The 57,671-nt window shown below is 37.5% G+C and carries 53 protein-coding genes, 1 pseudogene and 3 other annotated features (2 of these 57 running past the window's edge); of the genes and pseudogenes, 41 read left to right on the top strand and 13 right to left on the bottom strand.

Annotated features, from left to right (window positions below):
- From erfD to IGI97_RS11120, 4 genes are all read left to right on the top strand, one after another.
- Positions 1-772: the final stretch of a multidrug ABC transporter ATP-binding protein/permease ErfD gene (erfD, locus tag IGI97_RS11135; RefSeq protein WP_002358756.1), read on the top strand. Its footprint begins 998 nt before the window's first position; 772 of the gene's 1,770 nt are visible here — the last part of the coding sequence; its start codon lies beyond the left edge, outside the window; it ends in the stop codon at positions 770-772.
- A gap of 409 nt (positions 773-1,181) precedes the next feature.
- Positions 1,182-1,787 (top strand): TetR/AcrR family transcriptional regulator, encoded by a 606-nt coding sequence (locus IGI97_RS11130; RefSeq protein WP_002355664.1) that lies wholly within the window; start codon positions 1,182-1,184, stop codon positions 1,785-1,787.
- Positions 1,788-1,925: 138 nt separating this feature from the next.
- Positions 1,926-3,005, top strand: coding sequence for an ABC transporter permease (locus IGI97_RS11125; RefSeq protein WP_172759517.1), 1,080 nt, complete (start codon positions 1,926-1,928; stop codon positions 3,003-3,005).
- Between the two features lie 4 nt (positions 3,006-3,009).
- Entirely contained in the window at positions 3,010-3,678 is a 669-nt protein-coding gene (locus tag IGI97_RS11120) for an ABC transporter ATP-binding protein (protein WP_002363221.1), read from the top strand.
- 57 nt (positions 3,679-3,735) lie between these two features.
- Here IGI97_RS11120 and IGI97_RS11115 read toward each other — a convergent pair whose 3' ends face one another.
- The 5 genes from IGI97_RS11115 to IGI97_RS11095 all read right to left on the bottom strand — a co-directional run bounded on the left by IGI97_RS11115 (position 3,736) and on the right by IGI97_RS11095 (position 7,789).
- Positions 3,736-4,299, bottom strand: a complete 564-nt coding sequence (locus IGI97_RS11115) for a class I SAM-dependent methyltransferase (protein ID WP_002355667.1) — start codon at positions 4,297-4,299, stop codon at positions 3,736-3,738.
- Entirely contained in the window at positions 4,299-5,267 is a 969-nt protein-coding gene (locus IGI97_RS11110) for a TIGR01212 family radical SAM protein (protein WP_048737328.1), read from the bottom strand. The genes IGI97_RS11115 and IGI97_RS11110 overlap by 1 nt, the downstream gene beginning before the upstream one ends.
- Positions 5,268-5,282: 15 nt before the next feature.
- Positions 5,283-5,933, bottom strand: a complete 651-nt coding sequence (locus IGI97_RS11105) for a phosphatase PAP2 family protein (protein WP_002355669.1) — start codon at positions 5,931-5,933, stop codon at positions 5,283-5,285.
- 171 nt (positions 5,934-6,104) lie between these two features.
- The gene (locus tag IGI97_RS11100; protein WP_014862125.1) at positions 6,105-7,130 is read right to left on the bottom strand and encodes a DUF4097 family beta strand repeat-containing protein; all 1,026 of its coding nucleotides are present in this window, start codon (positions 7,128-7,130) and stop codon (positions 6,105-6,107) included.
- The gene (locus IGI97_RS11095) at positions 7,130-7,789 is read right to left on the bottom strand and encodes a DUF1700 domain-containing protein (RefSeq protein WP_002381265.1); all 660 of its coding nucleotides are present in this window, start codon (positions 7,787-7,789) and stop codon (positions 7,130-7,132) included. Before IGI97_RS11095 ends, IGI97_RS11100 begins: the two co-directional genes overlap by 1 nt.
- 316 nt (positions 7,790-8,105) lie before the next feature.
- Here IGI97_RS11095 and IGI97_RS11090 point away from each other — a divergent pair, with 316 nt between their 5' ends.
- The 4 genes from IGI97_RS11090 to IGI97_RS11075 all read left to right on the top strand — a co-directional run bounded on the left by IGI97_RS11090 (position 8,106) and on the right by IGI97_RS11075 (position 15,835).
- Positions 8,106-10,319, top strand: a complete 2,214-nt coding sequence (locus tag IGI97_RS11090; protein ID WP_438738635.1) for an autolysin — start codon at positions 8,106-8,108, stop codon at positions 10,317-10,319.
- A 50-nt stretch (positions 10,320-10,369) separates the two neighbouring features.
- Positions 10,370-10,603: a binding site (T-box leader), on the top strand.
- Positions 10,604-10,723: 120 nt separating this feature from the next.
- Positions 10,724-13,138 carry a leucine--tRNA ligase gene (gene leuS / locus IGI97_RS11085; RefSeq protein WP_438738633.1) on the top strand — a complete coding sequence of 805 codons (2,415 nt, stop codon included), beginning with the start codon at positions 10,724-10,726 and terminating at the stop codon, positions 13,136-13,138.
- A gap of 212 nt (positions 13,139-13,350) precedes the next feature.
- Complete coding sequence (locus IGI97_RS11080; RefSeq protein ID WP_010828580.1) at positions 13,351-14,931, top strand: glycosyltransferase family 39 protein; 1,581 nt, start codon at positions 13,351-13,353, stop codon at positions 14,929-14,931.
- Positions 14,897-15,835 carry a glycosyltransferase family 2 protein gene (locus IGI97_RS11075; RefSeq protein WP_438738018.1) on the top strand — a complete coding sequence of 313 codons (939 nt, stop codon included), beginning with the start codon at positions 14,897-14,899 and terminating at the stop codon, positions 15,833-15,835. The genes IGI97_RS11080 and IGI97_RS11075 overlap by 35 nt, the downstream gene beginning before the upstream one ends.
- A 611-nt stretch (positions 15,836-16,446) precedes the next feature.
- Here the strand turns inward: IGI97_RS11075 and IGI97_RS11070 are convergent.
- The 4 genes from IGI97_RS11070 to IGI97_RS11055 all read right to left on the bottom strand — a co-directional run bounded on the left by IGI97_RS11070 (position 16,447) and on the right by IGI97_RS11055 (position 19,202).
- Entirely contained in the window at positions 16,447-16,890 is a 444-nt protein-coding gene (locus IGI97_RS11070; protein WP_002355676.1) for a hypothetical protein, read from the bottom strand.
- A 175-nt stretch (positions 16,891-17,065) separates the two neighbouring features.
- Complete coding sequence (locus IGI97_RS11065) at positions 17,066-17,899, bottom strand: amino acid ABC transporter substrate-binding protein (RefSeq protein ID WP_002355679.1); 834 nt, start codon at positions 17,897-17,899, stop codon at positions 17,066-17,068.
- A gap of 10 nt (positions 17,900-17,909) precedes the next feature.
- A complete protein-coding gene (locus IGI97_RS11060; RefSeq protein WP_002358764.1) occupies positions 17,910-18,545 on the bottom strand; it encodes an amino acid ABC transporter ATP-binding protein in 636 nt (211 codons plus the stop codon).
- A gap of 12 nt (positions 18,546-18,557) precedes the next feature.
- Complete coding sequence (locus tag IGI97_RS11055; RefSeq protein WP_002383057.1) at positions 18,558-19,202, bottom strand: amino acid ABC transporter permease; 645 nt, start codon at positions 19,200-19,202, stop codon at positions 18,558-18,560.
- Between the two features lie 54 nt (positions 19,203-19,256).
- Positions 19,257-19,499: a binding site (T-box leader), on the bottom strand.
- A gap of 155 nt (positions 19,500-19,654) precedes the next feature.
- Positions 19,655-19,887, bottom strand: a binding site (T-box leader).
- A gap of 147 nt (positions 19,888-20,034) precedes the next feature.
- On the opposite strand from IGI97_RS11055, the gene IGI97_RS11050 reads away from it, so the two are divergent.
- From IGI97_RS11050 to IGI97_RS11025, 6 genes are all read left to right on the top strand, one after another.
- Complete coding sequence (locus IGI97_RS11050; RefSeq protein ID WP_002383058.1) at positions 20,035-21,666, top strand: peptide ABC transporter substrate-binding protein; 1,632 nt, start codon at positions 20,035-20,037, stop codon at positions 21,664-21,666.
- Positions 21,667-21,772: 106 nt separating this feature from the next.
- Positions 21,773-22,021, top strand: coding sequence for a GlsB/YeaQ/YmgE family stress response membrane protein (locus IGI97_RS11045; protein WP_002355684.1), 249 nt, complete (start codon positions 21,773-21,775; stop codon positions 22,019-22,021).
- Positions 22,022-22,400: 379 nt separating this feature from the next.
- Positions 22,401-24,140: a DUF2264 domain-containing protein gene (locus IGI97_RS11040; protein ID WP_016634030.1), complete on the top strand. Its 1,740-nt coding sequence runs from the start codon at positions 22,401-22,403 to the stop codon at positions 24,138-24,140.
- Positions 24,141-24,143: 3 nt separating this feature from the next.
- Positions 24,144-24,971 (top strand): hypothetical protein, encoded by an 828-nt coding sequence (locus tag IGI97_RS11035; protein ID WP_002426016.1) that lies wholly within the window; start codon positions 24,144-24,146, stop codon positions 24,969-24,971.
- Positions 24,972-25,353: 382 nt separating this feature from the next.
- A complete protein-coding gene (locus IGI97_RS11030) occupies positions 25,354-26,517 on the top strand; it encodes a glycoside hydrolase family 88 protein (RefSeq protein ID WP_002391237.1) in 1,164 nt (387 codons plus the stop codon).
- A gap of 12 nt (positions 26,518-26,529) precedes the next feature.
- A complete protein-coding gene (locus IGI97_RS11025; RefSeq protein WP_011109466.1) occupies positions 26,530-28,308 on the top strand; it encodes a glycoside hydrolase family 35 protein in 1,779 nt (592 codons plus the stop codon).
- 24 nt (positions 28,309-28,332) lie between these two features.
- On the opposite strand, the gene IGI97_RS11020 is transcribed toward IGI97_RS11025, so the two are convergent.
- A complete protein-coding gene (locus IGI97_RS11020) occupies positions 28,333-29,040 on the bottom strand; it encodes a GntR family transcriptional regulator (RefSeq protein WP_002355690.1) in 708 nt (235 codons plus the stop codon).
- A 260-nt stretch (positions 29,041-29,300) separates the two neighbouring features.
- On the opposite strand from IGI97_RS11020, the gene IGI97_RS11015 reads away from it, so the two are divergent.
- From IGI97_RS11015 to IGI97_RS11000, 4 genes are all read left to right on the top strand, one after another.
- Entirely contained in the window at positions 29,301-30,194 is an 894-nt protein-coding gene (locus IGI97_RS11015; RefSeq protein ID WP_002383065.1) for a PTS mannose/fructose/sorbose transporter subunit IIAB, read from the top strand.
- Positions 30,195-30,242: 48 nt separating this feature from the next.
- Positions 30,243-31,034: a PTS mannose/fructose/sorbose/N-acetylgalactosamine transporter subunit IIC gene (locus IGI97_RS11010; RefSeq protein ID WP_002358771.1), complete on the top strand. Its 792-nt coding sequence runs from the start codon at positions 30,243-30,245 to the stop codon at positions 31,032-31,034.
- Positions 31,027-31,827, top strand: coding sequence for a PTS system mannose/fructose/sorbose family transporter subunit IID (locus tag IGI97_RS11005; protein ID WP_002383066.1), 801 nt, complete (start codon positions 31,027-31,029; stop codon positions 31,825-31,827). The genes IGI97_RS11010 and IGI97_RS11005 overlap by 8 nt, the downstream gene beginning before the upstream one ends.
- A gap of 114 nt (positions 31,828-31,941) precedes the next feature.
- Positions 31,942-34,956, top strand: coding sequence for a polysaccharide lyase 8 family protein (locus IGI97_RS11000; protein WP_010709263.1), 3,015 nt, complete (start codon positions 31,942-31,944; stop codon positions 34,954-34,956).
- Between the two features lie 68 nt (positions 34,957-35,024).
- Here IGI97_RS11000 and IGI97_RS10995 read toward each other — a convergent pair whose 3' ends face one another.
- Together IGI97_RS10995 and IGI97_RS10990 are read right to left on the bottom strand one after the other, a co-directional pair.
- On the bottom strand, positions 35,025-35,348 hold the full coding sequence (locus tag IGI97_RS10995; RefSeq protein WP_002355697.1) for a DUF960 domain-containing protein: 324 nt from the start codon (positions 35,346-35,348) through the stop codon (positions 35,025-35,027).
- A 251-nt stretch (positions 35,349-35,599) separates the two neighbouring features.
- Positions 35,600-36,208, bottom strand: a complete 609-nt coding sequence (locus IGI97_RS10990; protein WP_002358773.1) for a 50S ribosomal protein L25/general stress protein Ctc — start codon at positions 36,206-36,208, stop codon at positions 35,600-35,602.
- A 330-nt stretch (positions 36,209-36,538) separates the two neighbouring features.
- Here IGI97_RS10990 and IGI97_RS10985 point away from each other — a divergent pair, with 330 nt between their 5' ends.
- A complete protein-coding gene (locus IGI97_RS10985) occupies positions 36,539-37,321 on the top strand; it encodes a pseudouridine synthase (protein ID WP_002361308.1) in 783 nt (260 codons plus the stop codon).
- Entirely contained in the window at positions 37,318-37,998 is a 681-nt protein-coding gene (locus tag IGI97_RS10980) for a YjjG family noncanonical pyrimidine nucleotidase (protein WP_002355700.1), read from the top strand. Before IGI97_RS10985 ends, IGI97_RS10980 begins: the two co-directional genes overlap by 4 nt.
- Positions 37,999-38,174: 176 nt before the next feature.
- On the opposite strand, the gene IGI97_RS10975 is transcribed toward IGI97_RS10980, so the two are convergent.
- The gene (locus IGI97_RS10975) at positions 38,175-38,630 is read right to left on the bottom strand and encodes a GNAT family N-acetyltransferase (protein WP_002386989.1); all 456 of its coding nucleotides are present in this window, start codon (positions 38,628-38,630) and stop codon (positions 38,175-38,177) included.
- 174 nt (positions 38,631-38,804) lie between these two features.
- Between IGI97_RS10975 and udk the strand changes: the two genes are divergently transcribed.
- From udk to cshA, 21 genes and pseudogenes are all read left to right on the top strand, one after another.
- Positions 38,805-39,434, top strand: coding sequence for a uridine kinase (gene udk / locus IGI97_RS10970; RefSeq protein WP_002355702.1), 630 nt, complete (start codon positions 38,805-38,807; stop codon positions 39,432-39,434).
- A 168-nt stretch (positions 39,435-39,602) separates the two neighbouring features.
- The gene (locus IGI97_RS10965) at positions 39,603-39,944 is read left to right on the top strand and encodes a type II toxin-antitoxin system PemK/MazF family toxin (protein ID WP_002355703.1); all 342 of its coding nucleotides are present in this window, start codon (positions 39,603-39,605) and stop codon (positions 39,942-39,944) included.
- A gap of 101 nt (positions 39,945-40,045) precedes the next feature.
- Positions 40,046-41,011 (top strand): Gfo/Idh/MocA family protein, encoded by a 966-nt coding sequence (locus IGI97_RS10960; RefSeq protein WP_285706037.1) that lies wholly within the window; start codon positions 40,046-40,048, stop codon positions 41,009-41,011.
- A gap of 369 nt (positions 41,012-41,380) precedes the next feature.
- Positions 41,381-43,300, top strand: coding sequence for a BglG family transcription antiterminator (locus IGI97_RS10955; protein WP_438738630.1), 1,920 nt, complete (start codon positions 41,381-41,383; stop codon positions 43,298-43,300).
- Entirely contained in the window at positions 43,266-43,589 is a 324-nt protein-coding gene (locus IGI97_RS10950; RefSeq protein ID WP_002393661.1) for a PRD domain-containing protein, read from the top strand. The genes IGI97_RS10955 and IGI97_RS10950 overlap by 35 nt, the downstream gene beginning before the upstream one ends.
- A gap of 14 nt (positions 43,590-43,603) precedes the next feature.
- Complete coding sequence (locus tag IGI97_RS10945) at positions 43,604-43,960, top strand: glycine-rich SFCGS family protein (protein WP_002355707.1); 357 nt, start codon at positions 43,604-43,606, stop codon at positions 43,958-43,960.
- Positions 43,961-43,990: 30 nt separating this feature from the next.
- The gene (locus tag IGI97_RS10940) at positions 43,991-44,347 is read left to right on the top strand and encodes a DUF4312 family protein (RefSeq protein WP_375804764.1); all 357 of its coding nucleotides are present in this window, start codon (positions 43,991-43,993) and stop codon (positions 44,345-44,347) included.
- Positions 44,348-44,362: 15 nt separating this feature from the next.
- Positions 44,363-45,142, top strand: coding sequence for a DUF4311 domain-containing protein (locus IGI97_RS10935; RefSeq protein WP_002355709.1), 780 nt, complete (start codon positions 44,363-44,365; stop codon positions 45,140-45,142).
- Positions 45,143-45,161: 19 nt separating this feature from the next.
- Positions 45,162-45,857 carry a DUF4310 family protein gene (locus tag IGI97_RS10930; RefSeq protein WP_438738628.1) on the top strand — a complete coding sequence of 232 codons (696 nt, stop codon included), beginning with the start codon at positions 45,162-45,164 and terminating at the stop codon, positions 45,855-45,857.
- Between the two features lie 130 nt (positions 45,858-45,987).
- On the top strand, positions 45,988-47,301 hold the full coding sequence (locus IGI97_RS10925) for a PTS sugar transporter subunit IIC (RefSeq protein WP_002358780.1): 1,314 nt from the start codon (positions 45,988-45,990) through the stop codon (positions 47,299-47,301).
- Positions 47,302-47,326: 25 nt separating this feature from the next.
- Positions 47,327-47,553, top strand: a pseudogene (locus tag IGI97_RS10920) (hypothetical protein).
- An 8-nt stretch (positions 47,554-47,561) separates the two neighbouring features.
- Complete coding sequence (locus IGI97_RS10915) at positions 47,562-48,650, top strand: DUF871 domain-containing protein (RefSeq protein ID WP_438738625.1); 1,089 nt, start codon at positions 47,562-47,564, stop codon at positions 48,648-48,650.
- Between the two features lie 8 nt (positions 48,651-48,658).
- Positions 48,659-49,768, top strand: coding sequence for an amidohydrolase/deacetylase family metallohydrolase (locus tag IGI97_RS10910; RefSeq protein WP_002381282.1), 1,110 nt, complete (start codon positions 48,659-48,661; stop codon positions 49,766-49,768).
- Positions 49,758-50,864, top strand: coding sequence for a DgaE family pyridoxal phosphate-dependent ammonia lyase (locus IGI97_RS10905; RefSeq protein WP_311792166.1), 1,107 nt, complete (start codon positions 49,758-49,760; stop codon positions 50,862-50,864). Before IGI97_RS10910 ends, IGI97_RS10905 begins: the two co-directional genes overlap by 11 nt.
- 3 nt (positions 50,865-50,867) lie before the next feature.
- Positions 50,868-51,611 (top strand): 2-dehydro-3-deoxy-phosphogluconate aldolase, encoded by a 744-nt coding sequence (dagF, locus tag IGI97_RS10900; RefSeq protein WP_002361094.1) that lies wholly within the window; start codon positions 50,868-50,870, stop codon positions 51,609-51,611.
- Positions 51,612-51,620: 9 nt separating this feature from the next.
- Complete coding sequence (locus tag IGI97_RS10895) at positions 51,621-52,631, top strand: sugar kinase (RefSeq protein ID WP_002355718.1); 1,011 nt, start codon at positions 51,621-51,623, stop codon at positions 52,629-52,631.
- Between the two features lie 93 nt (positions 52,632-52,724).
- Positions 52,725-53,753, top strand: a complete 1,029-nt coding sequence (locus IGI97_RS10890; protein WP_002355719.1) for a hypothetical protein — start codon at positions 52,725-52,727, stop codon at positions 53,751-53,753.
- Positions 53,750-54,196 carry a YaiI/YqxD family protein gene (locus IGI97_RS10885; RefSeq protein WP_002355720.1) on the top strand — a complete coding sequence of 149 codons (447 nt, stop codon included), beginning with the start codon at positions 53,750-53,752 and terminating at the stop codon, positions 54,194-54,196. The genes IGI97_RS10890 and IGI97_RS10885 overlap by 4 nt, the downstream gene beginning before the upstream one ends.
- Positions 54,197-54,325: 129 nt before the next feature.
- Positions 54,326-55,396, top strand: coding sequence for a D-alanine--D-alanine ligase (locus IGI97_RS10880; protein ID WP_002355721.1), 1,071 nt, complete (start codon positions 54,326-54,328; stop codon positions 55,394-55,396).
- 78 nt (positions 55,397-55,474) lie between these two features.
- Entirely contained in the window at positions 55,475-56,848 is a 1,374-nt protein-coding gene (locus IGI97_RS10875; RefSeq protein WP_002366255.1) for a UDP-N-acetylmuramoyl-tripeptide--D-alanyl-D-alanine ligase, read from the top strand.
- A 302-nt stretch (positions 56,849-57,150) separates the two neighbouring features.
- Positions 57,151-57,671, top strand: the 5' portion of a protein-coding gene (gene cshA, locus IGI97_RS10870) for a degradosome RNA helicase CshA (protein ID WP_002355724.1). 1,027 nt of this gene lie beyond the right edge of the window; only the first 521 of its 1,548 coding nucleotides appear in the window; it begins with the start codon at positions 57,151-57,153; its stop codon lies off the right edge, out of view.

The following is a 57,671-nucleotide window of genomic DNA, read 5'->3' as shown; positions in this document are numbered from 1 at the left end:
TGAAATTCGTCCCGAAAATGGCGAAAAATTAGAAGAGATTAACAAAGCTGTGGCTTTAAATCATGTTGTTTTTGGCTATAATCCAGAAACGCCTGTGTTGAAAGATGTTTCTATTCATGTGGATAAAGGTGAAATGGTCGCTTTAGTCGGACCGACAGGCTCAGGAAAAACAACGATTATGAATTTAATGAATCGCTTTTATGATGTGAATGAAGGCGCCGTGACGTTTGATGGTGTGGACATTCGTGAAATGGATTTAGATAGCTTGCGTTCACATGTAGGCATTGTTTTGCAAGAGTCCGTTCTATTTTCAGGAACAATTCGTGAGAATATTGCTTTTGGTAAGCCAGAGGCCACGGATGAAGAAATTGTTCAAGCAGCGAAACAAGCGAATATCCATGAATTTATTGTAAATCTTGAGCAAGGCTACGATACTGAGATTACGGAAGAGAATAACCTTTTCAGTACGGGGCAAAAGCAATTAGTAAGTATTGCACGAACGATTATTACCAATCCAGAATTATTAATTTTGGATGAAGCAACAAGTAATGTTGATACAGTAACAGAAGCTAAAATCCAAAAAGCGATGGACGAAGCAATTAAAGGGCGCACCAGTTTTGTGATTGCCCATCGTTTGAAAACGATTCTAAATGCGGATCGGATTATTGTTTTACGAGACGGTGAAGTCATTGAAGAAGGCAACCACCATGAACTAGTTGAACAAGATGGATTCTATGCGGAACTTTATAAAAATCAATTTGTTTTTGAATAAGTCGAAAAAGAAGCAAAATGAGTCATTCTCATTTGCTTCTTTTTTTGCTATGCTAAATAGAAAAAGGAGAAATGTCAATGGAAAAAATGAGGAATGTACGGCAATTACGGCGCACGTTTTTGGTGCTAAATACTTTATTTGTACTGAGTGTATTCAGAGAGAATCGATGGACAAAACCGGCACTACTTTTTTGGTTGTTGGCTAATAGTTTTTTATATGGACTGCAGTGGTTGATTTATTTTGGGGGCGAAAAAGGCTGGCTGATACATCTGCAGCGGTGGTATTATTGCGCGATTCTTCTCCAAATAGTAGGCACATTGATTGTATATTTTTCGTTTTTTGTATAAAGGTCTCTCGTTTCTTGCCGGAGAATATGCTAAAATAAAAAGCAGCAGGGGGCGAGAAAACCATGGAAAAGCCAAATAAACGCAAAGCTGATTTAGAACGTACACGGCAAATTATTTTGTCTGTCGCTTCTGAATTATTCATGACAAAGGGGTTCAAAAATACCTCCACTCGTGAAATTGCTTTAAAAGCGAACATTACCCAACCGAATCTCTATCACCATTTTAAAAATAAAAAAGAACTGTATTTAGCTGTGATTGAAGAATTAACGTCCCGTGTTCAGGAAGAATTAGTCCCAATTGTTTCTGGAAATGCATCAGTAGAAGAAAAACTTTATCAATTAATCAAAGTTTTGTTAGATGAACATCCGACCAATCTTTTCTTAATGTTGAACGACATGTTTCAAGAAATGGGCCCTGATTACAATCGTACGCTGTATCAAATTTTCAAAAAAACCTATATCAATAATATTGCGGCTATTTTTGAAAGTGAACCTGAAACCAATTGCTTACAAGAGGGCATCAGTGTAGATGATGCAACTCGGTTTATTTTATATAACGTTAGTGCATTATTAAGTATTGAAAAAACGTACCAGCGAAAAACAGTGGATGACGATGTCAAAAAATTTATTCAATTTATGCTACATGGCGTTCTGAAAAGTCACAAATAAAAAATAGAGAAGCCCTGTTGGAAAACAGACTTCTCTATTTTTTTGTAAAATTCACTTATCAATTGATAAATAATTATTGATTTATCGAATGATAAGTGATATAGTTTATTTCGAAAAGAAGAAAGAGGTGAACCATTCATGTTTTTAGGATTTAATGAAATGAAGTATTCAAAAGGACGGTACGTCCTTGTAGTCTTAGTAATGGTCTTGATTGCTTGGTTAATTTTTATTTTGTCAGGTTTAGCGAACGGTTTAGCTCAAGGAAATCGTTTAGCCGTAGATCAATGGCAAGCGAATCAAGTGGTTTTATCAAAAGAGGCCAATAGTAATTTAAATGTATCAGTGTTAGATGAAAACGTGAAAGAAACGATTTCAGGAGGCAAAATTGCACCGATTGGTCAACAATCTTTAGCTATCCGCCCAGCAGATGACAAAAAGGCTGAATTAACGAATGTTAGCTTATTTGGGATTGAAAAAGAAAGTTTTTTAATGCCAAAAGTGATTGAAGGAAACGCATTTATTGATAAAAATCAAGTGATTGCTTCAGAAACATTGAAAAATCAAGGATTTAAAATTGGCGACAAATTAACTGCAGGGAAATATGATGAGCAATTAGAAATTGTCGGCTTTATTTCTAAAAGTAGCTATAACATTGTGCCGGTTATTTACACTTCTCTGGATACTTGGCGGTCAATTAAATATGGTAACAATCCAGCAATGGCCAAAATGGTTAATGGTTTTATTGTTCGCAGCAAGGACAACGCGGAAGTTAAAACGACTAATAAGGACAGCCAAGTTCTTTCAATTTCAGATTTTATTGAAAAACTGCCAGGATACAGCGCTCAAAACTTGACCTTGGATGGCATGATTTATTTCTTGATTGTGATTGCAGCGTTCATTATCGGTATTTTTATCTTTGTGATGACTTTACAGAAAACAGCAATGTTCGGTGTCTTAAAAGTTCAAGGGGTGCCGACTAGTTTCTTAGCAAAGGCAGTCATGCTACAAACCGCTTTATTGGCTGTTCTAGGAGTGGCGATTGGTCTTGCTTTAACGGGAATTACCGTGCTCTTTTTACCAGAAGCGATGCCTTATGCAACTAATGGACCACGCATGATTTTGTTTAGTGTACTATTGATTTTATCTGCATTAATTGGCGGGGCATTTTCAATTCGAACGATTGCTAAAATTGATCCGTTAATCGCGATTGGAGGTTAAAGACATGGCAAATGTTTTAGAAATGAAAAATATTTATAAAAAATATGGTGAAAAACATACAGAAGTGATCGCGTTAAAAGAATTATCTTTTGCGGTTCAGCCAGGTGAATTTGTCGCAGTAATTGGTCCTTCTGGTTCTGGTAAAAGTACCTTTTTAACGATTGCAGCTGGTTTACAGGCACCGACAAGTGGTGAAGTCATTGTTGGCGGGCAATCACTAAATAAGTTAACGAAGAAGCAACGTTTGGCGCAACGTTTTCAAAAAATCGGCTTTATTTTACAAAGCTCTAATTTGGTGCCATTTTTAACAGTGGAAGATCAATTTCACTTAATTGAAAAAGTTGATAAATCACGTAAAAATAGTGAATTAAAAGAGCAATTGTTAGAGACGTTGGGTTTAAAAGAATTACGAAATAGTTATCCTCGTGATCTCTCTGGTGGGGAAAGACAACGGGTAGCCATCGCGTGTGCATTGTATCATGAGCCAGACGTAATTTTGGCAGATGAACCAACGGCTAGTTTAGATACAGAAAAGGCATTTGATGTTGTCCAATTACTAGCGAAAGAGGCCAAAGAGAAAGATAAAGGGATTATCATGGTGACACATGATGAGCGTTTGTTGAAATACTGTGATCGAGTGGTTCGTATTCGTGATGGTGAATTGACGGAGTAACAAAACAAATAAAAGAGAACATGATCGGATTGCTGGAGATAATCCGACCATGTTCTCTTATTTCTTTTCAATACAGAAAAGAACAGGTGGCTGATTTTTTTGATTGATAAACTCATAACGTAAGACACTGTAAACATCTTGCGGTAAGGCTTGCGTGTAATTCGTGACCAAATCAAGTTCCTCTGAACCACCTTCGTGGCCATAATAAACGACTAAAATAATGCGACTTCCTTTTACCAAATGAGGCAGTAACCCATCTAACGCCTGTTTAGTCGTAGCGGGTTTTGTAATAATTTCCTTATTACTTTTAGGTAAATAGCCTAAGTTAAAAATAGCGGCAGTGATTTCTGTTTCTTCATCTAGGACAGCATGAAGATGTTCATGTCCTAATGGAAATAACGTAGTTTGTGGGAGTAAATTAAGTTCTGTTAACTTTTGTTCTGTATTGATCAACGCTTCTTTTTGGATATCAAAGGCGAAAACTTCACCAGAAGGGCCAACCAGCTCTGCTAAGAATGCTGTATCATGACCATTTCCCATTGTTGCATCAATGACGAAGTCGCCAGGTTCCACCACTTCTTTTAAAAGTTGGTGACTAAAATGTAGGGCTGTTTGTAGCATTAATTGAAAACTTCCTTTCCTGAAATGACAGTATATTTTCCTTGATAACTGTTGCGGCGTTTCATTTCCACATCAATCGCATTGAGAACTTCCCATTTTTTCAAGCTCCACATCGGTCCGATAATTGTTTCAAAGGGAGCATCGCCTGTCAAGCGATGAATAACAATTTCGGGTGGAATCATTTCTAACTGATCACAAATCACTGAAACATAGGCTTCTTTACTCATCAATTGTAAGCGTCCTTCATTATAATCCCGCATCATTTTGGTATTTGTCATTAAATGAAGTAAGTGCAGTTTAATCCCTTGGATATCTGAATCCTGAATAGTTCGCCGCACATTTTCGCGCATCATGGCAGGTGTTTCACCAGGTAGCCCGTTAATTAAATGTGTACAGACCCGAATCCCGTGTTTCCGTAATTTAGCTACACCATCTAGATATGTTTGATAATCATGAGCACGATTAATGGCAGCGCTAGTTTCCTCAAACGTGGTTTGCAAACCCAACTCTACCCATAAATAAAAGCGTTCATTTAATTCAGCTAAATAGTTCACCACCTCATCAGGCAAACAATCAGGACGGGTACCAATGGATAAACCAACGACACCTTTTTCATTGACTACTTGTTCAAACCGATGACGAATAACGTCAACGGGCGCATGTGTATTGGTGAAATTTTGGAAGTAAACAATGTATTGATCGACAGTTGGCCATTTTTGATGCATCAATTGGATTTCTTTTTGAAATTGAAGCGGCAGGGGATCGCTAGGTGCAACAATCATGTCGCCTGAGCCAGAAACACTACAGAACGTACAACCACCTTTGGCAACCGTCCCATCACGATTGGGGCAATCAAAGCCACCATCAATTGGCACTTTAAAAATCTTTTCACCAAACTGTTGACGAAGTGCATAGTTCCAAGTGTGATAGCGTTTATTTGGATCATCTGAATAAGGAAAAATTTGCATAATCAAGACTTCTTTCTAGCGTTGTTTGCTTTGAAATCGCCAAACAAAGCGTTTTTCTAAATAAATAGGGTAACTTAATAACAACCAAGCTAAACCAAGACAAAAACCACCTAAGATATCGCTAGGGAAATGGACACCTAAATAGATTCGACTAACCCCAATCATGAAAATCCCAATACCTAGTAAAATTTGCACACAAAGGCGGACCGTTTTATTTTTAATGAAAATTGGCAGAATCAATAAAATAGTGCCGTAGAACAAGGTACTTCCTACAGCATGTCCGCTAGGAAAACTATACGTATGTTCAGTTACTAAATGCTCCAAAGTAGGACGTTGGCGCATAAAGAATAATTTTAATAAAGAATTACCTACGCCAGCAATTAAGGCAGTATTAATAAAGAGCCATAATGCTTCAGCATAATATTTCCAAACAATAAATAGAGCAATGACAACGATCGCTAAGATGATAATCGTCAATGAATTGGCAAATTTGGTGTACCAAATAAAAAAGTTATTTAGCTGTGGAAAAGGACGACGAACAAAGGAAGTAATCGTTTGATCAAAGCCTTTGAGCCAGGTTGGATAAAAACGAACAACATAGCCTAAAAACATAAATACTAAAAGAAAACAACTACCTGCAAATTGATAATAAAGTTTGTTTTTCATAAAAAATCCTTTCAAAAATTAATCGCAACAATCCGTATTATACCATCAAAAGGGTAAAAAATTAAAAGATAATTTCATTGCCTGATTTGGAGGGGATACAGATATTAAAAAAGTTCTGGCACCACAATCTCTCATTGTGGTACCAGAACAGATGTTTTAACTGGCACATGTTTATTGATTATCATCATCAGGAGTATCAACGGTAATATCGCCGAATTCGCTAGAAAGGTTAAATTCTGTATCCGCACGACCATTCTTATAAGATGTTCGCTCTTTGTTTAAAAGTTGAACATCGCCTAATTTTGATTCACCTTTGATTGAAATGTTACGCAAAATTTCTCCAGAATTTACATAAATATCTCCATGGACAAGAGCGACAGTTAATTTTTTAGGCACAGCAGGCATGTCTAAAGAAAAATCACCATTTTCACTTGAAAAGTTAGCTTCTCCTTTGAAATCATAGACGCTAATATCGCCATCTGTCGTTGTTGCTTGGATGTTTCCACGAGCATTTTGCACTCGAATATCACCAGAAGTAGTCGTATTTTTGATTTCATCGAAATAGGCTGAATCCAACGTTATATCGCCGTCAGTGGTTTCAACTGTTGCTGTTTTAGCGGAAGTATCCGCTGAAAGGTAGATACCATCTGAAGAGTTAAGCGTCATTTTTTTGGCTTTAACACCCGATAGACTAACATAAGAATTTGGTAGATTAGTTGTTAATTCGTCTACGTTAAAAGCATTCAATGAAACTTGTGAATGGGTTGAGCCATCAATCACTAACTTTTTCACATTATTAGGAATCTGGACACTCACGTTCGGTGTGAGGTCATTAAAAATGCCAATATTAAAAAATGACAACTCGGGTTGGTTTTGTGTACGAGTGGTATTGATGGTTGCTGTTATTTTATTTTTTTCTTCTTTGACATCTAAGGTGCCTTCAGCTTTTGAATAAAAGGCATTATTCGGTGATCGTAACCCCATTTTGTTACTATCAGTTTTATAAATGGTATAAGGGCCTTTGCCTTTTAAGGATAAGTGAAGTTCTTCGCCTGCTTGTTTATTTTTTAGTGTATAACTTTCTTTTAGCGGTGTGACTGATTTTTCCGCTTGCTTGTAATAATAGACGGCGCCAGATCCACCAATTAGCATCGCTAAGACAGCAATGGATAAGAGAATCCCTGTTGTTTTTTTCATTAGATATCACCTCGTAAAACAGCAATGTTCCATTGGAAATAACGCTTAAAGACATGTGCTGAAAATTTTAAAATTGGTAGAAACAGTAACCAACCAATGATTGATGCACCAAATAAAAAGAGACTCATAGATAATTGGAAAAAGGAAGCGGCATTTGCTTGAGTAATAACACTATAAATACCATAAATTGGTGAAAATAAAGTTGCAGCTCCGGCAATGCCACAACCGACGTACATTAAGGCAATCCCTAAAATAACCCAAAACATGAAGAAAAAATTTAAACAGAAAATACCAAGCACTTGGAAAAATCGGGTTAGCGGCCGATGCTGTGGTCGTTGATAGTAAGGAGAATCATTATCATAGTAAAATTCAGATTCTTCTTCATAGGGATGATCATAAGCAGGTGTAGCCGCTGGAATTTCTTGCCAGCCATTATTTTCAATTTTTCGTTCCGTCAATTCAATGCCTTGTTCTTTTAAAATTTCTTCTGCGATAACTCGTGGTTTCCCCAATGATTTTGCCACTTGTTCTTCTGTTTCGCCTTCCGCAACACGAGCATCAAATAACGCCTTGTATTTCGCAAGAATAATAGCTTGATCTTTTGGATTTAACGCTTTTAAATAAATTTTCAGCTCAATAATAAAATGTTCTTTATTCATTCCGCTCCCTCTTTCTACACGATTCATTTCTCATCTTAAACTATAATTTCTTTTTGGGCGAATAACAAGAGGAATTACAAAAATCAGACTAAGGTAAAGAAGCGTCTACAACTAAAGTCGCAGTTTTTTTCCGAGTAGTAACAAGAGAGGAAATCCATGTTAAAAAACATTACTTCTTTACAATCTAGTTACAGTAATATGAAATTTTGTTGAAGTGTTTTTAATTCGCCAGAAAAAAAGGTATACTTGTTATAATAACAAAACTAAAAAATTACATTTACATATAAGTTAAAAAAGGAAAGTTGGGGACGTATCAATGAAGAAAGAATCAATGTCACGTATCGAAAGAAGGAAAGCACAACAAAGAAAGAAAACGCCAGTACAATGGAAGAAGAGCACTACTTTATTCAGCTCGGCGTTAATTGTTTCATCTGTAGGAACGCCCGTTGCGTTACTACCAGTGACTGCTGAGGCAACAGAAGAGCAGCCAACAAATGCGGAAGTTGCCCAAGCACCTACTACGGAAACTGGCTTAGTAGAGACACCAACAACAGAAACTACGCCAGGAACTACGGAACAACCGACAACGGATTCGTCAACAACGACTGAATCGACAACTGAATCATCAAAAGAAACACCAACAACACCAAGTACCGAGCAACCAACAGTTGATTCAACTACACCTGTGGAATCAGGAACGACTGATTCTTCAGTAGCAGAAATCACGCCAGTAGCTCCTTCAACAACCGAGTCTGAAGCAGCGCCTGCGGTTACACCCGATGATGAAGTAAAAGTACCAGAAGCTAGAGTAGCTTCTGCGCAAACTTTTTCAGCGTTATCACCGACGCAAAGTCCTTCAGAATTTATTGCCGAGTTAGCTCGTTGTGCACAACCTATTGCGCAAGCCAATGATTTATATGCATCAGTGATGATGGCTCAAGCAATCGTTGAAAGTGGTTGGGGGGCAAGTACGTTATCTAAGGCACCAAACTATAACTTATTTGGGATTAAAGGCAGCTACAATGGACAATCTGTCTATATGGATACATGGGAATATTTAAACGGCAAATGGTTAGTGAAAAAAGAACCTTTCCGTAAATATCCTTCTTATATGGAATCATTCCAAGATAATGCGCACGTGCTAAAAACAACTTCTTTCCAAGCGGGCGTTTACTATTATGCTGGGGCTTGGAAAAGCAATACAAGCTCGTACCGCGATGCAACTGCTTGGTTAACAGGTCGTTATGCGACAGATCCTAGCTACAATGCTAAATTAAATAATGTCATTACCGCATATAACTTAACTCAATATGATACACCATCTTCTGGTGGAAATACTGGGGGCGGAACAGTTAATCCAGGAACAGGCGGCTCGAACAATCAATCAGGAACGAACACGTACTATACTGTAAAATCAGGAGATACCTTGAATAAAATTGCCGCGCAATATGGTGTGAGCGTTGCTAATTTACGCTCATGGAACGGCATCTCTGGCGATTTAATTTTCGTTGGTCAAAAGCTCATCGTGAAAAAAGGTGCTTCAGGTAACACTGGTGGCTCAGGCAACGGTGGTTCTAACAATAATCAATCAGGAACGAACACGTACTATACTGTAAAATCAGGGGATACCTTGAATAAAATTGCCGCTCAATATGGCGTGAGCGTTGCTAATTTACGCTCATGGAACGGTATCTCTGGCGATTTAATTTTCGTTGGTCAAAAGCTCATCGTGAAAAAAGGTGCTTCAGGTAACACTGGTGGCTCAGGCAACGGTGGCTCTAACAATAATCAATCAGGAACGAATACGTACTACACAATTAAATCAGGCGATACCTTGAACAAAATTGCCGCGCAATATGGCGTGAGTGTTGCTAATTTACGCTCATGGAACGGCATCTCTGGCGATTTAATCTTCGCTGGTCAAAAAATTATTGTGAAAAAAGGTACTTCTGGTAACACCGGTGGCTCAAGCAATGGTGGTTCTAACAATAATCAATCAGGAACGAATACGTACTACACGATTAAATCAGGCGATACCTTGAACAAAATTTCTGCACAATTCGGTGTTAGTGTGGCTAACTTACAAGCCTGGAATAACATCAGCGGTAGTTTGATTTTTGCTGGTCAAAAGATTATCGTGAAAAAAGGCGCCAACTCAGGTTCAACGAATACGAACAAGCCTACGAATAATGGTGGCGGTGCGACAACATCCTACACGATTAAATCAGGTGATACGCTGAATAAAATTTCTGCACAGTTTGGCGTGAGTGTTGCTAATCTACGTTCATGGAACGGGATCAAAGGCGATTTAATTTTTGCTGGTCAAACAATCATCGTGAAAAAAGGCGCTTCTGCAGGTGGCAATGCTTCTTCAACAAATAGTGCATCAGGCAAACGCCATACAGTTAAAAGCGGTGATTCACTTTGGGGCTTATCAATGCAATACGGAATCAGCATCCAAAAAATCAAACAATTAAATGGCTTAAGCGGGGATACAATTTATATTGGTCAAACTTTAAAAGTTGGTTAATTTAAGATTGAAAAAAATAGCTATCTTTGGTAACATGAGTCTTATAATAGAAAAAAACAATGAGAAGGAATAGTAGAAAGAACCATGTGATAGAGAGCGTATGGCTGGTGGAAATACGTACAGAAGCTTTTGAACTCGCCTTTTAAGTTACTTTTTTGAACAAACCAAGTAGGAAAAGTCGGTGACGATCGTTAAGACGTTTGAGGTTAAGGTGACGGTGACTGACCGTTTCTTTGACGAATTTAGGTGGTACCACGTTGCATTTGTATGTTCACGTCCTATAGGAATTTTTCCTATAGGACTTTTTTTTATCACTAAGTGGCTAGTTTAAGTCAGAATAGTGACAATGGCTGCAGGTGGCAAATTTTAAGAATGAAAAATTTTATATTACTAGGAGGAATAACATGAGCTACAATCACAAAGAGATTGAGAAAAAATGGCAAAAATATTGGGCTAAGAACAATTGTTTCAATACATTGGACGACCCAAATAAAGAAAAATTTTATGCACTAGATATGTTTCCCTATCCATCTGGACAAGGCTTACACGTAGGTCACCCGGAAGGCTATACAGCAACCGATATTCTTTCACGTATGAAACGTGCGCAAGGCTATAATGTATTGCATCCAATGGGCTGGGATGCGTTTGGTTTGCCAGCAGAGCAATATGCGTTAGATACAGGAAATGACCCAGCTGAATTTACTAAGAAAAATATCGAAACATTCCGTCGCCAAATTAATTCACTAGGATTCAGCTATGATTGGAATCGTGAAATTAATACCACTGATCCTGAATATTACAAATGGACACAATGGATATTTACAAAATTATATGAAAAAGGGTTAGCTTATGAAGCAGAAGTTGCGGTTAACTGGGTCCCTGAATTAGGAACTGTTATTTCAAATGAAGAAGTCATTGATGGAAAAAGTGAACGTGGCGGTTATGATGTGGTTCGCCGACCAATGCGTCAATGGATGCTGAAAATTACTGCTTATGCAGATCGCTTATTAGAAGATTTAGAGCTTGTTGATTGGCCAGAAAGTATTAAAGATATGCAACGAAATTGGATTGGACGTTCTGAAGGAGCTAATGTGACCTTTAAAGTCGCTGGCACAGAAGAAAGTTTCACGGTGTTTACAACCCGTCCGGATACCTTGTTTGGTGCAACCTATACTGTTCTAGCTCCTGAACTAGAACTAGTGAAAAAAATTACGACACCTGAACAAACAGCAGCTGTAGAAGCATATATTGAAGAAACCTCAAAAAAATCTGATTTAAATAGAACGGATTTAGCAAAAGAAAAAACAGGTGTTTTCACAGGTGCGTATGCTATAAATCCAGTCAATGGCCAAGAAATTCCAATTTGGATTGGCGATTATGTTTTAGCAAGCTATGGCACAGGCACAATCATGGCGGTCCCAGCGCATGATGAACGGGATTACGAATTTGCGAAAACATTTGGCATTGATATCCTACCAGTAATCGCAGGTGGCGACATTACAACAGAAGCCTATACAGGTGATGGACCGCATATCAATTCTGATTTCTTAAATGGATTAAACAAAGCAGAAGCCATCGCTAAAATGAATGAGTGGCTAGAAGAAAATCACGTAGGGAAAAAAGAAGTATCTTATCGTTTACGTGACTGGTTATTCTCTCGTCAACGCTACTGGGGTGAACCAATTCCTGTGATCCATTGGGAAGATGGAACAACCACAACGGTTCCTGAATCTGAGTTACCTCTACGTTTACCAGTAACATCGGATATTCGCCCAAGTGGAACTGGGGAATCACCATTAGCAAACATTGATGAATGGGTCAATGTCGTCGACCCTGAAACTGGTATGAAGGGAAAACGTGAAACGAATACTATGCCACAATGGGCTGGAAGCTCTTGGTATTACTTACGATTCATTGATCCTCATAATAAAAATGAAATTGCTGATTTTGAAAAATTAAAACGTTGGTTACCAGTTGATATCTATATTGGTGGTGCTGAACATGCGGTGTTGCATTTACTTTATGCTCGTTTTTGGCATAAATTCTTGTATGATATTGGTGTGGTTCCTACCAAAGAACCTTTCCAAAAATTATACAACCAAGGTATGATTTTAGGAGAAAACAACGAAAAAATGTCTAAATCACGTGGCAATGTTGTAAATCCCGATGATGTGGTGGCTAAATATGGTGCGGATACATTACGTCTTTATGAAATGTTCATGGGCCCATTAGATGCTTCCATTGCTTGGAATGAAAATGGCTTAGAAGGAAGTCGTAAATTCTTAGATCGCGTTTGGCGTCTGATTGTTGATGAAGAAGGCAAAATGCGTGACCGAATTACCACAATTAATGATGGCCGTTTAACGAAAGTTTATCATCAAACGGTTAAAAAAGTGACAGAAGATATGGCAAACTTGCACTTTAATACAGCGATTTCTCAATTAATGGTTTTTGTGAATGAAGCCAATAAAGTGGATGCCTTACCTTATGAATATGTGGAAGGATTTGTCCAATTACTTGCGCCAATCGCGCCACATATTGGTGAAGAACTATGGCAAATTTTAGGTAACGAGGAAAGTTTAACTTATGTCCCTTGGCCAACCTATGATGAAGCGGCCTTGGTAGAAGATGAAGTGGAAGTAGTTTTCCAAGTGAACGGAAAATTACGTGGCAAACAAAATGTCGCTCGTGGGTTAAGCAAAGAAGAATTAGAACAAATTGCAATGAACCATGAAGCTGTTAAAGAATTTATTGAAGGAAAAACAGTGCGCAAAGTGATTGCTGTTCCAGATAAATTAGTAAATATTGTTGCAAATTAAGTTATATGTTTTAATACTAACTAGTAATATTCATTTATACTCATATGAAATTTCCGATAGTTTCTAGCTAGAGACTATCGGAAATTTATATAAGAATGAATAGGATATTTCATGTTACAATTTCCTTGCATTATTTATTTTTTATAAAAATAAGAAATTTTTTTAATTGTTAGTGTATTCTATTTGGAGGTTTATGAGAAAGGATAAAGATAATGAAAATAGAAAATTCAATTTTTAAATTGATAAATATAGTCAGTTCATTAGTCATTTTATTGACTATTTTTGGAGCTGTTCAATCCGATAATTTAAACTTGTCAGAATTAAAAGCGTCTCACCTGATTTGTATTCTATTTATAATAGTTGCTATGACAATGTTGATAGTTTCTAGCTATTATAGAAAAAGATTCCTTATTTTTTTTGAGAATATGATATTTTTTTTGAAAAAACATCTGAAAAAAATAACATTTATATTGATTGCCATTACAGTTGTTTTCCAAATAATTATTGTAGCAGTAACTACCGCCCCAATTGGTTGGGATGTTGGTAGTATTTTTAATGGGCTAAAAAACTTAGATGTAACCAATGAATCCATTAGCAATTATTTATCAATGTATCCTAATAATTCTTTTTTCTTTTTTTTAATGTTGGGAATTATTAATTCAGTAAATCACTTTTCTCCTAATATTGGTAATACATGGCTTTTTTGGCAGTTATTGAATATCGTTGTTTTAGATACGGGTATAGGTGTATTAACAGTAGCAGCTAATAGACTTTTTTCGAAAAGAGTTAGTTATCTAGTTTTATATCTATCTATGTTTAGTCTAGCATTATCACCATGGTTATTAGTTCTTTATACTGATAGTCTTTCCTTTATGTTTGTTTCTTTAGTACTATTGGTTTATTCTTTTCTTGGAAAAAAGAATAAACATCATTTTATATGTATTCTTTTTTTAGGGATATTATGTGGAATTACCTTTTTGATTAAACCTTCTGCAATTATATTTTTAATTGCTTGGACAATAGTATTTATAGTAATTTTTGTTGCAAATTACAAAAAAAACAGGAAATATGTTAACATACTCAGTGTTTGTTTATTTGTTATAGGAATGGTAAGTTCAGTAACTACATTTACTATTTATAAAAATCAACAGACGGTTATTCAATATGATAAAGAAAAACAATTCCCTATGACACATTGGATGATGATGGGTTTAACTGGAAGTGGCGGTTATAACTCACAAGATGTATCAACCATGAGTAAGCTCAAAACAACTAAGGAAAGGAAAGAGTATGCAGGGAAGACAATAAAAAAAAGGCTCCAAGATTATGGAGTAGGTGGTTATCTGAAATTTATTATCAAAAAGCATTTTAATAATACTGATCGTGGTGATTTTGGTTGGGGAAGCGATGGAACTCCTCAAAAACCAGAAAATAAATCTAAATCTAAATTTCAGAGTTTTTTCAGAGATTTTTACTATCAGCAAGGAAAAAGAACAAGGACACTCCGTTTTTATATGCAAATTTTATGGATATTTACGTTATTTGGTATGTACTTAACAACAGTCTCCTTTGATAAAAAACAAATTTCATATAGAGAATTAATCATAAAGCTTACTATTATTGGAGCTATGATGTTTCTACTATTATTTGAAGGTGGTCGCTCGCGCTATTTAATTCAATTTTTACCATTTTTCTATTTACTTTCAGCAATTGGATGGGAAAGTGTGTTAACAGCAACTAATAGGAGGAAAAAAGAAAATGTCAAAACTTTTTATAGTAGTACCATGTTATAATGAAGAGGAAGTACTACCTATTTCCAGCAAGGTATTGTTGGATTTTTTAAAACGAATGATTGCTAAGAATAAAATAAGTACAGAAAGTTCCATTTTGTTTGTGGATGATGGTAGTAAAGATAAAACATGGGCTATTATTAAAAGACTATCTGAACAAGAAGAACATTTTAAAGGTCTTAAATTTAGTCGCAACTTTGGTCACCAAAATGCACTTTTAGCTGGTATGACGACAGCGGTTCAATTTGCAGATATGATTGTTACGATTGATGCAGATTTACAAGATGATGTCGAGGCAATTGAGGGAATGATTGATGCTTATCATGATGGAAACGATGTTGTTTATGGCGTTCGTAGTAACCGTGATACAGATACCGCGTTCAAAAGAAAAACTGCGGAAATGTTTTATTCATTTATGAATAAACTAGGTGTGAATACCGTACCAAACCATGCAGATTTTCGTTTGATGAGCAATCGGGCGACTAAGGTATTACTAACTTTTAAAGAAGAAAACTTATTTTTAAGAGGGATGGTTCCATTAGTTGGATTTCCTAGTACAAAAGTTTATTATTCAAGAAATATTCGAGTAGCTGGTGAGTCAAAATATCCGCTAAAAAAAATGCTTAATTTTGCTATGGAAGGCATTACTTCCTTTTCAATTGTACCAATAAAAATGGTTAGAAACATAGGGTTTATTACTTTATTAATTGGTATCTTTTATATGATTTATAGTTTAATACAACATTTTACAGGAAATGTTGAAGCTGGTTGGTCTTCTCTTATCATCAGTATCTGGTTTTTAGGGGGAATTCAATTAATCAGTCTGTCTATTGTGGGCGAATATATTGGTAAAATTTATTCCGAAGTTAAGGGGCGACCACGTTTTATTATTGAAGAAGAAGTCTAAATTAAAAAATAGAATTTTTTAGTAAAATACAAAATTGAGCTCGAGTACCGGCTGGAGAAATCTAGTCGGTATTTTTATGAAATGAAACGTTTACTGTATTGAACACTGAACCGAAGTTTCGTTTTGCTTCGCTGATAATTAGAGGAAATCAATTTATTAATTTCTTTTGTCAAGAATTGCTTTTATATTCGAGTGTTTAGCAATATGGAAAGGACAAAACTTTATCATTAAACAAATCAAGAAAAGGATTCAGCTAGAGCATCATTCTTAATTAGGATGTTCCGTTTTGATTATGTTTCGAATGCTTAAATTCAGGTGTATCCGTTGGCAGTTTTTTGATGAAGGACCTTAAAATTAAATTTTTCTACTATTTTGACTCATTCTTGTACAGTGGAATATGAAGAGATATTAAATTGCTTTGTCCAGTGTTTGATAGCATCTATTCTCCATTTTGATAAGCTTTTACTACTTTGTTCTTGAATGTATAATCATATTTTGCTAGTTTAAATACGCTTCCAAAGTTAGATTTTTGTTCTAATTTTGGAGGCGTATTACATTTTTTCACTTCTTTTTTGTATAGTAAAAGTTAATAAATAATGAAAATCTATTTTCTAAGTTTGTCGTTGTTGGTAATTGGTTAAGATCATACGTGAAAAGGGACCGACAATCAGCAATTGATAAGGAAGGGCAACAATAAAGTTCAGGCCCCAAGCTTGGAAATACGCACTTAGTGACAACGTCTGGCCTTCCATTAATAAGCCAAATAAAGACATACAAGTCACCATGCCGATAATCATGAGACTCGAAATGGTCAGAATAAGTAATAGCCGTTTTTCTTTATTAAAGGGTAAAGAAAAAGCGATTTTCTTAGCTAAGACACCAACGATGAAAACGTCTAAAATAAAAGCAACGATAAATCCAGGAAGCAAACCTTTTGATAAGGCGTACAATGAAAATTCTCCATGCAATAATAAATTATAGGTGCTCATTCCGAAAACCATCAGAAAGCACATTAACGTAGTAAAAAGCATTCCTTCTTTTTTATTAGTAGGCATTTTTTTCTCCTTTCATTTATTGAGAGTAATGATTGTTCTAGGCAGAAAAGGACAAATTCTCTCGACTTTTACTAGTGTAGCAAAAATAAAAGTTCTTCATAAGTTAGAATTTGCTAAGAATTAGATTCAAATAAAAAGGTGTACTAAGTCAGCAGTACACCTTTTTATTCGTTATTTAGTTTATTTTTGTGTTATTTGTAACATCCTCTCCAAACCATTTTTGAGAAATTTTACTAAGGGTGCCATCTTTTCGTAACGTTTCAAAGGCAGTATTGATTTTTTGGACTAATTGATTGTCTGATTTGCGGACGCCCACAGCAAAATCTTCATTGTCATAGCCTACATGAGAAATAGTATAGTTTTTTAAATTATCTTCGTGGGAAAGATAGTAGTTGGCGTAAACGCGATCGATTAGGAGTCCGTCAATTCGACCAGATTTTAAATCTAAGAAAGCTTCATTAAAGCCGTCATATAAAATAGGTGTTTGGTCTTTAACAAATTTTTTCAAAACGTCAGGCTGACTTTCGAAGCCATCATAGCCAGAAGAGCCGTTTTGAACCCCTAAAATTTTGCCTTGCATGTCGCTCGCTGTTGCAATGTTTTTTTCTTTTAAAGAAACAAGTACTTGGTCGTTCGTCATGTAAGGTTGTGTGAATTGAACTTTTTCGGCCCGCTCGCTCGTTTTAGTGTAGCCGTTCCAAATAAGATCAATGGTTTGATTTTGTAATTCTGTTTCTTTCATAGACCAATCAATCGGTTGGAAGTCAACGGAAATGCCATAAAGTTTAAAAACCGCTTTGGCTAAGTCGACATCAAAGCCGACAATTTTGCCTGATTTATCTTGAAAACCCATGGGCACAAAGGAGTCATCTAAGCCAATAATAATCCGTTTTTCTTCGTTAATCCGTGTCCATTGATCTTCGTTGCTTTTTCTTTTACCACAACCTGCAAATAGGAGTAAACTACAACAGATAACCAGCAAGGCTAAAGAATATTTCTTTTTCATCATAAACTCCTTTCTATTGGACGGGGGCAACCGTCAAAAGATTGTCTGCAATTTTTTCAGCGAAAGCCATATCGTGGGTCACGACAATCTGTGTCATGCCTTGTTTCCGTAAATCTAAAATAACTTCTTCCACTTGTTGGCGTAAAGCTGGATCTAGCGCGCTCGTTGGTTCATCGTACCCAAGAACTTTTGGCTTCATTGCTAAGGCACGAGCAAGTGCAACTCGTTGTTTTTGTCCACCGGAAAGTTGGTACGGATAGAGTTTTTCTTTACCAGCCAAGCCCAATTTTTCCAGTAATTCTAAAGCTTCTTGCTGACTTTTTGCTTTTTCTTCTTTTAGTACTAATGTAGGTGCTAAGGTAATGTTTTCTAAAACTGATAAGTGAGGGAAAAGTTGGAAATCCTGGAAAACGACCCCAACCACTTGATCGGCATTGTCCATTTCAGCAGGATTGAAAGGAACACCATCCAACAAAAGCTCACCAGAATCAATGGTTTCTAAACCAGCCAAACAACGAAGTAAAGTGGTTTTTCCGCCGCCTGAAGGACCAACAATCGTTAAAATTTTACCATCTGGAATTTCTAAATTTAAGTGATCAATAATGGTCCGGTTGTCAAAATGTTTGGTTAAATTTTTAATAGTTAACATGGTAGAGTCCTCCTATTTATAATATTGATAGAATTTTTCAATTTTCTTAGAAGCAACAGTCAAAATTGCCGTAAAGAGTAAATAAATCACTCCCACTAAAGCTAATGGCACTAATGTAACATCGCGGCTCATCGCAATTTTACCAGCACGTAAAAGATCGCCTAAGCCAAGAACATAAATAAGAGAAGTATCCTTGACCAAATTGATAATTTCATTTCCTACGGAAGGCAGCACGATTTTAACAACTTGTGGCAAAATAATCCGCGTGACTGTTTGAAAACGTGTTAAACGTAAAACCTTAGCAGCTTCATATTGACCTTGGGGAATTGCTTGAATCCCCCCGCGGAAAATTTCAGCAAAGTACGCAGCATAATTTAAAATAAATGCGAATAAGGCCGCATCGTAACGTTCAAAGACAATACCAATTAATGGTAAGCCGTAAAAAACAAAAATTAATTGTAACAATAGCGGAGTGCCGCGCATTAACCAAATGTAGAGGTTAATTAAGTAACGTAAAGGTTTAAACGAACTTTGTAAAATAAAGGCAATGATGATCCCCAGTGGAATCGAGCCAAGGAGCGTAAAGAAAAAGACTTTCAGTGTCATGCCAGCTCCGCTAACTAAAGCAGGTAAAATTTCTAAAATATAATCCATCATTTTTTCCTCCAACAATTTTTATTAAAAAAACAAAAAAGCCTCTTGGCTGTGAGCCAAGAGGACGAATCGCATTCGTGGTGCCACCTCAATTTACTTATCTTTCACAAGATAAGCCTTATGTAGTTGCGTTGACAACTACTCTCTGTTAACGATAGAGTCACCGGTTTTTCTTACTAAAGGATTCAGAAAAACATCTTTTAGGTGTGAGTAAAGAAGAATCCATCTTTTTCTTTCAGCCAATGAAAAAGTCTCTGTAAAGGAAGAGCTAAATTACTATGTCCTAAGCCTTGATTGTAAGTATGAAATTGTTCGAACGGAACAGAAAACCTGTTGCTTTTCTAGCTTATCCCATTAAGCATATAGAAAAGAGGACAACAGACTTGAGCAGTTGAGGCACTCTCTCAGGTTGAAAAGCGCATCTAAAAAAACAAAAAAGTCCTTTGGCTGAATAGCCAAAGGACGAATAATCAATTATCGTGGTTCCACCTTAGTTTATTCGTGTTTCGCAACACGAACCTTATGAAGTTCATAACTTCGCCTGTTAACGAGTGGTCCCGGACTTTCCTACTAAGGGTTCAAAAAGTCAACTCCCAGATGTGGTTCGCTGTTTCTTTACGTCTTTTTCCACCAACCAAAGACTCTCTTCACTAAAGGAAACAGTTACTCTTCTGTTCTCTGTTTTTCAATACTGTACCACCAGAAAAAATATCTGTCAACTCTTATTCTTAAAAAAATATTTTTCTTTCAAAAAGTAAGTGCTGAAAAAGGACAAATGTATGGAAAATCATGTAAAATGTAGGTAAGTTGTTTGAACAGAAGGAGGAGTTTTGGTATGAAACAGAAAAAGTGGTTAATCGGACTTGTTGCACTGGGCTTGGTTTTAGCAGCATGTGGAAGTGGCGGTTCGAAAACGACCTCAAACGAACCAGCTACACAGAAAATTAACGTCGCATCTGGTGGTGAACTCTCGACATTAGACAGCGCTCATTATACAGATGTCTATAGTTCCGATATGATTGGTCAAGTAGTTGAAGGCTTGTATCGACAAGATAAAAACGGAGATCCTGAGCTAGCTATGGCGAAAGCAGAGCCACAAGTTAGTGAAGACGGGTTAGTCTATACATTCAAGTTACGAGAAGCAAAATGGACAAACGGGGATCCAGTTAAAGCAGGGGATTTTGTAGTTGCGTTTAGAAACGTGGTCGATCCAGCATACGGTTCAAGTAGCAGTAATCAAATGGATATTTTTAAAAATGGGCGTGCGGTGCGGGAAGGACAAGCCACGATGGAAGAATTTGGTGTCAAAGCAATCGATGACCAGACACTAGAACTAACATTGGAAAATCCAATTCCTTATTTAGCCCAAGTCTTGGTTGGGACACCTTTTATGCCTAAAAATGAAGCCTTTGCCAAAGAAAAAGGTACTGCCTATGGGACTTCTGCAGATAATTTTGTTGGCAATGGGCCGTTTGTAATTTCAGGTTGGGATGGCAATTCCGAAACTTGGAAATTGAAGAAGAATGATCATTATTGGGATAAAGAACACGTAAAATTGAATGAAATTGATGTTCAAGTAGTGAAAGAAATTGGCACAGGAGCCAATCTTTTTGATAATGGCGACTTAGATTACACTGTTTTAGCAGATACTTATGCACTTCAGTATAAAGAGTCAAAACAAGCGCATTTTGTACCTAAAGCCATGGTGGGTTATTTAAGCCCCAATCATCGCCGTGAAATTACCGGCAACGAACATGTTCGAAAAGCTTTTTTACAAGCGATTGACAAAGAAACTTTTGCAAAAGAAATTTTAGGAGATGGCTCGACAGCTTTAAATGGTTTTGTACCAGCTAATTTTGCAAAAAATCCAGACACAGGTGAAGATTTCCGCAAAGAAAATGGTGATTTGTTGCCATATAATATTAAAGAAGCCCAAGCTAACTGGACCAAAGCGAAAGAAGAGTTGGGCAAAGATAAAATTGAATTGGAACTAATCTCAGCGGACTCAGCGATTGCCAAGAAAACCATTGAATTTGTTCAAGGGCAATTGCAACAAAATTTACCAGGTTTAACAATCAAATTAAAATCATTGCCTTTGCAAAATCGTTTGGATTTACAAACAGCAGGTAATTACGATTTAGCCTTTGGAACATGGACACCTGACTATGCTGACCCCATTAATTTTTTAGAATTTTATGACTCAAAAAGTGGCTTAAATACTTCTGGTTATAACGATTCAGCGTATGATGCAGGTCTCCAAAAAGTTAGAAAAGATTACGCCAATGAACCTGAAAAACGCTGGAATGAATTACTAAGTTTAGAAAAAACATTAATTGAAAAAGATGCCGGTGTTTTACCCTTATTCCAAGGAGCCATTGGTTACTTGAAATCAGATCGCTTACAAGGTTTGCAAGTATTTTCTTTTGGTCGCACAGTATCCTATCGTTTAGCTTATGTAGAAGAATAAATTGACTTCTGAAAAGTCCTATCTTTTGAAAAAGTCTGCTTTCTGTTTTATCCTTAAAGTAGGAAAATTAACTAAAAAAATCAACTATGAAAGGTAGGTTTTTCAAATGTTTAGCTTTCTATGGGCATTAATTGTCGGAGGAATTATTGGCGCAATTGCTGGCGCAATTTTAGGAAAAGACGTGCCAGGTGGCATTATTGGAAATATTATCGTGGGCTTTTTAGGAAGTTGGGTAGCATCACTCTTGTTGCCTTCTTTAGGACCAGTCATCGGCGGTTTTCCAATTATCTCAGCGTTGCTAGGAGCGATTATCTGTATTGCTATTTACTCTTTTATTGTAAACCGCAAGGCGTAAAATTGTATCAAAATGATATCTTGAAAAGCATCATAAAACTTGTGAAGGTTGATCAAACCATTACTTTTGATGTCTTTTCTCTCATATTTTAAGTCTATGACAAAAATCTCTTTGGATTTTTGTCATAGACTCTTTTTTTTTAAAAATATTTATTATGAGAATTTCCTGCGTTAGACTGCTTATTTTTCATTTATTATTCATTTTTGATAATGGAAGTTTTGTTGGATAAAGTGAATAGCTCAAGGTTCAACAAAAATAAAGAAAAAATTAATATGTTAAGTTTGGGGAAGGTGAAATGCTGCTCTCATAATACGCCGTTTTATTCATTAAACGATAGTTGAAAAAAATAAGTGCCCTTGTTATTCTTTGAATTAAACTAATGGGGGCGAAAAGCATGGAATCGTTAAAAAGTAATCTTTTTTTGACCAGAGAAGCATATTTGGAAGCTTTTGAAACAATCATGACACCTTTAAAAACGGCTATTTTAACATCAGAAAAACCTGGCGTAAATTTTGGGTCCAGTGGTGCTGTCTATGATCAGCAACATGCTGAAATGGAAGCGCTCATTCGACCATTATGGGGAATTGGACCGTATTGGGTTGCTTGTAAAGATGATGTTTTAAGAGATGCTTATGTGGAAAAATTAATCGCAGGAACTGATCCGTCATCCCCAGACTATTGGGGCGATATTGTTGATTATGATCAATATATTGTGGAAGCAGCAGCATTATCTTTAACTTTATTGCTTCATAAGACATATTTTTGGTCCTGTTTTTCTGAGAAACAGCAAGAAAATATCATGGTTTGGTTAAATAAGGCACTTGGTTGTAAAATTCCTAAAAATAATTGGACGTTTTTCAAAGTGCTCATTCGTTTAGCACTCGAGGGATGTGGACAAGTGATTAACCAAACGGAACTAGAGGAAGAATTGGCGTTGATTGAACGCATGTATTTAGGTGATGGTTGGTATATGGATGGTAAAACTACGCAAAGAGATTATTATATTTCGTTTGCTTTTCATTATTATAGTTTGATTTATGTCAAATTTATGCGAGAAAGAGATCCTATTCGTGCGAAACGTTTTACAGAACGAGCCGTTATGTTCGCGCAGGACTATCTGTACTATTTTGATGAGGAGGGCGAAGCGTTACCTTACGGACGTAGTCAAACGTATCGGTTTGCTCAAGGAGCGTTTTTCGCAGCTTTGATATTTGCAGAAGTAGAGGCGTTACCTTGGGGACAAATGAAAACGCTGTTAGCAAAACATTTACACTGTTGGATGCAACAGGCTATTTTCACTTATGATGGTCGGTTGTCCATTGGCTATCATTACGAAAATTTAGTAATGGCAGAAGGTTATAACGCACCAGGCTCTCCGTATTGGGCTTTTAAAACATTTTTGTTGCTCGCAGTGGATCAAGACCATCCGTTTTGGCGTGCTGAACCGCTGGCGATAAAACGAGAAGAAAAGCGTTTGATAGAAAAGGGAAACATGTTATTAATCCATCCTAAAATGAAAACGCATGTCCTCGGCTATCCTGCAGGACTATGGCTTGAAAATCAAGCACATGCTGCGGCTAAATATAGTAAATTTGTCTATTCTAGCCGCTTTGGTTTTAGCGTTCCCAAAGCTGGTGCGCGTTATGAGGAGGGGGCTTTTGATAACGTATTGGCTGTTTCTCGTGATGGTGAATATTTTCGTGTTAAAGGGAAAGTTCATGATTTTTATTTAACAGAGGAGCAAGTTTATTATAAATGGCTACCTTTTCAAGAAGTAGAAATTGAAACAACCATTTATCCTTTTGGAGAATGGCATGTTAGAGTACATGAAATAGTGACATCGGTTCCATTAAAAGTGCGCGAAGGAGGATTCAGTCTACCGTTACTTGGAAAATTTTCAGAAAAAGAACTTGGTAAAGAGTGGGCTAGAGTCGATTCAGGAGAATTGTGTTCGCAAATAGTTGCAATTGAAGGGTATGACCACGCAGGTATTCTTCAACCTGAACCCAATACATCGTTGTTTTTCCCAAGAACAAGTTTACCTTATTTGCAAAAAGAGCTACCAATAGGAACGCATCGCCTGATTTGTTTGGTAGGTGGTGTGACAAGGGAGGAATAAAAAATGATAAAAATCGAATTGAAAAATAAAGACAATCAGATTATTACTGGCCGAATCGATCACGAGAAGCCAGAAGCGCCATTCGTGGCGGAGGGAGACACGTTAGCGGTATTAGCAATTAAACAGTACCTTTATCAAGTTGGCGATAAAATTGTAGTGACTTATACAGGGGCTACCCCTTATTTGATGGTTCAATTAGATGAAACTTTGGCTCCTTCATTGATTTATCTAAAAGAAAAAGTTTGGGAATATCAAATTCCATTAGAAGAATCTGCTCGAAAAGCTTTTGTTGATACGGCCTTTCATTCGGCAAGGCACCAAATAATAGTTCGACAAGCGCACACGTTTGAAAAAGACAATTATCAAAATCTTTCTATGAATACACATGACCAAAAAGAATATTCAGGAGCCTATCCTCATGCGTATGCAAACGTTGAAACGAGAGACGATGCTGTTTTCTTTGCGAAAAATGCTATTGATTCTAAGTTTGGTAACCTTTCTCATGGCTCGTATCCATTTGCTTCTTGGGGAATTAACCAACAAAAGGAGGCACAGTTAACGATTGACTTTGGCAGACCTGTAGAAACGGACTGGATCCGCTTGCTATTTCGGGCGGATTACCCACATGATAGCTATTGGGAGGAAGTCACTTTAGCCTTTTCAGATGGAGAGGAACGAGTAGTTGCCACAACGAATACCGCCTGTTTTCAAGAAATAAAGTTCCCAATGAAAACAACACAAACTTTGACATTAAAATGCTTACGAAAAGCGCTGGACTATTCTCCATTTCCAGCGTTGACCCAAATTGAAGTATTCGGTCGGAATAAATAACAAGAGGTCGGGACAGAACCGTTTAGCTCCGAGAAATAAGAAGAAATTTCCGAAAATTGATCTTTGATTTTTGGAGACCAAGTAGGTATTGTTCATCATCGAATCACTACGTTCTTCGTGATTCTCAACAATTTCGGCTTATTTCCGAAGGACCTTCAACTCTTAGAGCTTTAGCTCTTAGAAGTTGTTGAGATCGGAGCAACGCGTAGTGTTGGTTCTGTTCCCGCCGTTTATCAGTTTTTGAGCGTGGAGCAAAAATCCAAAGTGATTTTTGTCCCCCGCTCTTGTTTTTAAGAGAAATAATCAAGAAAGGTCGCTTTTTATTTTCTTTTACGTTATAATACAATAAGTTAATATGTTAACAAGTTAAGGAGTGATGGAGATGTGTAGTCAAGAAAATAAACAAAGACTGATCTCTCTAGGAGAAAATGTCACAGATGAATGGATTCAAACGCAATTAAATGAATGCGTTTCAAAAATTGCTAAAAATATGCAGCGTTTCGGAACACAGTTTCCTTCAGCTTGTGCTACGAATGGTCGATATCGTCTCAAAGCTAACGATGATTGGACCAATGGCTTTTGGACAGGCATGCTTTGGCTGGCATATGAGTGGTCTCACCAAGAAAAATTTCGTTTACTGGCAATGGAAAATATTGACAGCTTTCAACAACGGTTAGAGGAGCATTTTGTTTTGGACCACCATGACATTGGTTTTTTATATAGTCTATCGGCGGGTGCTGGGTATAAAATTACCGGTGATGAGCGCTGTAAACAAGAAGTGCTAGCTGCCGCTGAAGTATTGTCAGCACGATTCCAAGAAAATGGCTCCTTCATTCAAGCGTGGGGCCATTATGGTGATCCCAAAGAATATCGATTAATTATCGACTCATTAATGAATTTACCGCTTTTATTTGAAGCAACTAAATTATCTGGAAATAGGGTTTATGAGGAAATTGCCTCACGTCACTATCATACGTTAATGAAAACGGTGATTAAATCCGATGCGACAACTTATCATACCTATTATTTTGATCCAGAAACAGGCAAACCAAAACATGGAGCTACGCATCAAGGACATAGTGATACTTCCATTTGGGCACGAGGCCAAAGTTGGGCAATTTTAGGGATTCCCCTAAACGAAACATTTCTCCATTCCCAACCATTTCCAGAAATTTATCCACAAATAGTGGAGGTTTTTCTAGCTCATTTGTCAGCAGATTTAATTCCCTATTGGGATTTTGATTTTAATGACCAAATGCCATCTGACAAAGATAGCTCGGCACTGGCAATTGCGGCATGTGGTTTATTGGAAGCAGACAAACTACAGGCTTTTCCTCAAGCGAAAGAGCTTGCCAAAGGAATGATTTATCAATTAGGAGAATATTATCGTACGCAAAATGATTCCGAAAATGAAGGACTGCTACTCCATGGTGTTTACGCACATGCAGAAGGAAAAGGGATTGATGAACCCAATTTATGGGGCGATTATTTTTACATGGAAGCCTTAATGCGTTTAGCAAAACCATCATGGCAAAGATACTGGTAAAGGGGAAAAATGATGCAAACGTTTGAGATTAAAGAAGACTTTTTATTAAATGGACAACCAATAAAAATTATTAGCGGGGCGATTCATTACTTTCGAATGACACCTAGCCAATGGGAAGATAGCCTCTATAATCTGAAAGCTTTAGGAGCTAATACAGTAGAAACCTACATTCCTTGGAATATTCATGAACCAGAAGAAGGCGTATACGATTTTGAAGGAATGAAAAACATTGAAGCATTTGTCCGCTTGGCAGAAAAACTGAATTTACTAGTTATTCTGCGTCCTTCGGCTTATATTTGTGCAGAATGGGAGTTTGGTGGCTTACCAGCATGGCTTTTGAAAGAAAAAGGTGTGCGATTACGTTCGACAGATCCTATTTTTATGACTAAAGTTCGTAACTATTTTCAAGTATTATTGCCTAAACTAGCACCGCTGCAGATAACACAAGGTGGACCAGTGATCATGATGCAGGTTGAAAATGAATATGGGTCCTATGGCATGGAGAAAGCGTACTTGCGACAAACCAAGCAGATAATGGAAGAACTGGGGATTGAGGTTCCTCTTTTTACATCTGATGGCGCTTGGGAAGAGGTTTTGGATGCGGGTACGTTAATTGAAGAGGATGTTTTTGTGACAGGAAATTTTGGTAGTCATTCGAAAGAAAATGCTGCCGTTTTGAAAAAATTTATGACTCGTCATGGTAAAAAATGGCCGTTGATGTGCATGGAATACTGGGATGGGTGGTTCAATCGTTGGGGCGAACCAGTGATTCAGCGGGAAGGTACCGACTTGGCGAAAGAAGTAAAAGATATGCTGGCAGTGGGTTCTTTAAATCTCTATATGTTTCATGGAGGAACAAATTTCGGCTTTTATAACGGGTGTTCGGCGCGAGGTGCAAAAGATTTACCTCAAGTCACTAGCTATGATTATGATGCTTTATTAACAGAAGCAGGAGAACCAACAGAAAAATATTATGCCGTTCAAAAAGCAATTAAAGAAGTATGTCCAGAAGTTTGGCAAGCACAACCACGCACGAAAAAACTGGGGAATTTAGGAAGCTTTCCAGTAACTGCTAGCGTATCCTTATTCGCAGTAAAAGATCAAATGATGACACCGAAGACCACCACGTATCCATTAAGTATGGAAGAAGCTGGCTCAGGCTATGGCTACTTGCTTTATTCGTTTGATTTAAAAAATTATCATCATGAAAATAAACTAAAAGTGGTCGAGGCCAGTGATCGTTTACACATTTATGTAGATGGAGATTTAGCTGCTACCCAATATCAAGAGACAGTGGGAGAAGAGCTACTCATTTCAGGGCAAACTGAAAAAGACACACTTGCGTTAGATATCCTAGTGGAAAACTTAGGTCGCGTTAATTATGGCTTTAAATTAAATAATCCCACACAAAGTAAAGGAATTCGAGGTGGAGTGATGCAAGACATTCATTTTCACCAAGGCTATCAACACTATCCCTTAACTTTTTCACAAGAGCAATTAGCCAAGATTGATTACACAGCTGGAAAAAATCCATTGCAGCCTTCGTTTTATCAAGTAACATTTGAATTAGAACAGCTAGCAGACACGTATATTGACTGTCGAGGCTACGGCAAAGGATTCGTTGTGGTCAATGGCCATCATCTAGGTCGTTATTGGGAAATAGGACCCATTCATTCGCTGTATTGTCCCAAAGAATTTTTACAGCAAGGACAAAATGAAGTAGTAATTTTTGAAACAGAGGGAATTGAAATTGAGTACTTGAAATTTACGAATCAAGTAATCATAGATTAAAAAAATAGAAGTAGAAGCTGAAATTTATTCGGCTTCTACTTCTATTTTGGTTTTGAAATATTTCCAATGTTTATAACTAATAATATATTCAGCAACACTACCATCTGCGAGATAGGAATGTTTAACTTGTTTAACAGCGGGTTCACGAAAACTTAATTGAAGTAAATTCAATAACTCAGCATCTTCGGGAAAGACAATTTCATTTGTTTCTACAGAAGCCAACGAGAAGAGGTCTACTGAAAAATCTTTACGGACTCGTTCATACACACTTGCATAAGCTGTGAGGTCCTTTGAGAGCGGCTCTTTAACAAGCTTTTTGGGAAGATGTGTGATATGTACGAGAAAGGGTGTATCTTCAGAATAGCGTACACGCTTGATTCTATAATAAGAAGCGTTAGCTGGTAAGCCTAATTCCTTTAAAATTTCGGCTTGATTATCTTCTTCAATTGAAAGGACTTTAACTTTTTCAGAGTCTAAAGAATGCAACTCGATATCAGAAAATTTTACATTTTGAGAAACTTTTGATTTCGAAACAAAGGTCCCTTTTCCTTGGATACGATACAAGTAACCTGCACTGGTCAGCTCATTCAGTGCTTTGACAGCTGTGATAGAACTAACAGCATATTTTCGTTTAATATCGGCTTCAGAATAAAATTTATCACCAGGAATAAAGGTATGATTTTTTATTTCACGTAAAAGGTCTTGTTTAATTTGTTCATATTTAGGTAACATGCGATTGCCTCCATTCTAGTAATCGAATGAATTAAGCATAACATGTTAACTAGCCTTTAGCAAACACTTTGAAAAAGAGGAAAGACAATTTTTATTTAAAGAATTCAAAAAAATAAATTCAATATATTAAGATATTAGGTTTACGGATAACTTAGTATGTGTTATAGTAAGTTCGTAGAGAACATAACATGTTAAGTAGGGTCACCTACATCTAGGGAGGGAAATTCGTGGAAAACATTGTACTAATTAGTCATGGTAGCATGGCTGAAGGCGTCAAAGTTAGCTTAGAAATGATCGTTGGTCGGCAAGAACACGTGCATACAGTCTCATTACGACCAGATAGCGACAATCTTCAATTTGAGAAAGAGCTAAATGAAAAAATGAAAGCCCTTAACGGTACGACACTGATTATTGCTGATTTACTAGGAGGAACGCCATGTAACGTGGCAACTAAGAATTATTTGAACGTTGACGGAGTGGAAATTATTGCAGGGATGACGCTCTCTGTTGTGATTGAAGCAGTGGTTAATCAACAGGCTTCGATTAAAGAATTAGTTTGTTTAGCACAAGAAAATATTGTTGATGTAAAGGCTGGAATGAATCAAGCGGAACAAGAGATTTCAGAAGCCAGCAAAGAAAAAGAGTTAAGTAACTATAGTCAATATGCTGGAAAAGAAAATATTGTAAACACACGGATTGATGAACGGTTAATTCATGGACAAGTAGCGGGAATTTGGTCGACAAGTCTTAGTACACAGCGAATAATTGTAGCCAATGATGAGGCGGCTACAGATCCTTTACAAAAATCATCTTTGAGAATGGCAGCGCCTTCTTCGATGCGTTTATCTGTTCTTGGAGTAGAGGCTGCCGCTAAAAATATTCAATCAGGAAAATATGGTAAACAGCGTTTATTTTTATTATTTAAAAATCCGAAAGATGTGCTCCGCTTTATCGAAGCGCAAGGACCTATCAAAACTGTAAATGTTGGGAATATGAGTTACAAAGAAGGAGCACGCGAAGTAACAAAAAGTATTCAAGTTTTACCAGAAGAAGAACAAATTTTTGAAACAATCGCTTCAAAAGGCGTCACTGTGACAGCCCAATTAGTTCCAAACGATCCAGTCGTTGATTTTATGAAAAAATTACGCGGCTAAAACTGTCAGACTAAGAAAGAATATTTTTAAATTTAGGAGGAAATTTCAATGCATTTAGCAGCGTATCAAATTATTTTAATTACTATTTATGCGTTTATTGCTATTAATGACTCACTTATTTCAAATACGTTGACGCAACCAGCTATTGCTGGAATGATTTCTGGAATGATTATGGGAGATTTAAAAACTGGTTTAATGGTTGGCGGCACTCTTCAATTAATGCGTTTAGGAATTGCTGCTTTTGGTGGAGCATCGGTACCTGATTATTTCACAGGGGCTGTTTTAGGAACCGCTTTCGCTGTAATCTCTGGAAAAGGAGCGGAGTATGGCATTGGTTTAGCTGTTCCTGTTTCTCTGTTGATGTTGCAACTAGATGTAGTCGCCCGTTTTTGTAATGTCTTTTTACTTCATAGTGTCGATAAAGCGATTGATAAGATGCAAGTAAAACGGATTCCACGTTTAGTTTTATCTGGTTCTGTTCTATGGGGACTGTCTCGTGCCATTCCGATTTTATTAATGTTATTAGCGGGGGATGCTGTAGTAACAACGATTACCGATAACATGCCAGAATGGCTAATGACGGGCTTAAAAACAGCTGGAGGAGTATTACCTGTTGTCGGTGTAGGGATTTTATTACGTTACTTGCCAACGAAGCAATATATCCCCTATTTACTATTAGGCTTTTTCTTAGCGGCTTATTTAAAAGTTCCAATGTTAGGTGTTTCGATAGTTGGGATGGTAGCAGCGATGCTTGTATTTAAACGTGATGGGGCAAAAAGCACGACACAAGCAACAACAGGAAATGGTGATTTTGAAGGAGGATATGACGGCGATGAGTAAGCATAAACTGACAAAAAAAGAATTAAATGCAATTAGCTGGCGTTATATTTTAGGAAGCCAATTAAACTGGAACTATGAACGTATGATGAGTTCAGGATATTTATACGGCATCTTACCTGTTTTAAAAAAATTCTATGGTCATGATGAAGCACAATTTCAAGATATGATGCGCACACACAATCAATTTTTTAACACCAATGCTATTTTTGGGAATTTAATTATGGGGATTGATGTTGCGATTGAAGAGCAAGATGGCTATAAAGCGAAAGAAACAATTATTGCGCTAAAAACAGCTCTGATGGGTTCTTTGGCAGGCGTTGGGGACTCTTTATTCCACGTTATTTGGGGGACGATTTTCGGCTCTGTTGCAGGGACACTGGCTCAAAATGGTTCGGTGGTTGGCTGTGTTATTTGGATTATTGCAAATATTGCACTATTGTTTGGTCGGGCCGCGCTCTTACCACTTGGTTATAAGCAAGGGGTCAAACTAGTGACGACCTTAAAAGACAAGTTATCTGCCTTTACGAATGCAGCAACTGTTCTTGGTGTGACTGTGATTGGTGCCTTAATTCCTTCAGTTATCAAGGCGACAGTTCCTTTTGTTTATAAAAAGAACGGGGTCGAATTAGTTATTCAAGATACGTTAGATGCGATTTTGCCTTCCTTAGTTCCAATCTTACTTGTTCTTTTGACTTATTGGATGTTAGGTCAAAAGAAACTAAATTCCACACGAGTGATTTGGATTATTTTAATTTTATCGATTGTTTTGAGTGCCTTTGGTATTTTGGCGTAAAAAGTATATTAAGTGATTTTCAGAGAGTCGGAGAGTGTAGAAAGTATTTTTCTTCACTCTTTTTCTCTAATTCGGATGTAAGCGTTTTACGATAATTTTTTAGGAGGAGAAAGAATGAAAAACAGGAAAATATGGGTAATGCTGGTCGGACTGTTTACTGCTTTGACGAGTGGATTTATGGGAACCACCCTTACTTTTGCAGAAGAAAACGAAGCGAGCCAAACGATTGAGCAACCCTCTTACATTTCAGATTTCCCCAATCAAGTTGGGCATTGGCAAGATTTGGTAGGAACAGCAGAAAAAAAGAATGATTCTGCTGGTTTATGGATCGCAAACACGAAGCAAGGGACAAACCTCGAATCTGTCTCTATCAATCTTGATGCACGCGAACAATCTTCAGGAGATCTTGAACTAACCTTTTTATATGAAGGGCAAAGTAACTTCGGATTGGTTTTTCGCGGAGATAAACAAAAGACGAGTCAATGGCAATCTTTTGCTTATAATCGTGACGGTCGCTGGCAGTTAGGACAACCAGGCGGTAAATGGCTAACTAATATTCCGGGACCAACATTACTAAGTGGTCAACAATATAAACTGCTAGTTCGCTATGATGGGAAAAAAATTCAAACATTCCTGAATGATCAATTATTTTATGAAAATGAAGAGGTTCATTATCCTGATGGTACGTCCATTAATGATGACTGGATGGGTGCTGTAGGAATTAGACTATTTGGTAATCTATCAAAGCTGAATATCATTTCTATGAAAAGTGGCCCCGTTGGTAGCATTCCTGTTATCGATTCATCTGCAGAATACCGAGAATTAAAAGAAAAATGGCGAAATCAGCTTGTTTCAAAAGAATATGATTCAACTAACCAAGCGCTTGTAGACTACGTCCAAAAAATCTCCAATGAAGCAACAGAACTCGATCAAACGATGAATAAAGAGCCGAACCGCAGCTATTTATGGCCACTAGAGCCTGGCAATACGCCATCGGCTGATTTAACGACTCAATTTACCAAATTGCAAAAATTAGCGTTAGCCTATGGAACGAAGGGGAGTACGCTTTACCAAGATGACAAATTGGCAGCAACCATTATTGATGGCTTAGATTTTATGGTAACGCAAAAAGGATATGATGGGAAAAAGTACCATGGAAATTGGTGGGACTGGCAAATTGGTGTGCCACAGAAGTTTCTTAATATTCTAATGATTTTAGAGGATAAAGTTTCTCCAGAAAAGCAACAAATCTATACAAATGCGCTGAGCAGTTATGTCCCAGATCCGTTTAAACAGTTGTATACAAAACCACAAGGAACGTTTGTGGATTTAGCTTTTATCCCAAATTTTGTGACATCAGGAGCGAACCGAACGGACTTAGCTTTAACTGTTTTGGGGTTAGGAATTTTACAAAAGGATAGCGGGAAAATTAACCAAGCATCCAGTAGTATCGTCGATGTATTTAAATTAGTCACAAAAGGTGATGGTTTTTACCAAGATGGTTCTTTTATCCAGCACAATAACATTCCTTATACAGGTTCGTATGGCAATGTTTTGGTGAAAGGGGTTGGACAAATTTTGGCCATTACAGCAGATTCATCTTTTCAAATGGATGCAACTCTTGTGACAGAATTTGTTGAAAATGTTGATCGTGCCTTTCTTCCTTTGATTTATAAAGGTGAAATGCTACCAACCGTGAATGGCCGTTCCATCTCAAGAGCCCCAGCAGTTGGAAAAACAGGCTACGGCTCAACTACCATGTATAATTTATTAATTGTGGCTAAATTTGCCCCTAATAATTATCAAAAGAAATTTCAAGAAGCCGTTAAATATTGGATGAAGGAGAACCCAGATTATTATTTGACAAATGCTCGTGATTTTAATGATTTACAGATGACTATGCAACTTTTAACTAATCCAGAAATTACGGGAGGGCAACTTCCTTTTACAGGCACGAAACTTTATGCTTCGATGGATCGATTTGTCCAACGCACACCTAGTTATATGTTTGGGCTAGGCTTGTATTCAAAGCGCACTGCATCTTTTGAAGCAGGGAATAAAGAAAATAAACGTGGCTGGCACACTGGTGACGGAATGATGTACGTATATAATGATGACGAGGTTCAATTTAATTCCAGCTATTGGCCAACTGTAGATCCCTATCGACTACCAGGAACAACGGTAGATACCATTTCTTTGGCAGATGAAGTTTCAGCATTTACAACAATCACATCGAAAGAGCAATGGGTTGGTGGAGTAACGTCAGACAATCAGGCAGTAGTAGGGATGGCTCTTAATAAAGACGGGACCAAAAATAATGGGAAACTTTTACCTATGAACCTACAAGCTAAAAAATCTTGGTTTGTATTAAATGGGCAAATTATCGCATTAGGCGCAGGAATTAAAGGGGATACAGAAGCTTCGATTGAGACAGTTGTTGATAATCGTTTGTTAAATGATGCGTATCAGTATCAAGTGCTATCAAATATTGGGGAGATTCATGAGAAAAATGAAACGAGTAAAAAACAATGGTTATTACTAAAGTCGGATCATTCCAATGCTAATATGGGTTATTATTTTCCAGAAGAAACAACGGTAAATGTTAAAAGTGAAACTAGAAAAGGAACCTATAAAGCAATTAATGAAGCATTTCCAAGTGATAAAGAATATGTAGGTGATTATCGAACATTTACGATTCAACATGGTCAACACCCAACGAACGAGCATTATGCTTATGTAGTTTTACCAGGAATCGATGAAACTGATTTAAAAACATATGCTGCCAAAAAAACAGTAGAAGTTCTCTCAAATACAGAAGAAATTCAAGCAGTTAAGCAAGAAGAAGAAGGCTATCTTGGGGTTAACATTTGGTCAGAAACTGGCGGTACAATAGCAGGGATTACCTCAAATAAAGCTATTTCTTTAATGAGAAAGACACAACAACACCAAAAAACGTATACTTTCTCTGATCCCACACAAACAACTAAGACACTGACTTTAAAAATACCAAAAGATTACAGCACAGTAATTAGTCAAAGTGACGGAATCACTTATGATGATGCAACAGAAACCTTTACTATTAATTTTGAAAATGCTGCAGGAAGTAGTAAACAAATTATTGTAGAATAACTAAAAGAAATTAAAGTAGCCTCAAATTCCAGTTTAATCGGAATTTGAGGCTACTTTGTTGAAATTATTTAAGATTCTAACATTTCTGCAGGTAATAAAATCGTTTCACGATGGCCATCATCAAAAGCAAAAATTCGCGACGGATATGCCGTAGAATAACTAAATGGTAAGTCGATGGCCATTTCTACTGAACTATTTTCTTGAGAAAAATGGACAGTCACTTTGCCATTATTGTTCAACAAATCAAAGTGAAGTAAGTCGTTTAAAGGGATAACCCCTTTTAGATTTAAGTCAATAATCAACCAAATACTATCAATTAAGCCACTAGGTAAGCTAGAAACAACACCTAATGAAGCATAGCGGCTACGGTCACTATCAAAACGTTCAAACATATGGATGACCTCCTTTTTGTTTACTTACTTTTAGTATACTGCAAATTTAAAAAAAAGAAATTGTTTCGTTTGAAAATATTGCGTAGATTAGCAAAAATTTAATATTCCTCTGTAGCTTCCTAGCTTTGCAGGTGTCATCATTTATGTGAAGAAATCACGACATGCAGTAAAAAGAAAATGGGACGTACGTTGTTTCAACGTACATCCCATTTCTAAAACTTAAGAGAATCAGCTGAACAAAAGTGTACTCTTTATTCGGCTAATTCTGGTTCAGTCGTTTCAGCAGCTGTTCCTTCTTCTTCTTCAGGAGCAGTTTGTGCTTCAACAATAGCAACTAGTTGTTCTTCTGGATCAGTTAAAATTTCATAGTCTTTGTGTTCAGGTAAATCAGCGATTGTAAGAGCATCACCAATTTCTAAGTTTGTAATATCTACTTCAATTGATTCTGGCAATTTGTCTGGTGTGGCTGCCACTAAAACAGTGTACAAGTTTTGAGCTAAGGTACCCCCAGCTTTCACACCTGCAGATTCACCAATTAATTGAACTTCTGCTTCGACTTCTGTTGTTTCTTTCATATTTACAGATAAGAATTCAACATGAAGCATTTGACCAGTAAAGGTATCTAACTGTGCTTTCGACATTAATGTGTTGATGTTTTTGCCATCAACTGTCATTTTAATAACGGTGTTAGCACCATGTTCGCGTAAAATTTTTGATAAGTCTTTTTCTTCAAAATAGATTGGTGTACTTTCAATTTGGTAACCGTAAACAATGGCAGGTACTTTCCCTTCGTGACGTAGCTGATTTCTTAGTGAACGTGGACGGATAGCTCTTTCTTTAACTTCTAATTGTACTGACATAACCTAATTCCTCCTTGAAATAATGAGTGATTTGGTTAAACTCAGAAACAAAACATAATGGAAAAAAGAAACTCTTTTTTCAGTTGTTCTTGTCTAGAAAAATGCTAACAATAATCAAAAAATCCCCACAAATATTGCCAGGCAACACTCATGGGAATGGTTCATTGTTATCGTTGTTCTCTCCCAGGTCATTACGCTGTTTTTGAGAAACCTTTATTTACTTTACTTATTAACCGTAACACTTATATTTTTATACGTCAAGGAATTACCTTTTTCCACTTTTCATCTTTAACGGATTCCACTATACTTATACCAGAATGGAGCTGAACAATGCGATTAGATAAATTACTAGAAGAACTTCAGTTTGGATCACGCAAAACGGTGAAACGATTAATCAAAGGCAAGCAGGTCACTGTGGATGGCATCGTGACTTTAAATGAAAGCCAAAATGTCGATGCGCAATTACAAATGATTAAAGTAAAAGGACAATTAATTTCGCATAAGACCCATGTGTACTATATGTTGAATAAGCCAAAAGGTGTGGTTAGCGCTGTCTCAGATGCATCTAAAAAAACAGTTATTGATTTGATTGCGCCACAAGACAGACGCCCTGGTCTTTATCCAGTGGGCAGACTCGATGGCGATACGGAAGGGTTACTTCTATTAACAGATAATGGACAATTAGGGTATCAATTAATTCGGCCAAATAAAGAAGTAGCGAAATGTTATGAAGTGAAAGTCAATGGTTTGGTCTCTGCAGAAGATTGTGCTAAATTTAAAGATGGGATTGTTTTGCAAGGAGGCATTCAATGTAAGCCAGCAAAAATAACTGTTCTTGCAGCGACTGAAACGGAGAGTCATGTTTTCCTGACTATTCAAGAAGGAAAATTTCACCAAGTGAAAAAAATGTTTTTATCCGTGGGGAAAAAAGTGACTGCTTTAAAACGCCAAACTATGGGGCCGTTGCGGCTAGATCCGCAATTACCTTTAGGTGCTTATCGTTCATTAACAAGAGAAGAGTTACAATTGCTATTGCCTTATTTTTTTATTGAAAAACAACAAACAAGCAAAGCGTTACCGAGTAATTTGAAAAGAGAAGAGGAACGGAAATGAAAACATTGCTTTTTGATGTTGATGATACATTGTTAGATTTTAAATTGGCTGAAAAGAAGGCGCTACATGCCTTATTTGAAGAAGAAAATGTACCATTTACATCTGAAGTCGAGTCAACATACCACCGAATTAATCAAGGATTATGGCGTTCATTTGAAGAAGGAAAAATAACAAAAGATGTTCTCCTTGATACACGGTTTGGTTTATTGTTTGACGCGTTTAATCGAGAAGTTGATAGCGTTAAAATGGGAGAAAACTACCGAGAATATTTAAGTCAAGGACATGACTTGCTTGGCAATAGTCAACGTATCTTGGAAAAATTAGCACCCCATTATGATTTATATATTGTGACAAACGGAGTGGCAAAAACACAGTATCGTCGGTTGGAAGATTCGAAATTAATGCCTTATTTTAAAGATATTTTTGTTTCAGAAGAAGTGGGTTATCAAAAACCGATGAAAGAGTATTTTGATTTTGTTTTTGAACGGATTCCTAATTTTAGTCGAGAAAAAACAATGATTATTGGCGATTCTTTGCATTCAGATATTCAAGGAGGTCAACAAGCGAAAATTCAAACTGTTTGGCTCAATCCGACCTCCGCTCCAGCAACACCAACCATTCAACCCAATTATACGATTCAACAGCTAGATGAGTTGTTACCAATTCTTGGGCATTAAAAAGAGCGTGGGACAAAAATCACTTTGGATTTTTGCTCCACGCTCAAAAACTGATAAACGGCGGGAACAGAACCAACTCCTTCGGAAATAAGCCGAAATTCTCCAAAAATTAAAGAGCAATTTTCGGAAATTTCTTCTTATTTCTCGGAGCTAAACGGTTCTGTCCCGACCTCTTTTTAACTTAAATGTAACCGTAAGCGAACCATATCCTTTAAAGGCAAGCCGTTTTCTATAATAGGCTCATCATAATGATGGATAAAAAAATCTGGTTCAATATGTGTCATTCGAAAACCGACTTTTTGGTAGAGATATAGCTGTTGAAAGCCTGTGCTCCCAGTCCCAATCTCCAAGGAATCATACTTTTCTTTTTTGGCAAAATCAATGGCAAAATGTAATAATTCTTGCCCGATGCCCCGCCCTCGGCTTTCTTCTGAGACAGCGATGTTTACGATTTCCAATGTCCGTGGGTGAGTCGGCAACAGGACTAAAATTCCTTGAAGTTCTTCAGTCTGATAGTCAAAGCAAATACCGCGGGTAATGTAATCTGCCACCATTTTTTTTGATGGATCTGCCTCATAAAGAAGAGCGTAATGCGCAGTTGTAAGTGCTTCTTTTTTGACTTTTTTAATCATAGGTAGGATTCTCCTTTTATTGATAAGTATACTGTAATTGAAAGAAGTGTGGGCAGATTTTTCATAAGAAGATAAAAATCACATGAAAAGTCTTGGAAAAGGTCTGGCATTCTTCAGAGTTTTCATTATAATAGTAAAAGACAATGAAGTTTTTGAAAAGAAAGAGGTTTATACATGAAAGATAGTCAGCCAATTATCATTGGTGTTACTGGCGGATCAGGAAGCGGAAAAACCAGTGTTAGCCGTGCGATTTTTAATAATTTTCCCGATCATTCAATTATGATGTTAGAACAGGATTCTTATTATAAAGATCAGAGCCATTTGAGTTTTGAAGAACGTTTAAATACCAATTATGATCATCCTTTTGCGTTTGATACAGATTTATTGATTCAACATGTTGAACAACTGTTAAACTATCAAGCCATTGAAAAGCCAGTTTATGACTACGTTGCGCATACAAGAAGTACAGAAACGGTGATACAAGAACCGAAAGAAGTAATTATTCTTGAAGGGATTTTAATTTTAGAAGATCGCCGCTTAAGGGATTTAATGGATATTAAAGTGTATGTGGATACAGATGATGACATCCGTATTATTCGTCGAATCAAGCGTGATATGGAAGAACGTGGCCGTACGTTGGATTCTGTGATTGAACAATATTTGACAGTCGTGAAGCCCATGTATCACCAATTTATTGAACCTACGAAACGTTATGCAGATATCATTGTGCCAGAAGGTGGCGAAAACCATGTAGCTATTGATTTAATTAATACAAAAGTGGATAGTATTTTAACAAAAATGTAATAGTCAGCTTAAATAGCCGTCTCTATATCAGAGTCGACTGTTTAAGCTTTTTTTGACTTTTAAAGGGTGGTTTTATCAAATATTTTAAGGGATAGCTAAAAAGTTGAAAATATTGCAAGAAACAATATGCTATAATTTTTTAAAGGAAAAGGAGGGAAGGGAATCTGAATGATAAAAAGAGGTGAGGTTTTTTATGCGAATCTCTCACCAGTTGTTGGTTCTGAACAAGGTGGGATTCGGCCTGTCCTGATTATTCAAAATAACAAAGGTAACTTATTTAGTCCAACGTTGATTGTTGCACCGATTACCCGTAACGTAAGCAAGCGGCTGCAACCAACGCAAGTCCTCATCGAAATTCCCCATAACGAGTGCAGGACGCCATCACTTATTTTGTTAGAACAAATTCGAACATTGGATAAAGAACGAATGCTACACAAGGTTTGTCAACTTTCTCGTGAAGAGATGGAACAGGTCAATCAAGCTTTAAAAGTTAGCGTTGGTATCCGTTAATTTACATATAAAGAAATCGTTTTGGGGAAACGGTTTCTTTTTTTGTTGAAATGGTTTCCAAATATTCGTTTTTCTCGTATAGTGAAAGAGGAGGCGATCACATGGATAAAATTCGTTATGGAATTATGAGTACTGCCCAAATTGTCCCAAGATTTGTAGCAGGGATTCGAGAAAGCGCGCAAGCTGAAGTGCGCGGGATTGCATCAAGGAGTCTAGAGAATGCTCAAAAAATGGCTAAAGAATTAGCGATTCCGGTGGCTTATGGCAGTTATGAAGAGTTATGTAAGGATGAAACAATTGATATTATTTATATTCCCACCTATAATCAAGGACATTACTCAGCAGCTAAGCTTGCGTTATCACAAGGAAAACCCGTCCTACTGGAAAAACCATTTACATTAAATGCTGCTGAAGCAGAAGAACTCTTCGCAATCGCACAGGAGCAAGGGGTTTTTCTAATGGAAGCTCAGAAGTCTGTCTTTTTACCAATTACCCAAAAAGTAAAGGCGACAATTCAAGAAGGGAGATTGGGAGAGATTTTATGGGTTCAGTCAGTTACTGCCTATCCCAATGTGGACCATATTCCCTGGTTTTACTCGAGAGAAGCGGGTGGTGGAGCGCTTCATGGCTCAGGAAGTTATCCATTACAATACTTACAATACGTATTAGGGAAAGAGATTCAAGCGGTTACGGGAACCGCAACATATCAGCAAGGGGCGACGGATAGTCAATGTAATTTAGCTTTGAAATTTGCTGAAGGGACGCTGGGCAATATTTTTATTAATGTTGGTTTAAAGATACCTAGTGAAATGACCATCTGTGGGACAAAAGGGCAAATCGTTATTCCTAATTTCTGGAAAACAGATTGTGCTTATTATACAGATGCTCAAGGCAACACTGTCAAATGGTCTGAACAATTCACTAGTGAATTTACCTATGAAATCAATCATGTGAATCAATGTTTACAAGATAAAAAGTTAACTAGCCCCGTAATGACGAAGGAATTAACGATAGCAACCGTTAAAATTGTTGAAAGTTTTTATCAAGAATGGTTTGATAACGAATAATTACCATCACTTGCTATCCAAACTATTCTGTGTTAAAGTGTGTTTTATGCGACGAGTTGACTCAATCAGATAGCTTCGGCTATTCCGTTTTGACGGCTAGTGATTGTCAAACACAACGACACCAGATAGTACGGCTATCAGTTACCGGATTTGTAACGTGTCGGACAGAATACTTTTGTGGAGAAGGTTTCTGTCTATTTATGCAAATAAATAGTGTGGTATCCCTTAACAGTTACTACTGTTAAGGGATTTTTTTGTATGAGAAGAGAAGTGTTGCACTTTTATAAGTGCAACTTTTTTGTGTTGTGGAACAGATAAAATAACGCTATAGTTTTAAGTGTAAAGGGAAAAGAAAAGAGGTGACAAGGTATGACCGTGTTGTTGTCCAAAAGAGCGATAAATATTTTATTGATGCTTTTGGATTTGGAAGGGAGTATTACCACGCAAGAATTAGCTGAGAACTTTACTGTCAGCGTTCGAACAATTAAGTATGATTTAGAAGATATTCGTGCTTGGTTTGAACAGCACGATGAGACACTTTATTCAAAACGAAATAAGGGAATCTGGCTAGATTTACCTGACTCTAAACGCTTACTGTTAAAAAATGAAATTATCGATGTCGATCGATTTGAAACCTATCCTGATCAAAAAAGACGAGTCAATGTATTGATTTTTCAGTTATTGTCAGTCAAAGGGTACTTAACGGCACAGCAGCTAGCAGATGAATTATTAGTGAGTCGAAACACAATTGTCAGTGATTTGGAACAGGTCGAACGGTTGCTGCAAGCATATGATTTAACCTTAATTCGCCAAGCACGGCAAGGGTTTACAATTAGTGGTGAAGAAAGCAATGTACGATTACTGATGGAATTTATCACTCAAAAAGAACTTACAGAATACGATATTTACCAAATTATGAACTATGTGACAAAGACAAAAGGGGCTGAAAAAATCCCTAAAATTAAATTTGGGTCAGGGACATTGTTTCAAGGTTGTTATCGTAGTGCATTGAAAAAAATGCGAAATTTAATTAATCCACTCGATCAAAATCAATTTGATTATGCCGAAATATTATCTATTACGTTGAGAGTGGCAATTGCCGCAGCACGTATGCAGATGGCACATACAATTGGGACTTACCGAGTATTATCGCAAAAAACACGCTTTGAACAACGGAACGAAGTACCACTTTTACTTTTACAAGAGGTGTTTGAACGGTATGACTTGCCTTTATTAGCGGATGAATATTTTTATATTTATAGTGATTTATTCGGAACCCATCAACGGCAAGATATGGTTCAATTAACAAAGCAAGTGATTGAAAGCGTTTCAAAAGAGCTGAATTATCCTTTTGTAAATGATCGCCAATTATTTACGAACTTGTTTGCACACCTGTCCTTACGTTTTACAAAGAAACATTTATTTATTAATGAATACAATCCGTTTTCTGAAGAAATCAAAGGAAAACACCCAGCGTTATTTTTAGCTATTCAAAGTGCCTGTAAACAATTAATTCAACGTTCTGTTTTGTTAGTCAACGATTCTTTCTGCGCATATATTGCGTTGCATTTTTTGGCAGCTCAGGAACGACAACAGCAGGAAGCTAAAGTTGTTAGGATTGTGTATGTTTGCTCGACGGGCTTAGGTGTGACCAGTTTAATTGAACAAAAAATTTTAGAGGAAGTACCAAACGTTGAACTCGCAGGATTTGCTTCTGTTTTAAATGCAACTGAAGTGATTCAAGCAGAAAAGCCCGATTTGGTATTGAGTATTTTCCCAATTGAAGAAATGACATACCCATTTATTAAAGTTAGTCCATTGTTGACGGACACAGACTTAAGTTTGATTCGGGAAGAGGTCGATAAAATTTTATTAGGGAAACGTCAAGGAAAAGGTACCGCTCGCTCCATGAAATCTGATGTAATTGAAAAAAATGAACGGATACAAAGCCAAGATTTGTTAGTAAAAGCGTATATTATTTATGAAGAGTTAAAACGAATGTTTCAAACAAAGTTACTGAGCGAATATCAAGAAGCCTTTTTACTTCACGTTTTATTAATGACACATCGGATTACGTTTAATAAGCAATACGAAGAGATTCCTTGTAATAGAGAAGTATCTCATGAAAGGCAAGAAGAAATTCGGCAAATTGAATGTTTATTTGCTAAAAATGAGTTACCTGTCAATCATGCTGAAATTTCAGCATTACTTAATTATTTAGAACAACCAAAGGAGGAAGAGGATGGAACTAGCAATGGAAGCACAGGAGATCATTCGACAAAGTGCTGAACCAGAAAAGCTACAATCGATTATCAAACAAACCAGTGCGCGATTAGCAGAAGCACAAATTGAACCAACGGAATTACAGTGGACGATTTTGATCAACCATCTCAATGAGATGCTGAATCGTTCAAGAGAAGGAACGACATTATCTGGTGTTGATCGGACGTTATTTACGGAACTAACACCAGAAACGTTGAAAATTGCACAAGAAACAACAGAAGCAATTGGTCAGTTATCAGAAGATGAATGGTATGTTTTAGCTGTTCATTTTGAAGTTGCTAAACAAAACAATTAATAGGAGGAAAAGTTATGATTACAGTAGTTATCGCAGATCGTTTAGGAAAAGGACAAAATGTTGCAAAAGGAGTGGAGCAAGCCGGTGGTCGCGCGGTTGTTGTTCCAGGAATGGGCGCTGATATGCGTTTAGGAGATGTGATGCAACAAGAAAAGGCAGATTTAGGCATTTCTTTCTGTGGCAGTGGTGGTGCAGGGGCGTTAACGGCTGCTACTAAATACGGGTATCCCGAAAGACATGGCATGCGATCAATCGAAGAAGGGGTAACAGCAATTAACGATGGGAAAACTGTTCTTGGATTTGGTTTTATGGATCAGGAAGAACTTGGTAAACGAGTAACTGAAGCATTTATTAAGAAACACGGAGCATAGAAAGTAGTAACTTAGAAAGGAGCGGTAATTATGGATGCCACAAAACGGTCAACACAAACCGTGATTGTTTCTGGAAAAGGTAATAAGAAGAATGAAGCTTTTGCAAGTGCATTGAATGATGTTTCAAAAAAAGTATTAAAAGATACAACAGAGGTCCTCATCCGGATTGAACCGAAAGAAGTAACTATTCGTCAGGCAAAAGAACAAGTTTATACAGAAAAATTTCTGTTCTTCTTCTTTCCTAGAAAGAGAGTGATTTATCATGTCGAACTAGCTGTAGAAGTGGAAATCCAAGCCATTGCAGTCGAAGAAGTTGATTTTTTAACGGAAACAATTAAAGAACCGAACGCAGTAGTAGTTCCGTTTCTTTCAAAAAGAGGCGTATAAAGGGAGGAAGAAGGAATGGAATTTGTAATCATTTTGCTGAAGTCATTGCTTATTGGTGGTTTACTAGGTTTTGCAGCTGGCGCAGGCGCTGCTCGGATGTTTCATGCACCACAAACGCAAGGGTTAGGGGCATTTAGAACATTAGGAGAAATGAACGCGGCACAAGGAGATCCAGCATCACACTTTTCTTTTGGTTTAGGTTTTTTCTTTAATGCTTGGGCTTCGGCCGTCGGAGCAGGTGCCTTTACACAAGATGTGACCCACCGGATTGTGCCTAACTGGGCTGCAGCAATTTTATTGGTAAAGGATAAAGATGTCACTAAAACGATGCATAATCCCAAAAAAATGGGGATTGTCGGGGCCTTTGTAGGAATGGCGACTGTGGCTTTCTTAAATAGTACAGCTGCAGCAATTCCAGAATCGCTACAAGTAACAGCAGTTGCGGTGTTGGTACCTGCAGCAACGATTTTAATCAATACTGTGATGCCTGTTTTATTCTGGCTAGCGGCTTTAGATGCAGGAAAACGGACAGGTTTCTGGGGAACATTATTTGGCGGATTATCTCAATTAGTCATGGGCAATGCTGTCCCAGGAGTTGTATTAGGGATCTTAATCGGTAAAGGTGTCGATGATTTAGGGTGGACCCGAATGACACGCGGCATGCTTGGTGCCATTATCTTATTATTTATTTTAAGTGGCTTCTTCCGAGGGTTCGACTTAGAAATGATCGAAAGTTTCCGCTTGTCTATTCCTCAATGGTTAAATAATTTACACAATGTCTTCACCGTTAAATAGAAAAAAGGAGGTCTCATAGATGGAACAGCAAGAAAAAAATGAATGGGCACAACAAGATCAAGAAATTCAAGAAGGTTTAAAAGGCAAAAGTTTTTGGTATGCTGATTGGGGCTTTCCGATTTTAGTCGGGATTATGTCAGCGGCAATTTTTGCAGGAACACATATGTATGTAGTTTATGGTGTGGGCGCCTTTAATGAAGTTTCAATTGTTGCGATGCTAAAAGCTGGTTTAGATGGTGGTTCTTATGGCGCTGCCGCAGCATTTGGTGCAAGTTTCCTGTTTGCACGAATTTTAGAAGGTTCTTTAGTCGGAATTTTAGATTTAGGTGGCTCAATTTTAACGGGGATCGGGATTGGCGTACCTGCAATTTTCCTCAGCATGGGTATTAAAGCACCTGTAGAAAACTTTGGCTTAGCACTTTTAACAGGTGCGCTACTAGGGTTAGCAGTTGGTGGCGTAATTGTGTTGATTCGGAAATTTACTATCAATCAAGGAAATTCCACTTTTGGTGCGGATGTGATGATGGGGGCTGGTAATGCCTCAGGACGTTTCTTAGGCCCGTTAATTATTTTGAGTGCGGCGGGTGCTTCGATTCCTATTGGGATTGGTGCTACATTAGGAGCTTTAGGTTTTTACATTTGGAAAAAGCCAATCGCTGGGGGCGCAATTTTAGGCGCAATGATTTTTGGTGCAATATTCCCAGTTTCTTTATAATAAGAAAAAGCCTTTTGTTTTGCACTTTCTCTGTCACAAATAAGAATAAGCGTTTACATTATAATGTTACTATGTTATTATAAATGCGAAATAATTATTATTTTTATTAGTTGAACGGAGGAATTAACAAATGAATGGTTTTGTACAGTGGATGGAAGTTAAGTTAATGCCGATTGCGAATAAATTTGGTTCGCAACGCCATATGACAGCGATTAGAAAAGGATTAATTGCAACGATGCCTTTAACAATTGTGGGCTCATTCTTTACAATTTTTCAAAATATTCCAATTGAGGCATACACAAAATTGATTGAACCTTATCAAGCAATTTTAGATATTCCTTCCCGCTATACGATGGGGTTACTTGCACTTTATGCAACATTTGGGATTGCTTCATCATTGGCCAAAAGTTATAAGCTTGACTCTTTGACGTGCGGAATTTTAGCATTAATGGCCTTTTTAGTAACAGCGGCACCACCAACACGTGTCTTTGAAGATGTTGACAACGTCATTACAGCAGGGCGCTATATTAATTTAGCAAATTTAGGTTCAGCTTCTTTATTTGGTGCGATTGTAACAGCGCTGTTATCTGTTGAAATTTATCGCTTCTTTATTGAAAAAGATATTATGATTAAGATGCCAGATGGCGTACCGCCTGAAGTGTCAAATTCATTTATTGCGTTAATTCCAGGAGCAGTTATTCTTTTATTATTCTGGGTTATTCGCCACGTAATTGGTTTTGATTTGAATGGTTTCTTGAGTACGTTATTAATGCCACTTAAAGGTATCCTTGCTGGTAACAGTTTATTTGGCGGCTTACTAACAGTCTTCTTAATCTGTTTCTTCTGGGTTTTAGGGATTCATGGTCCAGCGATTATGGGCCCAGTTATTCGTCCTTTCTGGGATATGTCGATTGCAGAAAACCTTGAAGCTTTTACCAATGGCGCAAACGTTCATCAGTTACCTAATATTTTTACAGAACAGTTTTTACAATGGTTTATCTGGATTGGTGGCGCTGGAACTACGCTTTCTTTAGTTGTTTTAATGATGTTTTCTAAATCAACGTATCTGAAAAGTCTTGGCCGTTTATCGTTCTTACCAGGCTTGTTTAATATTAATGAACCAGTTATTTTTGGAACGCCTATCGTAATGAATCCTATTTTAGGTATTCCGTTTATCGTGGCACCGTTAATTACCACAACGTTATCTTATTTCTTAACAGTCGCTAATATAATTCCGATGATGGCTGCACGCTTAGCGTTTGCAATTCCAGCACCAATTGCTGCTTGGATGAGTACCAATTGGAGTTTCTCGGCCGCAGTATTAGTGATTGTTAACTTCTTAATTACAATGGCTATCTACTATCCATTTTTCAAAGTTTATGAAAAACAACAATTGGATAAAGAAGCAGAAGAATTAGCAGCTGAACAAGCAGCAAAAAATTAAAAAATGTTAGGGCGGGTGTTCTGATATGAATATCCTGCCCCTTCTAAGTCAGAGAAGAAAGTCAGGAGCGTATAAGATGATTATTTGGTTCATTTTCTTTTTTATCGTTAGTCAAATTATTATAGAAAAAGGGCAGTTGCCTACTGTTGTTTATCAATTTGGTTTGGTAAAGACGTTGGCTCTACAACAATCCTGTGTAGCTCGGTGATTGCTTGGAAATTTCGAAATAAATTTGAAAATAGCGGAGTGTGAGAACGAAGATGAAAAGAGCATTAGGTGTATCAGTTTATCCAGATCATAGTGATATCAATCAAGATAAAGCGTATTTAAAAAAAGCCAGCGAATGTGGGTTTACTCGAATTTTTATGAGTATGTTAGAAGTGACCGATGGCAAAGAAGCGGTTCAGAAAAAATTTAAAGAATTAATTAGTTATGCGAAAAATTTAGGATTTGAAACAATTTTAGATGTCGTTCCAAGTATCTTTGATGAATTGGAAATTTCATATGATGATTTGACTTTTTTCAGCGAATTAGGAGCTGATGGGATTCGATTGGATACAGGTTTTGATGGAAATAAAGAAGCCATGTTGACGTTTAATCCATTCGGCGTGGCTATTGAGCTGAATATGAGTAATGATGTTGCTTATCTTGATAACATTTTGACGTATGAAGCGAATCGACCTTTCTTATATGGTTGTCATAACTTTTATCCACAAGCGGGAACTGCATTGCCGTATGATTTCTTTGAAAAATGTAGCATCCGCTTTAAAAAGGAAGGTATTCGGACAGCTGCTTTTATTTCATCACAGGTAGGTGAAATTGGTCCTTGGGATGTGAATGATGGGCTACCTACTTTAGAAATGCATAGACAGTTACCAGTCACTGTTCAAGCTAAACATTTATTTGCAACAAATTTAATTGATGATGTTGTTATTGGAAATGCTTATGCTTCCAACGAAGAATTAGAAGCATTGGGTCAGTTAAATCGTTATCAAACAGAATTGACCATTGTTTTTGAAGAAGCGACTTCTGAAATTGAAAAAGAAATCGTAACAAAAAATCAACATTTTCGCCGTGGAGATATCACTCAGCAGATGATTCGTTCCACAGAAGTGCGTAAAAAATATAAAAATGAAGCTAATCCCCCACATGATAATCAAGCAATGCTACAAGCTGGAGATGTTGTTGTGGGAAATGATGCATTTGGAAAATACAAAAATGAATTACAAGTCGTTTTAGAACCACATCAAGACTCACGCAAAAATCGAGTAGGGCGTATTATAGAAGAAGAACTTGTATTATTAGAATTCATTAAGCCTTGGACAAAATTTAGATTTATAGAAAAGTAGGGAAGAATATGGACTACGATTTACTTATAAAAAATGGACAGACAGTAGATGGTATGCCTGTTGAAATTGCAATTAAAGAGAAAAAAATAGCTGCTGTTGCAGCAACTATTTCAGGTTCTGCAAAAGAAACTATCCACTTAGAACCAGGTACTTATGTATCCGCAGGCTGGATAGATGATCACGTTCATTGTTTTGAAAAAATGGCTCTTTATTATGATTATCCAGATGAAATTGGGGTCAAAAAGGGTGTTACGACAGTGATTGATGCTGGGACAACAGGTGCTGAAAACATTCATGAATTTTATGACTTAGCGCAGCAAGCAAAAACAAATGTTTTTGGATTAGTCAATATTTCTAAATGGGGCATCGTTGCTCAGGACGAACTCGCAGATTTAAGTAAAGTACAAGCGAGTTTAGTCAAAAAAGCGATTCAAGAATTACCAGATTTTGTTGTAGGGATTAAAGCCCGTATGAGTAGGACCGTTATTGGCGATAACGGCATTACGCCTTTAGAATTGGCCAAACAGATTCAGCAAGAGAACCAAGAAATTCCCTTAATGGTTCACATTGGATCAGCACCGCCTCATTTAGATGAAATTTTAGCCTTGATGGAAAAAGGGGATGTCCTAACCCATTGTTTTAATGGGAAAGAAAATGGTATCTTAGACCAAGCAACGGATAAAATAAAAGATTTCGCTTGGCAAGCGTACAACAAAGGAGTCGTATTTGATATCGGGCATGGTACGGATAGTTTCAATTTTCACGTAGCTGAAACAGCGTTGCGCGAGGGAATGAAAGCTGCATCAATTAGCACAGATATCTACATCCGTAACCGAGAAAATGGTCCTGTTTATGATTTAGCCACAACGATGGAAAAACTCCGTGTGGTCGGCTATGATTGGCCAGAAATTATTGAAAAGGTAACCAAGGCTCCTGCTGAGAATTTCCATTTAACGCAAAAAGGCACGTTGGAAATAGGTAAAGATGCTGATTTAACGATTTTCACGATTCAAGCAGAAGAAAAAACATTGACTGATTCTAATGGATTGACACGAGTAGCCAAAGAGCAAATTCGCCCAATCAAAACAATTATTGGAGGACAAATCTATGACAATTAGTTACGAAAAATTCCACTTAAAAGAAGTCATTAATGCTTCTGGCAAAATGACCATTCTAGGTGTCTCCAAAGTTTCGGAGGCAGTCCTAGCAGCTCAACGATTCGGCGGCGAACATTTCTTTGAAATGAGTGAACTTAGTGTGCAAACAGGGGCCTTTTTAGCCAACTTGTTGAAGGTAGAAGATGCCCAAATCGTTTCCTCGGCTTCGGCGGGGATTGCCCAATCGGTGGCTGCCTTGATTGGAAAAGGCAGCTTGTACCACGCGTATCATCCCTATACAGAAAAGATCGAACAACGGGAGATTGTTTTACCTAAAGGGCACAATGTGGACTATGGCACGCCTGTAGAAGTCATGGTAGCGCAAGGCGGCGGCCAAGTGGTGGAAGCTGGCTACGCCAACATGTGCAGTCCAGAACACGTGGAAATGATGATTTCTGAAAAAACAGCGGCCATTCTATACATCAAAAGCCATCATACCGTGCAAAAAAGTATGCTGACGGTGGCCGAAGCGGCCAAAGTGGCGCAACGCCACAAGGTGCCGCTAATTGTTGACGCGGCAGCAGAAGAAGATCTTTTCAAATACACCGAAGCAGGCGCTGATTTGGTGATTTACAGCGGCGCCAAAGCCATTGAAGGGCCAAGTGCCGGTTTAGTGGTCGGGAAAAAAGAATACATTGACTGGGTGCGCCTACAAGGCAAAGGCATTGGTCGAGCAATGAAAATTGGCAAAGACAATATCCTGGGCTTTACGCAAGCAGTGGAAGAATACTTGGCACATGGCAGTGAATCAGGGGCTTCGATGCAAGAACGCTTAAAACCGTTTGTTGAAGCCATCAACAACCTGTCAGATTTAACCGCCAAAATTGTCCAAGATGGCGCTGGCCGAGACATTTATCGCGCCAGTGTCAAAGTGGACGGCAGAAAAAACGCTAAGGAAGTCATCCAAGCATTAAAAGCAGAAAGTCCAGCCATTTATACGCGAGAATATCAAGCCAACAATGGCATCATTGAATTTGACATTCGTTCTGTCAATCAAGAAGAAATGAACAAAATCGTGCAACGATTACAAGAAATTATGGACACAAAGGAGAAATAAGTCATGTCATTAAAACCTAATTATTTAGAAGAACGCATTTGTTTAAACGTCTTAGCCAATTCAGTAGAAAATGCCCAAGCCTGTTATGAAGCAGCAGAAGGGCATGTTGTGTTAGGCGTCCTTTCAAAAAACTATGAAACCGATGAAGCAGCCATTGACGATATGAAAAAATACCAAGCAGCAACCAACAACGCTTTATCTGTCGGCTTAGGGGCTGGCGATCCTAATCAAAGTCAAATGGTGGCTCGCTTATCAGAAGTTCTACAACCGCAACACGTGAACCAAGTCTTCACAGGTGTCGGCGCTTCGCGGGCCTTACTTCGTCAAGACGAAACAGTGATTAATGGCTTGGTTTCACCCACAGGCAAAGTTGGCTATGTCAACATTGCGACAGGTCCGTTAAGCTCGGGTGCGCCAGCGGCGGAAGTGCCTATCGAAACCGCCATCAAATTGTTGAAAGACATGGGGGGCAGTTCCATTAAATATTTCCCGATGAAAGGCTTGGCTCACAAAGAAGAATATCAAGCAGTAGCAGCAGCTTGTGCCAAGTATGACTTTTATTTAGAGCCAACAGGGGGCATTGATTTAGAAAACTTTGAAGAAATTGTTCAAATTGCGGTGGATGCCGGCGTTAAAAAAATCATTCCTCATGTTTACAGCTCAATTATCGATCAAGAAACAGGGGACACTAGAACAGAAGACGTGAAAACGTTACTAACCATGATGAAAAACACATTGAATAAGTAGGTGGCAAAGATGAAAATTGCTGCGTTTGGTGAAGTCATGCTTCGTTTCACTCCGCCAGAGTATCTAATGTTAGAACAAACAGAGCAGTTAAGAATGAACTTTGTAGGGACTGGCGTAAATCTCTTAGCAAATTTGGCTCATTTTCAACTAGAAACAGCATTGATTACGAAATTACCTGCCAATCGTCTTGGTGAAGCTGGCAAAGCAGCGTTAAGGAAGTTAGGAATTTCAGATCAATGGGTAGGAGAAAAGGGCGATCATATTGGTAGTTTTTTTGCAGAAATGGGTTATGGAATCCGACCCACACAAGTAACTTATCAAAATCGCCATCAGAGTGCTTTTGGCATCAGCGAGGCGAAGGACTACGATTTTGAGGCCTTTTTAGCGGAAGTAGATATGGTGCATATTTGTGGTATTTCGTTAAGTTTAACTGAAAAAACTCGTGATGCTGCTTTGATACTTGCTCAAAAGGCGCATGCCTATCAAAAGAAAGTTTGTTTTGACTTTAATTATCGACCTAGTTTGAATACAGCAAATAGCGCACTCTTTATGCGTCAACAGTACGAACGCATTTTACCTTATTGTGATATTGTTTTTGGCAGTCGTCGTGATTTGGTCGAGCTATTAGGTTTCATTCCGCGAGAAGATTTAGAAGGTGAGGCACAAGAAACTGAACTGATTCAGCGCTTCATGTCTCAATACAATTTGGAATGGTTTGCTGGGACAACGAGAAGTCATTCCCAAAATCAAAACTACTTAAGTGGGTATTTATATACCCAAAATGAGTACCAACAGAGTGAAAAAAGACCGCTTCTTAATCTTGATCGAATTGGTGCTGGTGATGCTTATGCGGCGGGGATTTTATATGGCTATAGCCAAAATTGGTCGTTAGAAAAGGCAGTTACCTTTGCCACAGTCAATGGGGTCCTTGCACATACGATTCAAGGAGATATTCCTTTGACAACGGTCAAACAAGTGAATCACGTTCTTGAGCATCCGAATCTTGATTTAATTCGTTAAAGAAGAAAACCAGAAGAAAAGTCGCGTGTGGCTTTTCTTCTGGTCTTTTTTTCATTATAATTAAAAGAAACAGATTGCAAAGGAGGCAGCAGGATGAGTGTTGCACATCTTTTAACAGTTTTAGAAAATGATGAATTTATTGAACGGATTCAAAAACGACCAGAAGCGTTCATTGGAACGACTGGCTTAGTCGGCTTAGAGAATTTACTTGTTCAGACAATTAATGGTTTATTAGAGTTTTTCATTGAAAAGAATCAAGGGAAAATTGCTATACAGTTATCGCGTCAACAAATCTCTTTTCAGGTATCTTCCACACGACCGCTTGTTTTTGAACAAAAGCAAGTCGATTTAGAACCGCCTTTTCTGTATTTATCTGTTTTACAAGCCTTCTCAAAACAAGTAGGAATCAGTATCGATCAAGAAAAACAGCGGACTATTTTTATTTACCATCAAGGGCAATTGAAAAAACGATTATTATTACCTATTGAAGAAACCCAGGAACGAATTGAAGTCTTATTTTGGCCAGATACGCAAATTTTTGGTACAGAATCACTTTCTTATATGCGTGTTTTACAACAATGTCAACAGATTGCCATGTTGAATCCAGGCTTAAAGATTCTCTTAACACAAGAAGAGGAACAAAAAAATCTTTGTTATTACCCTAAAGGTTTAAGTAATTATTTATTTGAAAAAGATAACCCATTAACTAGAAAAGCTGCACCGATTATTCAAGCCAAGCAAACAGAATTGGCCCTTGTTCAATTTATTTTGAGTAAAAATCATGCGCCGCAAGTGCAAAAAACATTTGTTAATGGGCATTATCCCAGTCTTGGCGGAACCCACTATGAGGGCTTTCTTGATGGCGTAGTGGCCGCCTTTAATCAATTTTTAGAGGAGCAACATTACTCATTATCTGTGACAGCAGATAGTTTTTTAGCAGAATTTGATTTTGTTTTAGCCATTACGATACCAAAGCCCCGCTACACTGATGCAACGAAAACCATTTTAAGAAATACAGAGTTATATGAAGTGGTTAAAGAAGTCGTTTTTGACGAATTACAACACTACTTTCAACGTCATCCCAAATGGTTAGAGCAAGGAAGAAGCGAGGGAAATGAATGAAAATTTTTGTCGATGGCGATGGTTCACCTGTGAAAGAGACGGTTATTGAAGTCGCTGTAGAGAAAGCTTTGGATGTGGTGATTGTTACTAGTGTAGATCATTATTCCTTAAAAGATTATCCAGAAAATGTCTCTTTTGTGTATGTTGATAAAGGAGCGGATGCTGCTGATTTTAAAATTGTGCAGTTAATAAAAAAAGGGGATCTTTTAATTACACAAGATTATGGCTTAGCTTCCTTGGTTTTGCCAAAAGGAGTGTCGGTTTTACATCAACTGGGTTATCAATATACGAAAGAAAATATTGATGGCTTGTTAGAACAACGCTATTTTAGTGGCCAAATTCGGCGAAAAGGTGGCCGAACGAAAGGACCTAAACCTTTTACAGACCAAGATAGAACAACGTTTAAACAAGCCCTTATTGAGCTGGTGAAACGGAGTCTTTAGCAAGCAAAGAATTTTTCCTTCACTAAATTTGCTTCTATTATGAAACTGGGTTTTATGCTAAAATAAGTAAGGATAATTTGAAAAATAATTTTTTCTAAAAGACAGGAAAGAAACTAGGAGGACAAGCATTTGAAGATTATTTTGTTGTATGGCGGCAGAAGTGAAGAGCACGATGTGTCTGTTTTGTCTGCATATTCCGTTTTAAATGCAATCTATTATAAATATTATCAAGTACAGTTAGTCTTTATTAGTAAAGACGGTCAATGGGTAAAAGGCCCTCTCTTATCTGAACGACCACAAAATAAAGAAGTTTTACATTTAACTTGGGCACAAACACCTGAAGAAACAGGCGAATTTTCAGGAAAACGAATCAGTCCTTCGGAAATTTATGAAGAAGAAGCGATTGTTTTCCCTGTTTTACATGGGCCAAATGGTGAAGATGGAACAATTCAAGGATTCATGGAAACCATTAATATGCCTTATGTAGGCGCAGGTGTCTTAGCTAGTGCTAACGCAATGGACAAAATCATGACGAAATATCTTTTACAAACTGTTGGCATTCCACAAGTACCATTCGTGCCAGTTTTAAGAAGTGACTGGAAAGGAAATCCAAAAGAAGTCTTTGAAAAATGTGAAGGTTCTTTAATTTATCCGGTCTTTGTTAAACCTGCCAATATGGGTTCTAGTGTCGGAATTAGCAAAGCGGAAAATCGTGAAGAATTGCAAGAAGCATTGGAAGAAGCTTTCCGTTATGATGCCCGAGCAATTGTTGAACAAGGGATTGAAGCACGTGAAATTGAAGTAGCCATTTTAGGAAATGAAGATGTCCGTACGACTTTACCTGGTGAAGTGGTGAAAGATGTCGCTTTCTATGATTATGATGCAAAATACATCAATAACACGATTGAAATGCAAATCCCAGCGCATGTTCCAGAAGAAGTAGCTCATCAAGCGCAAGAATACGCTAAAAAAGCGTATATTATGTTAGATGGAAGTGGCTTAAGTCGCTGTGATTTCTTCTTAACAAGCAAAAACGAATTATTCCTGAATGAATTGAACACCATGCCTGGTTTTACTGACTTTAGTATGTATCCTTTACTATGGGAAAATATGGGCTTGAAATACAGTGATTTAATTGAGGAACTGATTCAGTTAGCTTTGAATCGTTTTAAACAACGCCAAGAATTTTATAATAACTAAGAAGAAAAAATCACACAAGACTGGGACATGACAAGACTTTGTCATGTCCCAGTCCCTGTGTCAGAGGAGCAAAACATAATGAAATTAACCTTCTGGGAAGTAGCGCAAGCGGTTGAAGCCAGTAATGATTGGCAACAATGGCCTGATTTTCCTTTAACAGGCATTGAATTTGATAGTCGTAAAATTGTGAAAGGAAACCTTTTTGTTCCTTTACAAGGTGAAAATGATGGTCATCGTTTTATTGAGAGTGCCATGGCTAATGGCTGTCAGGCCGCTTTTTGGGGACAGGATTTAGTCGATGCGCCGCAACAATTGCCTGTTTTGCATGTTACTGATCCACTGGTTGCTATGCAAAAATTAGCTACCTATTATTTAAATAAAATGCAACCGAATGTCATCGCTGTGACTGGCAGTAATGGAAAAACCACCACTAAAGATTTAATTGCTGCTGTGTTATCTGAAAAGTTTGTGACTTACAAAACGCAAGGCAATTACAATAATCAAATTGGCTTACCCTATACTATTTTACACATGCCTGATGAAACAGAAAAACTGATTTTAGAAATGGGCATGGATCATGCTCAGGAAATTTCTTTCCTTTCCAATCTGGCTCAGCCAGAAGTTGCTGCCATCACAATGATTGGCGAAGCCCATGTGGAAAATTTAGGCTCACGAGCAGGCATTGCACAAGCAAAAATGGAAATCGTAGATGGTTTAGCCAAAGACGGTAGTTTATTTGTGCCAAGCGATGAACCTTTGCTAGAACCATTGGTGGAAAAAGTCACGCAACAAGTGATTACTTTTGGTTTTAGCCAGGAAAGTCAACTTCAAGGAATCGTCACAAATGAAGCCAAAGAGCAAACCTCATTCAAAATCAGTGATACACAAATGACGTTTACGATTCCAGTGCCAGGAACCTATAATGTCACCAATGCATTAATCGCAATTGGCATTGGTCGGTATTTCCAATTAACGGATAGTGAGATTCAAAAAGGGTTGGCTACAGCGGAACTAACAAAGAATCGGACAGAATGGCTGAAAGCAGCGAATGGTGCCGAAATTTTAAGTGATGTGTACAATGCCAATCCGACAGCTATGGGTCTTGTTCTGGACAGTTTTAGCAAAATGTCCAAAGTAGGAAAACGAATTGCTGTTTTAGGAGACATGCTAGAATTAGGTCCTGATTCTGCTAGCATGCATCAAGCAATGGCGCAGCATTTAGCCCCAGATGCGATTGAAGAAGTCTTTTTATATGGTTCTGAAATGGCTTATTTAGCTGATAAATTGCAAGAAACCTATGCACCAGCTAACATTCATTCTTTTAAAAAAGAAGAAAAAAATGAGTTGATTGAAGCTGTCAAAAAAGTCTTACAGCCAGAAGATATGGTGGTTTTAAAGGGAAGTAACGGGATGGGACTTCGTGAAGTCATCGATGCACTTTTGGAAAAGTAAATAAGTTTCATAAAACTTGCTGAAAATAGGATTCTATGATAGAATGACCTATTGCCGGAAGATGACGAGAAAAATTGAATCGTAGTAAATAAAATAGATCTATTTCTATGTTTAATAATAAATGTGAAGCTGAACGACCACGTTTGGCTTTTCTAATGCCATAAGGTGAATTTTTCGGTGAAATCAGGAAAGAAGAAATAGTTGGCACACTATAATGGATTTCTTTTTAACAACTGAAAGTGAAGACACCTGAAACTAGGAAGAAATCGTTCTTTCCGAAACAAAATCTAGGAGGATATCATTTGAAATTTAAAGAACTTGGTTTAGCGCCAGAATTATTATCAGCGGTAGAACGCGCAGGCTTCGAGGAAGCAACCCCTATTCAATCAGAAACAATTCCGTTAGCGTTAGCAGGAAAAGACGTAATCGGACAAGCACAAACAGGAACAGGGAAAACCGCTGCTTTTGGCTTACCAATGCTTAACAAAATTGACGCAGACAACCGCGTTATTCAAGGATTAGTCATTGCACCAACCCGTGAGTTGGCTATCCAAACACAAGAAGAGTTATTCCGTTTAGGCCGCGATAAAAAGATTCGCGTCCAAGCCGTTTACGGTGGGGCTGATATCGGTCGCCAAATTCGTGGACTAAAAGATCGTCCACATATCGTTGTAGGTACACCAGGACGTTTACTAGACCATATTAACCGTCGTACCTTGAAATTAGAAACTGTTGAAACATTAGTTTTAGACGAAGCAGATGAAATGTTAAACATGGGCTTCTTGGAAGACATTGAAAAAATCATCTCACAAGTGCCAGAACA

The sequence above is a fragment of the Enterococcus sp. DIV2419 genome, from assembly GCF_051711865.1.
In the GTDB taxonomy this organism is placed as follows: domain Bacteria; phylum Bacillota; class Bacilli; order Lactobacillales; family Enterococcaceae; genus Enterococcus; species Enterococcus faecalis.
The sequence above is the reverse complement of the archived record's forward strand: the minus strand, read 5'-3'. Positions and strand labels throughout refer to the sequence as shown.

What these genes read in the sequence shown, in the direction of transcription:
- IGI97_RS10910 (WP_002381282.1), top strand. Translation starts at nt 48,659, where the DNA reads ATGGACTACGATTTACTTATAAAAAATGGACAGACAGTAGATGGTATG.
- IGI97_RS10890 (WP_002355719.1), top strand. Translation starts at nt 52,725, where the DNA reads ATGAGTGTTGCACATCTTTTAACAGTTTTAGAAAATGATGAATTTATT.
- IGI97_RS11060 (WP_002358764.1), bottom strand. Translation starts at nt 18,545, where the DNA reads ATGTTAACTATTAAAAATTTAACCAAACATTTTGACAACCGGACCATT.
- IGI97_RS11005 (WP_002383066.1), top strand. Translation starts at nt 31,027, where the DNA reads ATGAGTAAGCATAAACTGACAAAAAAAGAATTAAATGCAATTAGCTGG.
- IGI97_RS10940 (WP_375804764.1), top strand. Translation starts at nt 43,991, where the DNA reads ATGGATGCCACAAAACGGTCAACACAAACCGTGATTGTTTCTGGAAAA.
- IGI97_RS11035 (WP_002426016.1), top strand. Translation starts at nt 24,144, where the DNA reads ATGATAAAAATCGAATTGAAAAATAAAGACAATCAGATTATTACTGGC.
- IGI97_RS11075 (WP_438738018.1), top strand. Translation starts at nt 14,897, where the DNA reads ATGTCAAAACTTTTTATAGTAGTACCATGTTATAATGAAGAGGAAGTA.
- leuS (WP_438738633.1), top strand. Translation starts at nt 10,724, where the DNA reads ATGAGCTACAATCACAAAGAGATTGAGAAAAAATGGCAAAAATATTGG.
- IGI97_RS11010 (WP_002358771.1), top strand. Translation starts at nt 30,243, where the DNA reads ATGCATTTAGCAGCGTATCAAATTATTTTAATTACTATTTATGCGTTT.
- IGI97_RS10905 (WP_311792166.1), top strand. Translation starts at nt 49,758, where the DNA reads ATGACAATTAGTTACGAAAAATTCCACTTAAAAGAAGTCATTAATGCT.
- IGI97_RS11065 (WP_002355679.1), bottom strand. Translation starts at nt 17,899, where the DNA reads ATGATGAAAAAGAAATATTCTTTAGCCTTGCTGGTTATCTGTTGTAGT.
- IGI97_RS11100 (WP_014862125.1), bottom strand. Translation starts at nt 7,130, where the DNA reads ATGAAAAAAACAACAGGGATTCTCTTATCCATTGCTGTCTTAGCGATG.
- IGI97_RS11110 (WP_048737328.1), bottom strand. Translation starts at nt 5,267, where the DNA reads ATGCAAATTTTTCCTTATTCAGATGATCCAAATAAACGCTATCACACT.
- IGI97_RS11045 (WP_002355684.1), top strand. Translation starts at nt 21,773, where the DNA reads ATGTTTAGCTTTCTATGGGCATTAATTGTCGGAGGAATTATTGGCGCA.
- IGI97_RS10990 (WP_002358773.1), bottom strand. Translation starts at nt 36,208, where the DNA reads ATGTCAGTACAATTAGAAGTTAAAGAAAGAGCTATCCGTCCACGTTCA.
- IGI97_RS11015 (WP_002383065.1), top strand. Translation starts at nt 29,301, where the DNA reads ATGGCTGAAGGCGTCAAAGTTAGCTTAGAAATGATCGTTGGTCGGCAA.
- IGI97_RS10945 (WP_002355707.1), top strand. Translation starts at nt 43,604, where the DNA reads ATGATTACAGTAGTTATCGCAGATCGTTTAGGAAAAGGACAAAATGTT.
- IGI97_RS10930 (WP_438738628.1), top strand. Translation starts at nt 45,162, where the DNA reads ATGGAACAGCAAGAAAAAAATGAATGGGCACAACAAGATCAAGAAATT.
- IGI97_RS11020 (WP_002355690.1), bottom strand. Translation starts at nt 29,040, where the DNA reads ATGTTACCTAAATATGAACAAATTAAACAAGACCTTTTACGTGAAATA.
- IGI97_RS11125 (WP_172759517.1), top strand. Translation starts at nt 1,926, where the DNA reads ATGTTTTTAGGATTTAATGAAATGAAGTATTCAAAAGGACGGTACGTC.
- IGI97_RS10955 (WP_438738630.1), top strand. Translation starts at nt 41,381, where the DNA reads ATGACCGTGTTGTTGTCCAAAAGAGCGATAAATATTTTATTGATGCTT.
- IGI97_RS10875 (WP_002366255.1), top strand. Translation starts at nt 55,475, where the DNA reads ATGAAATTAACCTTCTGGGAAGTAGCGCAAGCGGTTGAAGCCAGTAAT.
- IGI97_RS10915 (WP_438738625.1), top strand. Translation starts at nt 47,562, where the DNA reads ATGAAAAGAGCATTAGGTGTATCAGTTTATCCAGATCATAGTGATATC.
- IGI97_RS10985 (WP_002361308.1), top strand. Translation starts at nt 36,539, where the DNA reads ATGCGATTAGATAAATTACTAGAAGAACTTCAGTTTGGATCACGCAAA.
- IGI97_RS11080 (WP_010828580.1), top strand. Translation starts at nt 13,351, where the DNA reads ATGAAAATAGAAAATTCAATTTTTAAATTGATAAATATAGTCAGTTCA.
- IGI97_RS11090 (WP_438738635.1), top strand. Translation starts at nt 8,106, where the DNA reads ATGAAGAAAGAATCAATGTCACGTATCGAAAGAAGGAAAGCACAACAA.
- IGI97_RS10965 (WP_002355703.1), top strand. Translation starts at nt 39,603, where the DNA reads ATGATAAAAAGAGGTGAGGTTTTTTATGCGAATCTCTCACCAGTTGTT.
- IGI97_RS11105 (WP_002355669.1), bottom strand. Translation starts at nt 5,933, where the DNA reads ATGAAAAACAAACTTTATTATCAATTTGCAGGTAGTTGTTTTCTTTTA.
- IGI97_RS11025 (WP_011109466.1), top strand. Translation starts at nt 26,530, where the DNA reads ATGCAAACGTTTGAGATTAAAGAAGACTTTTTATTAAATGGACAACCA.
- IGI97_RS10960 (WP_285706037.1), top strand. Translation starts at nt 40,046, where the DNA reads ATGGATAAAATTCGTTATGGAATTATGAGTACTGCCCAAATTGTCCCA.
- IGI97_RS11095 (WP_002381265.1), bottom strand. Translation starts at nt 7,789, where the DNA reads ATGAATAAAGAACATTTTATTATTGAGCTGAAAATTTATTTAAAAGCG.
- IGI97_RS11040 (WP_016634030.1), top strand. Translation starts at nt 22,401, where the DNA reads ATGGGGGCGAAAAGCATGGAATCGTTAAAAAGTAATCTTTTTTTGACC.
- IGI97_RS10935 (WP_002355709.1), top strand. Translation starts at nt 44,363, where the DNA reads ATGGAATTTGTAATCATTTTGCTGAAGTCATTGCTTATTGGTGGTTTA.
- IGI97_RS11030 (WP_002391237.1), top strand. Translation starts at nt 25,354, where the DNA reads ATGTGTAGTCAAGAAAATAAACAAAGACTGATCTCTCTAGGAGAAAAT.
- IGI97_RS10995 (WP_002355697.1), bottom strand. Translation starts at nt 35,348, where the DNA reads ATGTTTGAACGTTTTGATAGTGACCGTAGCCGCTATGCTTCATTAGGT.
- IGI97_RS11070 (WP_002355676.1), bottom strand. Translation starts at nt 16,890, where the DNA reads ATGCCTACTAATAAAAAAGAAGGAATGCTTTTTACTACGTTAATGTGC.
- IGI97_RS10975 (WP_002386989.1), bottom strand. Translation starts at nt 38,630, where the DNA reads ATGATTAAAAAAGTCAAAAAAGAAGCACTTACAACTGCGCATTACGCT.
- IGI97_RS10885 (WP_002355720.1), top strand. Translation starts at nt 53,750, where the DNA reads ATGAAAATTTTTGTCGATGGCGATGGTTCACCTGTGAAAGAGACGGTT.
- IGI97_RS11130 (WP_002355664.1), top strand. Translation starts at nt 1,182, where the DNA reads ATGGAAAAGCCAAATAAACGCAAAGCTGATTTAGAACGTACACGGCAA.
- IGI97_RS11120 (WP_002363221.1), top strand. Translation starts at nt 3,010, where the DNA reads ATGGCAAATGTTTTAGAAATGAAAAATATTTATAAAAAATATGGTGAA.
- IGI97_RS11115 (WP_002355667.1), bottom strand. Translation starts at nt 4,299, where the DNA reads ATGCTACAAACAGCCCTACATTTTAGTCACCAACTTTTAAAAGAAGTG.
- IGI97_RS10925 (WP_002358780.1), top strand. Translation starts at nt 45,988, where the DNA reads ATGAATGGTTTTGTACAGTGGATGGAAGTTAAGTTAATGCCGATTGCG.
- dagF (WP_002361094.1), top strand. Translation starts at nt 50,868, where the DNA reads ATGTCATTAAAACCTAATTATTTAGAAGAACGCATTTGTTTAAACGTC.
- IGI97_RS11055 (WP_002383057.1), bottom strand. Translation starts at nt 19,202, where the DNA reads ATGATGGATTATATTTTAGAAATTTTACCTGCTTTAGTTAGCGGAGCT.
- IGI97_RS11050 (WP_002383058.1), top strand. Translation starts at nt 20,035, where the DNA reads ATGAAACAGAAAAAGTGGTTAATCGGACTTGTTGCACTGGGCTTGGTT.
- IGI97_RS10980 (WP_002355700.1), top strand. Translation starts at nt 37,318, where the DNA reads ATGAAAACATTGCTTTTTGATGTTGATGATACATTGTTAGATTTTAAA.
- IGI97_RS11000 (WP_010709263.1), top strand. Translation starts at nt 31,942, where the DNA reads ATGAAAAACAGGAAAATATGGGTAATGCTGGTCGGACTGTTTACTGCT.
- IGI97_RS10895 (WP_002355718.1), top strand. Translation starts at nt 51,621, where the DNA reads ATGAAAATTGCTGCGTTTGGTGAAGTCATGCTTCGTTTCACTCCGCCA.
- udk (WP_002355702.1), top strand. Translation starts at nt 38,805, where the DNA reads ATGAAAGATAGTCAGCCAATTATCATTGGTGTTACTGGCGGATCAGGA.
- IGI97_RS10950 (WP_002393661.1), top strand. Translation starts at nt 43,266, where the DNA reads ATGGAAGCACAGGAGATCATTCGACAAAGTGCTGAACCAGAAAAGCTA.